Origin of the sequence: Sphingobium sp. 22B, assembly GCF_001580035.1 — a bacterium.
Lineage (GTDB): Bacteria > Pseudomonadota > Alphaproteobacteria > Sphingomonadales > Sphingomonadaceae > Sphingobium > Sphingobium fuliginis.
In genome coordinates, this window is record NZ_LTAB01000004.1 from 115344 (window position 1) to 170152 (window position 54809).

Consider the following 54809-nt stretch of genomic DNA (forward strand, 5'->3'; position numbering starts at 1 on the left):
GCGAACGCGCGGCTGACGGCGCCGAGCAGGGCGGCTTTCTCGAAGGGTTTCTCGAGAAAGTCGACCGCGCCGCCTTTCATGGCCTGCACCGCAACCGACACGTCGCCATGGCCGGTCAGGACGATGACCGGCATGTTGACCCCGCGTGCTGCCATGGCGGCCTGAACCTCGAGACCGTCCATCTCGGGCATGCGCACGTCGAGGATGACGCAGCCGACGGCCGCCGACTTCGCCTCCTTGAGAAACTCCACGCCCGAGGCATAGGTCACGACGTCGTAGCCCGCGGTCTTGAGCGCAAAGCTCGCCGCCTTGCGGATGCTCTCCTCGTCGTCGACCAGATGGATGACGCGTCTATCCCCCATGTTCCTCCTCCGCCCGCGCATGGATCAAGGTAAAATGAAAGCGCGCGCCGCCGCGGTCGGGGCGCTCCATCCAGATACGGCCCCCATGCGCTTCGATGATGGTCCGGCAGATCGAAAGGCCGAGGCCCATGCCGTCGGCCTTTGTCGACTTGAACGCCGTGAAGAGCTGCTCCCGGACCTCGTCGGCGATGCCGGGGCCGGTATCCGCCACGGTCACCTCGATCAGCCCGTCAGGGCGCAACCTGGTCGCCACCTTGAGGTCGCGAACCGGACACTCCGCCATCGCCTCGATGGCATTGCGCATCAGGTTGACCAGCACCTGCTGGATCTGCACCCTGTCGACGAGGACCGGCGTCGCGGCGTGCTCGACCGCAAAGAAGCTGCGGATGCCGCGCTCGCGTGCGCCGACCAGCGCGAGCTGGCTCGCCTCGGCGATGACCTGCGGCAGCTCGTGGAGGCTCTTGTCGACCTCGCCGCGGGCGACGAAATCGCGAAGGCGCCGGACGATATGGCCGGCCCGCAGCGTTTCCTGGGCGGCATCATCCATCACCGACCGCAGCGACACGAAGGGTTCGTCGTCCCGCTCGTCGAGCATGTCGCGGATCGTCTCGAGATAGAGCGCGACCGCGGCAAGCGGCTGGTTGAGTTCGTGGGCAAGAGTCGAAGCCATCGTGCCCATCGCGCTCAGCCGGGAGACATGGACCAGCTCTGCCTGCAGTTCCTTGAGCCTGAGCTCATCCTGCTCCTTGGCGGTGAGATCCCGGATGAAGCCCGTGAACAACCGCTGCCCGTCTTCACCGGCCTCGCCGACCGACAGCTGCATCGGGAAGGTCGAGCCGTCGCGGCGCTGGCCGACCACGACGCGGCCGAGGCCGATGATCCGGCGCTCGCCGGTCTGGAGATAATGCGCGAGATATTCGTCATGCCGGTCGCGATCGGGCTGGGGCATAAGGCAGGAGACGTTGCGGCCGACGAGCTCGGCTTCGCTGTAGCCGAAAAGGCGTTGTGCCGCTGCGCTGAAGGATGTGATGGCGCCGGTCTCGTCGATGATGATCATCGCATCCGGCACCGTCGCCAGGATCGACTGGAGATGCTGCTCGCGGGTCTCGATCGACGCCCGGACCGCCGCCTCGTCGGTGACATCGCGACTGATGCAGGCAAAGCCTCGATGTGCGTCGCCTTCGAACAGGGCGCTGATCGTCAGGCGCGCGAGATACTCCGCTCCATTCTCGCAGACCCGCCACGCTTCGCGCTCCAGCGTGCCCTCGTGAAGGGCGGCCGCCAGGTCTGCGCACGGCCGGCCGGCCGTAATCTCGTCGGGCGGGTAGAACAGGTCGTGGGGCTGTCCCAGGACGCGGTCGAGCGGCCAGCATTCGGCACGCTCGCCTTCTTCATTATAGCTCAGCACGATCCCGGCAGGATCGAGCAGCGTCAGGACATGGCCGCCAGCCTGTCGCAGGAACAACGGCGCAAGCCGCACCACCTCCCTGGCAATCTCGTCCGGCCCGCGCCTCGTGTCGACCATCGTCCCGGCTCACATGCCTGGCCGGGCGCACGTATCCGGGCGTAGCCCGACCGTGCCACTCAGCGCCGCGCGAGTATGGCCTTCATCTCGTCGATTTCCTGCCGCTGCGAGCGCTTGATCGCTTCGCAAAGCCGGATGACTTCCGGATCGCTGAGCTTTGCTTCCTGGCACATCAGGATCGCCCCGGAATGATGCGGGATCATCGAGCGCAGAAAGGCCGTGTCGCCGATCGTGGTCTGGGTGCGGATGAGTGCAAAGCTGCCGAAGAAGGCGACCAGCGACGCGGCGATCAGCGCGATGTTGGCGGCCTTCGACACGAACATGTGTCGCATGGCGAGGATCATCAGCACCACCATCGGTGCGACCATCATCAGCGTCATGTAGAGCATGTTGAGGTTGTTGTAGAAGCTGTCGAGCCCGTCGATCATGACGAACATCACCAGATACATGATGACGCCGCTGATGACGGTCTGAACGGCAAGGCTCCAATAGGCACCCATCTTCCGGGTGTTCATGTGGGACGAATGGTCCATGGCGTATCTCCTTCGCTCGGCGCCGGCCGACCTGGGTATGAGTGTAACGCCCCGCTCTCTTGTTCGCCCCCGCCATCAGCTGTCCCGATCCTAGAACCAGAAGCGGATGCCGGCGACGAAGCTGGTGGCATGGACGTCCTCGCCCGCAAGCCTCGACAGCCGCGCCGTGTCTCCGGCTTTGCGCAGATAGGAAACGCCGATGTAAGGTGCGAACTGGCGGCTGAATTCGTAGCGCAGGCGCGCGCCGAGCTCTATGTTGACCAGCCCCGAACCGATGTCGTTCTCCGGAATATCCTGCGCGGCGAAATTGACCTCGGCGCGCGGCTGCAAGATCAGGCGCTGGGTGATGCGCTGGTCGTAATAGCCCTCGACCCGGCCCAGAAGGTCGCCCTTGGTCGAGAGGAACAGCGCGCCTTCGACCTCGAACATGCCGGGAGCCAGACCCTCGACGCCAACGGTCGCATAGGTGCGGTTGGGCCCGCGGCCGAAGTCCTGGCGGACGCCGGCCTGAAGGTTGAAATAGGGGTCGATGGCGCGGCTATAGAGGGCCTGGACGTCTGCGCTGTCGATCCCGCGGCCAAACTCGCCTTCCCCCTCGCTCTTGAGCCAGAGGCGGTTGATGTCGCCGCCGTAAAAGCCTTCGCCATCCCAGCGATAGCCATCGCGGCCGCTATGCGCCTGATACTCGAACAGGTTGAGCAGCACCTGCCCGAAATTGTTGCCGCCGCTGTCCTTCATCATGATGTCGCGCGAGCGCGCCATCTCGCCGCCGGGAAAATCCCGATCGGCGAAGTGGTCGCTGGGGGGGGGCGGCGGGGGCGCATTGCCGGCCGGAAGCGCCGTGCCGGTCATTTGCATGCCGGGCATGGCGGAGGTTCCGGGCATGGCGGTCTGGCCATGCTGCGAATGGTCCATCCCGGGCATGTCCGGCATCGCGCCGTCCTGATGCCGGGAGTGGTCCATGCCCGGCATCTCCGCCATCGCGGGAGCAGCGGGTTGCGGTTGACCGGCGGCATCTGCCTGTGGCGCAGGACTGGCCTGGTCCTGCGAATGGTCCATTGCCGGCATGGTGCCCGGCGCTGGTTTCTGAGCGCGCGGCCTGGTAGCGGGCTTGGGGCGCGGCGCGGCGGCCTTGTCCTTCTTTTTCTCCTGCGCCGGCCGCGCCCCGCCCGGCGGCGCCATGCCGGGCATGTCGTGCATCGAATGATCCTGGGCAAAGGCGGGCGCGGCGGAGAGAAGGGCGATCGCGCTCACCAGCGGCGTGAGGATGCGGGTCATTGCGCGTCTCCCTTCGGACGGACGCTCACGACCCGCATCATCCCTGCATGCATGTGGTAGAGGAGATGACAGTGGAAGGCCCAGTCGCCGACCGCGTCGGCGGTGAAGTCCCAGGTCACCTTGCCGCCGGGCTGGACGATCACCGTATGCTTGCGCGGCGCATGATCGCCATGCCCCGTCACCAGCTCGAAAAAATGCCCGTGAATATGGATCGGATGCCCCATCATCGTGTCGTTGATGAGATTGACGCGCACCCGCTCGCCTTCGATGAAGGGGATCGGCTCGTGATGGTCCGACATTTTTTCGCCGTCGAACGACCACATGAACCGCTCCATGTTGCCGGTGAGGTGAATGTCGATGCTGCGGCTCGGCGCGCGCACGTCCGGATTGCGATCGAGCGCCATCAGGTCCCTGTAGACAAGCACCTTGTGGCCGACGTCGGCGAGGCCCTGGCCGGGCTCGCCGGTGCGGTCTACGGGCATCGGCGAGATGGTCTGGACGCTCGGGTCGCGCTTCACCTGCGGCGCGTTCGAGAAGTCGCGCATCTTCATCGAGCCCATCGCGTGCCCGCCATGATCCATGCCCGCCATCTGGCCATCGGCGCCCATCGCGCCGTGGTCCATGCCGGCCATCGATCCATGATCCATCCCCGAATGATCCATGCCTGCCATGGCGCTATTGTCCATGGTCGCCATCGCTGCCGCCGCGCCGGTCGCGAGGCGCGCGGACGCGTTCTTCTCGGCCGTCGGATCGACGCCCCGCATAGCGCCGCCCGACATGTCCATGCCTTCCATGCCCGGCATCGAGGACATGTCCATGCCCATGTCCTTCATGTCGGCGAGCGGCCGTTTGCGTAAGGGGGGAACCTCGCCGGCCATGCCGGCCCTCGGCGCGAGCGTGGCACGCGCCATGCCCGAGCGGTCGATCGCCTCGCCGACAAGGGTGTAGGCCTTGTCATCGCCTGGGCTGACAACGACGTCGTAGGTCTCGGCAACACCAATCTGGAACTCGTCGACGGTGACCGGCACCACATTCTGCCCGTCGGCCTGGACGATGGTCAGCGGCAGGCCGGGGATGCGGACGTTGAAGGTGGTCATCGCCGACGCATTGATGACCCGCAGCCGCACCCGTTCGCCCGGGGTGAAGAGCGCGGTCCAGTTGTCCATCGGACCATGGCCGTTGACGAGATAGGTGTAGGTGGATCCGGTCACATCGGAGATGTCGGCCGGGTCCATCCGCATCTGGCCCCAGTCGAGCCGGTCCTTGAGCGGCTGATCCTTGCCCGACAGGAGCCCGGCCAGGGTCTGGCGCTGGAAATTGAAATGGCCGGGGTTGACCTTGAGGCGCCGGAAGATCGCCTGCGGCGAGAGCGCGCTGTGATCGGCGAGCACGATGACATGCTCGCGGTCATAGGCGACCGGATCGGCACCGGCGGGATCGATGATGATCGGGCCGTAATGGCCTTCCTGTTCCTGCAGGCCTGAATGGCTGTGGTACCAGTAGGTGCCGCTTTGCACGACGGAGAACTGGTAGAGGTAGTTCGAGCCCGGCTTGATGCCCGGAAAAGACACGCCCGGCACACCGTCCATATTGGCCGGCAGGATCAGCCCGTGCCAGTGGATCGAGCTGTCCTCCTCCAGCTGATTGATGACGTTGAGCCGCACGCGCTGGCCCTCGCGCAGCCGGATCAGCGGGGCGGGGACCGTGCCGTTGAGGCCGATTGCCCGGAACTTGCGCCCGTCGATGGTCATCGACTGCCGGGCGATGGTGAGCGTGATGTCTTCGCCCGACACGGTCGGCAGCGTCGGTCGCATCCCCGGCGAGATCGTCTGCGCCCAGGCCGGCAGCCAGGCTGACAAGGCGGCGCCGCCGCCGGCGAGGGCCGCGCCGCGGAGGAACTGGCGGCGGTCGAGAGCAGAAATCATTCGGTTGTCTCAGCTTTAAGAAAGAGGGCGGACCTATTGGAAATACGCAGCGTGGCCTCATCCCCCTCAAACTTTCTTCAACATTTCCGCGAGGCGTGCGCGGGCGCGGTAGAGGCGGGTCTCGACTGCCTTCTGGCTGATGCCGAGAATCTCGGCGGTTTCGGCTTCCGATTTCTCGTCGATCGTCCGCAGGATGAGCGTGTCTTTGAGAGAGGCGGGCAGGGCGGCGATCGCTTTCATCGCCTCTGCCAGTTGCTGCTCGGCGCCGATTGCCTGGTCGGGTAGCGGCGCCTCATCGGCGACGTCATCCGCCTCGCCCAGCGGCAGGGCCATGGAGAAGAAGTTCCGGACCGCGCGCCGGCGCCGCCAGTCATGGCATTTGTTGATGACGATCCGGGACATCCAGACCTGGAAGGGTCGCGCAGCGTCATAGCGGTTGAGTGCGGCGAAGGCGGCGACGAAGCTCGCCTGGGTCACGTCGAGCGCTTCGTCGCGGTTCCCGACATGGCTGCGCACGAGGCGGTGCACCCAGCCCTGATGCCGGCGGACCAGCTCGCCATAGGCCGCTTGCCGGCCTCCAAGCGCCAGAGCCGCGAGCTCCCCGTCCGAGCAGTCGGGGAGGCACGCGGTCATTTGGACTTGGCCGTCAGCGCTTTCACCACGGCGTCGTCGAACTTGTCCGTCTGATCCGGGCGCAGCACGGCCCGCATCGCGAAGATATGCTCGAGTGTTTCCTTCTGCAGCGCGCCCATCGCCTGGTGCGAGCGATCCACCGCCCCTGCAACCCGAGGACCATAGCCATGCTCCGCCTCGATCGCCTCGGCGAGCCGCGCGTTATCGGCGCGCAGTTCGGCCTCCAGTGCCTGACGCCGGATCGCATAGTTCTTCTCGATCGTCTCGAGACGGCTATGTTGCGCGGTGTCCAGCTTCAGATCGCGATGGAGCAGGTCGTGCAACTCATTTTCGACCGGGCGCACCGGAACCACATAGACGCGGCCGATGACCACACCGGCGATCGCCGCGGCAAAGGTCAGCAGGACGAGGAGCAGGAGCCGGCGGTCGCGCATCATTGTGAACTCAGCAGCGTCGAAGGAGCGAGCGCGAGCCGCGCGTCAAAGGGCGATATCGGCCCGGCTTCGGTCGACCGCACAGGCACGGCCGAGCCGGCAATTCCCAGGAACAAGGCTGCTGCCGCGGCGATACCGAATGTCGTGGCGCTCAGGCGGGGCATGGCCTGGAGCCGGGCGATCTCGGCCATGACGCGGCTGTCCAGCCCGGCAAGCCGGGGATCGAGCGGCGCTTCCCGCAACCGGCTGAGCATGTCGTCGAGGTGGTCCATGATGTTTCTCCGTCTTCACTTCTCAATACGCAGGATGGTCCGGCAACCCTTGTCCGGGAACAAAAAGAAAATTGCGAGGGGTGCAGGTCGCGGCTGCGTATTCTCTCATGTCACTGACAGGAGAATGTCCAAATGCGCTTCTTTTCGCCGCTCGCAGCCATCGCCGCCGTCGGCCTGAGTGTTTCGGCTCCGGCCTACGCCCATCCCAAGCTCGTGTCCTCGACGCCCGCCGCCAACGCCAGCGTCCCGGCGCCGTCGCGTATAACGCTCACCTTCAGTGAAGGTCTGATGCCGAAGCTGTCGGGCGCCGAGATCGTGATGACCGGCATGCCCGGCATGCCCAACCACCGCATGGCGGTAACCGGCTTCAAGACGTCCGTCGAAGGCGACAAGACGCTCGTGCTGACGCTCGCCAAGCCGCTCATGGCGGGCAGCTATCAGGTCGCCTGGCACGTCGTCTCGACCGACACGCACCGCATCCAGGGCAATCTCGCCTTTACCGTCAAGTGACGCCATGAACGACGTGGCACTCGTCGCCGTCCGCTGGGCGCTCTACGTCGATCTCGGCCTGTTGTTCGGCCTGCCGCTGTTCGCGCTCTATGCGCCCGGCGGCGGCCGGATGGTACAGCGGCATCTGCCGATGGTAGCAATGGTGGCCGGTCTCGCCTGTCTCGCCCTCCTGCTGTCGGCGCTGGGGTTCGCGTTGCAGGCAGCGGCCATGACCGGGCTGCCGCTCACCCAGCCTGATCTTTCCATGGTCGCAGAGCTGTTCAACGGCACGTCCATGGGAACGGCGCTGAAGGCGCGCCTCGTCGCGCTCCTCGTTCTTCTGCTCTCCATCCCCTTCTATCGCCGGCAATCCCGTCCTGCCTTCATCGCCTCCACTCTGGCAGGCGCGGTCGCACTCGCGACCCTCGCCTGGAGTGGGCATGGCGCGGCTGGCGAAGGCGAGGCGGGCTGGCTGCAACTGGGGGCCGATCTCATCCATCTGCTCGCCGCCGGCGCCTGGGTCGGCGCGCTTGCCGCATTCCTCGCGCTGGTACTTCCCAGGCTCGCAACCGACGATCTCGCCGCTCAAGACATGGACCGGGTCACGCTCGCCGAGGAAGCGTTGCGGGGCTTCTCCCTCGTCGGCACGATCATCGTCGCCCTGCTGATCCTGACCGGGACGGTGAACGGCTGGTTCCTCGTCGGTCCGGGCAACATCGCCTCGCTCGGGCAGTCGACCTACGGCCTGCTGCTCATCGCCAAGCTGCTGCTGTTCGCCGGCATGCTGGGCCTGGCCGCGCTCAACCGTTATCGCCTGACCCCGGCACTTGCGCAGGCGATCGAGGAAGAGGACGCGCCACGGGCGCAGGCGCTGCTGCGCGCGAGCCTCGTCGTCGAAGGCGGTCTTGCGATCGTCATTCTCGGGCTCGTCGCCTGGCTGGGGACACTATCGCCGCCCATGTCGATGTAGCTTATCGTTTCGGACGCCTCGCGTTGGGAGAAGCCAATGCAATCCTACACCCCGCCGCTCGGGACCGGATCGACGAAAGACTATGATCGCGCGATCCGCCTGTGGACGCGGGAGAAGCGGTGGCGTGCCGCCATGCTCGCCGCCCTGGCGCCCAAAGCCGGTGAGACGGTCGTCGACGTCGGCTGTGGCACCGGCAGCTTCGCGCTGATGCTCAAGCAAGCCGAGCCCAGGACGCAGGTGATCGGTCTCGATCCCGATGCCGAGGCGCTCGACATCGCGCGGCACAAGGCCGCTGTGCGGCGGGCCGATATCGACTGGCGTCAGGGATTTGCCAGGGACGTGGCCCCGGGTACCGCCGACGCTGTCGTGTCGAGTCTCGTGCTGCATCAGATGCCGGTCAGGGAGAAGGCGGCAACCCTGCGCGCCATGTTCGCCATGCTGCGCCCGGGTGGGCGCCTGGTGATCGCCGATTATGGCCGCCAGCAGGGTTTCATGCGGCTTGCCTTCCGCCTGACCGTGCAGCGGCTCGATGGCATCGATGATACCCGGCCCAATGCCGACGGCGTGCTCCCCGGCCTGATCGCGGCGGCCGGCTTCAGGCATGTGGCCGAGACGTTTCGGCTTTTGACCATCACCGGCGCGATCGACTTGTTTACGGCGCATCGACCGGCGCAGGACCACGGCCTTACGGTTGCCAATGACCTTGGCTGATGGCGGCCAGGCGAACGGGCCCGCCGATTTGTCCGCTTAGGCGATTACGTATTGACCCTGACACGGTGTCAGACCCTAGATCGTCAGGCGTCGAAAGGAGCAAGGCGATGAACGAGACACATGGAGCGGCGCATGGCGGCGGTTGCTGCGGCAGCCACGGCGCTGCGAAACCAGCGGCTGGCGTCAAGGACCCGGTCTGCGGCATGACCGTCGATCCTGCGATCACTGCGCACCATGCCGAGCATGGCGGTGAAAGCTATCATTTCTGCAGCGCGGGCTGCCGGGCAAAATTCATCGCCGATCCCGAGCGCTATCTCGGCCCGCCGGCACCGCCAGTCGCGGTGCCAGAAGGCACGATCTGGACCTGCCCTATGCATCCCGAGATTCGGCAGGACCATCCCGGGTCCTGTCCGATCTGCGGCATGGCGCTCGAGCCCGCGACCGTGACTGCCGACAGCGGCCCCAGCCATGAGCTGGTCGATTTCACACGGCGCTTCCGGGTCGGCCTGATGCTGGCCCTCCCGGTGCTGATCCTCGAGATGGGCGCGCATCTCTTTCCCGCGATCCATCGCCTCGTGCCGATGTCGATCTCGGTATGGATCCAGTTCGTGCTGGCGACACCCGTCGTGCTCTGGGCGGGCTGGCCCTTCTTCGAGCGTGGCTGGGCCTCGCTCAAGACCCGCAACCTCAACATGTTCACCCTGATCGCGATGGGGACCGGGGTCGCCTGGATCTACAGCGTCGTCGCGACGCTCGCGCCCCAGCTGTTCCCGCCCGCCTTCCGCGGAGAGGACGGCATGGTTGCCGTCTATTTCGAGGCGGCCGCGGTGATCACTGTCCTCGTGCTGCTCGGCCAGATGCTCGAACTGCGCGCGCGCGAGCGGACCTCGGGCGCGATCAAGGCGCTGCTTAACCTTGCGCCAAAGACCGCGCGCCGGATCGGTTCCGATGGCAGTGAAGAGGAAATCAGCCTCGATCTCGTTGCGGTCGGCGACCGCCTGCGTGTGCGTCCCGGCGAGAAGGTGCCGGTCGATGGCGTGGTCGAGGACGGCCGTTCCTCGCTCGACGAGTCGATGGTCACCGGTGAGTCCATGCCCGTCACCAAGGCCAAGGCCGACACGGTGATCGGCGGCACGCTCAACCAGACCGGCGCGCTCGTTATCGTCGCCGACAAGGTTGGCCGGGACACCATGCTGGCGCGCATCGTCCAGATGGTCGCCGAGGCGCAGCGCTCGCGCGCGCCGATCCAGCGCATGGCCGATCAGGTGTCGGGCTGGTTCGTGCCCGTGGTCATCGCGGTCGCGGTGGTCGCGTTCATCGCCTGGGGCATCTGGGGCCCCGAGCCGCGCTTCGCCTACGGGCTGGTTGCGGCGGTCGCCGTGCTGATCATCGCCTGTCCCTGCGCACTGGGTCTCGCCACGCCGATGTCGATCATGGTCGGGGTTGGCCGCGGCGCCGGGCTCGGCGTCCTCATCAAGAATGCCGAAGCGCTCGAGCATATGGAAAAAGTCGACACGCTCGTCGTCGACAAGACCGGCACGCTGACCGAAGGCCGGCCTGCCGTCACCCAGATCGTGCCGGCGCCCGGCTTCGACGAAGCCGAACTGCTGCGGCTTGCCGCCTCGGTCGAGCGGGCCTCCGAGCATCCGCTCGCGCTGGCGATCGTCGAGGCCGCCAAGGATCGCGGCATCCCCACGAGCGACGTCACCGACTTCGATTCCCCCACCGGACGCGGCGCGCTCGGCACCGTCGACGGCCGCCGGATCGTGCTCGGTAATGCGCGGTTCCTCTCGGAAGAGGGCATAGCAACCGACGCGCTGGCGGAGCAGGCCGACGCCCTGCGCCGGGATGGCGCCACCGCGATCTTCATCGGCGTCGACGGCACCGTCGGCGGCGCCTTTGCAATCGCCGATCCCGTGAAGCAGACGACGCCGGAGGCCCTGGCCGCACTCAAGGCCGAAGGCATTCGCGTGGTGATGTTGACCGGCGACAACCGCACCACAGCAGAGGCGGTGGCAAGGCGGCTCGGCATTGACGATGTCGAAGCCGAGGTACTGCCCGACCAGAAGAGTGCCGTCGTCGCGCGGTTGAAAAGCGAGGGGCGCGTGGTGGCGATGGCCGGCGACGGGGTCAACGACGCCCCCGCACTGGCTGCCGCCGATGTCGGTATTGCCATGGGCTCGGGCACCGACGTCGCGATCGAGAGCGCGGGCGTGACGCTGCTCAAGGGCGATCTCATGGGCATCGTGCGGGCACGGCGGCTGAGCCAGGCGACCATGTCCAACATTCGCCAGAACCTGGTCTTCGCCTTCATCTACAATGTCGCCGGGGTGCCGGTGGCGGCGGGCGCGCTCTATCCGCTGTTCGGCATCCTGCTCTCGCCGATCATCGCGGCCGCCGCCATGGCGCTCTCCTCGGTCAGCGTGGTCACCAACGCGCTGCGCCTCAACCGGAAAGCGCTGTGAACATCGGGGAGGCGTCGAAGCAAAGCGGGGTCTCGGAGCGGATGATCCGCCATTATGAGAAGATCGGCCTCATCCCGGCGCCGCCGCGCCGGGGAGCGGGTTATCGCGACTATGGCGAGAGTGACCTCCATCGCCTGCGGTTCATCGCCAATGCCCGCGATCTCGGTTTTCCGATCGAGGAGATCCGGACCCTGCTCGGCCTGTGGGCCGACACGGGCCGCAGCAGCGCCGATGTAAAGCGGGTCGCGTTGGCGCGGGCGGAGGAATTGCAGCGCAAGGCCGAAGCGCTGACGACCCTGCGCGAGACCCTCGTCGATCTCGCCGAGCGCTGTCATGGCGACGAGCGGCCAGATTGTCCCATCATCGCCGAACTGAGTCTCGACAGAAAATGTTAGCGCCGGCCGCCTCTCGGACCAGACCCGCTCTGGCGGCCGGGGTGCTGATCGCACTTGGCATTCTCACGACGGGCCTCGCGATATATTTCCTCGCAGTCCGCCCGCCACTGCTGGCGGAGGATCTTCGCCATATCGGCGGCAACCCGCAGACCCTTTCGCCGGTATTGCGGGACTGGTTCGGCGGGATAGCTGGCTCGCCCGTGCGACCGCACTGAGCCTCCTGATCGTATTTGGCCGCTTTTCATACAGCAATGTCGTGCTGAGCTCTGACTTCTGGGGCTGGCATATGCGAGGCAATCCCTCCGTAGGACTACGGAGTGCGCAGAGGCTTCCTGCGCTTCAGGGCTTGTTGCACCGCAGCAGGAGCGAAAATGTGCAGAGTCGAAGCAATATCCCTGACCCGTTGGACGGTCTGGCCACGACGCTGGATCGGTCGAGCTTCGCCGCCATCGCGCAGCTGACTTCAGGCCAGTCGCCCGCCACTTTGGCGCAGTCTTTTTCCGACTGGTGGACGCACATTCTCTGCTCGCCAGGCAGGCAGCTGCAGCTCGCCGCCAAGGGCGGGCGCAAGCTGATGCGGCTCGCCGACTATGCCATGCGCAGCGCATCCGGCAGCGATCCCGAGCCGGCGATCGATCCGCTGCCCCAGGATCGGCGCTTCGCCGACGCAGCCTGGAAGCGCCATCCGTTCGACCTGATCGAGCAGGCCTTCCTGCTCCAGCAGCAATGGTGGCATGCCGCGACGACCGGCGTGAGCGGCGTCACCGGGCACCACGAAGCGATCGTCGAGTTCGCGACCCGCCAGATGCTCGACATGGTGTCCCCGACCAATTTCATCCCGACCAACCCCGTGCTCCAGCAGCGCATCCTCGAAACCGGAGGACAATGCCTTGTCGAGGGTGCGCGATTTTTTTGCGACGACCTGGAACGCCTGGTACGCGGGGAGCCCGCAGCGGGCACGGAGGCCTATCGGGTCGGCGAGAAGGTCGCAGCCACGGCTGGCAAGGTCGTGTTTCGCAACAGGGTCATGGAACTGATCCAATATGCGCCCGCAACCGAGACGGTGCGTCCGGAGCCGATATTGATCGTGCCGGCATGGATCATGAAATATTACATCCTCGACCTGTCGCCGGAAAATTCGCTCATCCGCTGGCTGGTAGGGCAGGGCTACACCGTGTTCTGCATCTCCTGGCACAATCCCGACAGCGCCGACCGCGATCTCGACATGGAGGATTATCGCCTGCTTGGGCCGATGGCCGCCGTTGATGTCATCCAGGCGATTACCGGCACCGAGAAGATCCACGCGGCCGGCTATTGTATCGGCGGCACGCTGCTCGCCATCACCGCGGCCGCGATGGCGCGCGATGAAGATGAGCGTCTGGCGAGCGTCACGCTGTTCGCCGCCCAGACCGAGTTCAGCGAGCCGGGCGAACTTGGTCTGTTCATCGACGAGGCGGAGATCAACCTGATCGATGCGATGATGTGGGCGCGCGGCTTTCTCGACAGCAGCCATATGGGCGGCGCCTTCCAGATGCTGCGGTCCAACGATCTGCTCTGGTCGCGCATCCTCTCGACCTATCTCATGGGCGAGCGCGAGCCGATGACCGACCTCATGGCATGGAACGCCGACGGCACCCGCATGCCCTATGCCATGCACGCGCAATATCTTCGGCGCCTGTTCCTCGACAATGACCTGTCCGAAGGGCGCTACGAGGCCGGCGGCCACCCGGTCTCGCTCTCGGGGCTGCGCATGCCGATCTTCATGGTGGGCACGGAAACCGACCATGTCGCGCCGTGGCGCTCGACCCACAAGCTCCACATGCTGACGGGCGCGGAGATCCGCTTCGTGCTGACGAGCGGTGGCCACAATGCCGGGATCGTCTCCGAGCCCGGGCATCCTCATCGCCATTATCGCATCGCGACACGGATGCAGGATGGCCCGGCGCCAGGTCCCGATGCCTGGCTGGAGCGGGCCGAGGTGCGCGAAGGGTCGTGGTGGCCGGAATGGAGTTCATGGCTTGGATCGCACTCGGGCGAGGCGGCGGCCCCACCGGCGATGGGCGCGCCCGAACGGAACTATCCGCCGCTCGGTGATGCCCCCGGGCGCTACGTGCTGGAGCGCTGAGCCATGGCCGCCGCCAACCTCATCGAGAACCGCACGTTCGACGAGATCGCCGTCGGCGATACGGCCAGCCTCACCCGCACGCTGACCGCCGACGACATCCAGCTCTTCGCGGCGGTGTCAGGCGACGTGAATCCGGCGCATCTCGACCCTGTCTATGCCGAAACGGACATGTTCCACAGGGTCATCGCTCATGGCATGTGGGGCGCGGGGCTCATCTCGGCGATCCTGGGAACCGAGCTGCCAGGGCCCGGTGCGATCTATCTCGGCCAATCGCTTCGCTTCACCCGCCCGGTGGGCGTCGGCGACACCATCACGGCCTGCGTCACCGTCGCGCAGAAGCGCGCCGAGCATCATGTCATCGTTCTCGACTGCACCTGTGTGAACCAGAAGGGCGAGACCGTCATCAGCGGCCAGGCCGAGGTCAAGGCGCCCACCGAGAAAGTCAGCCGGCCCCGCATGCCGCTTCCCGACGTGCGGATCGCCAGCCACGACCGCTTCCGCCAGTTGATGGCGCGCGCCAAGGACGGATCTGCGTGCGTCACGGCCGTGGTCCATCCGTGCAGCGCCGACGCCATGCGCGCAGTGGCTGAGGCCGCCGACGCCGGCATCGTCGTTCCGATTCTCATCGGCCCTGCGGCGCGTATGACGAATGCGGCGAAGGACGCCGGTGTCGATATTGCGGCCTTCCGGGTGATCGACGTCCCGCACAGCCACGCCGCCGCCGCCGAAGCCGTCGCGCGCGTGCGGGCCGGCGAAGCCGCGCTGCTGATGAAGGGCTCGCTTCATACTGACGAGCTCATGGGCGCGGTCGTATCGTCCGACACGGGCCTTCGGACCGAACGCAGGATCAGCCACGCCTATGTGATGGACGTGCCCGGCTATCCGCGCCCGCTCATCATCACCGACGCCGCGATCAACATCGAGCCGACGCTTGAGGACAAGGCCGACATCGCGCGCAACGCGATCGACCTTGCCCATGTGATCGGGATCGAACAGCCCAGGGTCGCGATCCTCGCCGCCGTCGAAACGGTCAATCCGAAAATGCGCACCACATTGGATGCCGCGGCGCTCTGCAAGATGGCGGACCGGGGCCAGATCGAAGGCGCGCTGCTCGATGGCCCGCTCGCCCTCGATAATGCGATCAGCGAGGCGGCCGTGCGCGAGAAAAGTATCGTCTCGCCGGTCGCCGGCCAGGCGGACATCCTGCTGGTGCCCGATCTGGAGGCCGGCAACATGCTCGCAAAGCAGCTGACCTTCCTGGGCGGCGCCGATGCCGCAGGCGTGGTGCTCGGCGCGCGCGCTCCGATCATCCTCACCAGCCGGGCAGACAGCGTGCGCACGCGCCTCGCCTCCTGCGCGCTCGCGGTGCTGCTGGCGCGGGCTGCGACCAAGGCGGCTCCCGGCGTTGCGGGACAGCGCCGCGATGGCTGAAATCCTGTGCCTCAACGCCGGTTCGTCGAGCCTTAAGTTCGCGCTCTACGCCGAGCCGGGCACTGATGAGCCCTCTTTGCTGGCGAGCGGCAAGATCGAGAATATCGGCCTTGAGCCGCACCTGATCGCGCGCGATGCGAAGGGGGATGTCCTTGCCGAGCGGCGCTGGACGAAAGACGGCACGATCACGCACGAGACGCTGCTCGAGGATTTGCTGCGGGAGATCGAAGCCTCGGTCGGCGACGATCTGATCGCGGTCGGCCATCGGATCGTTCATGGCGGCACCGACTATTCAGCGCCGGCGCGGGTCGACGCGCCACTCCTCGCCGCGCTCGAGGCGCTTTGCCCACTGGCGCCATTGCATCAGCCCCATAATCTCGCCGCGGTCCGCGCCGTCTCCAGGCTGCGCCCCGCTGTGCTGCAAGTCGCCTGCTTCGACACCGGCTTCCATCATGGCCAGCCCCCGATCGCGACGCGCCTCGCGCTGCCGCGCGCGCTTGGCGAAGAGGGCATGCGGCGCTACGGTTTTCACGGCATCTCCTACGAATATATCGCGCGGCAGCTGCGTTCGATCGATCCCGATACAGGCGGTGGCCGCACGATCGCCGCGCATCTCGGCAACGGGGCCAGCCTTTGCGCGATGGCCGGGGGGCGCAGCATCGACACGACGATGGGGTTCACCGCGCTCGACGGGCTGGTGATGGGTACGCGCTGCGGCGCGCTCGACCCGGGCGCGGTGCTCTATCTTTTCCAGCAGAGGGGCATGACGGCGCGTGAAGTCGAGCATCTCCTCTACAGTGAGTCCGGCCTTTTGGGCGTGTCCGGCGTCTCCAGCGACATGCGCGCGCTTCTCGGCAGCGAAACGCCCGCCGCTGGGGAAGCGATCGAGCTCTTCGTCTGGCAGATCGCGCGCCAGGCCGGCGCTCTCGCGTCCTCGCTCGGGGGTCTCGACACATTCGTGTTCACTGCCGGGATCGGCGAGAATTCGCCTGAAATTCGCGCCCGCGTCGCCGGTCGGCTCGGCTGGCTCGGCGTGGACCTCGACGCGGACGCGAACCTCCGAGGAGATGCAGTCATCAGCGCGCCGTCCAGCCGTGTCGCCGTCCGCGTCATCCCGACCGATGAGGAAAGGATGATCGCCATCCACACCGCCGATCTGCTGCGTGAGGAGCCGAAAGCATGAAACCTCTCGTCGATCTTACTGGCAAGCGCGGCCTGGTGATCGGTATCGCCAACGCGCATAGCATCGCGGCGGGTTGCGCCCAGGCCTTTCACGACTGTGGCGCGAGACTGGCGGCGACCTATCTCAACGGAAAGGCCGAGCCGTTCGTGGCGCCCGTCGCGGAGACCCTGGGAGTCGAATGGCTCGCCGCGTGCGATGTCCGGGTGCCGGGCGAACTGGAGGCCCTGTTCGAGCGGGTGAAGTCCGAATGGGGCGGCCTCGATTTCCTGCTTCACTCGATCGCTTTCGCGCCGAAGGAGGATTTGCACGGCCGCGTCGTCGACAGCTCGGCCGAAGGCCTCGCGCTGGCGATGGACGTCTCGTGCCACAGCTTCCTGCGCATGGCGCGTCTCGCCGAGCCGCTGATGTCGGATGGCGGCTGCCTGCTGTGCGTCACCTTCTACGGGTCGGAGCGGGTGGTCGAGCACTACAACCTGATGGGGCCGGTCAAAGCGGCCCTCGAAAGCGCGACCCGCTATGTCGCGGCTGAGCTTGGCCCCAAGGGCATTCGCGCCCATGCGATCTCGCCAGGCCCGATCGCGACCCGCGCTGCCAGCGGCATCGACCGCTTCGACGAGCTGCTCGAACGGGCCGCGGCGACGGTCCCGCAGCACCAGCTCGTGACCATCGAGGATGTCGGAGGGCTCGCCGCCTTTCTGGTGAGCGATGCCGGCCGCCATATCACCGGCACGATCATTCCGGTCGATGGCGGTCAGCACCTGCTCGGCTAGGGCGGCTCGCCGCGATCGGGGGCTATCCTATTTGTCGCTGGTGGCCTGCTTCTCGCCGTCGCCCGGGCTTTTCTGCCCGAACCATGGTCCGACAATGGCAGCAAAGGCATCCAGCGCCCCGGGAGCCGTCGGAGCGCTCGCGACGGCCTGCCAGGCCTGCTGCCATTCCTCGAACGCCGATCTTGTGCCGGCAATCATATGCTCGCGGACCGTGGCCATGTCCTCGAACAGTGCCCGCGGTCCGGCCGGGCTGACCGCGCCGGCGTCCGACGTCTTGTCCGTCGCGCCCGCAATCGAGGCACGCGCCTCTTCGGCGAAGCGGCCGGCGGCGCGGTTGCCGACCTCGAGCGACTCTTCGCCACCTTTCCGGGCGACTTCGGCGAGCTTCAGCATCAGGCCGACATTCGCTTTGGCGAGCGCGGCGAGTTGATCAACGGGATAGGGCATGAAACGGTGAACCTTTCTCTTCGCGTTTGAGCTCTGGCATATCGGGCATAGCGCCCTGGCCTGAGGCCCATCGCGTCGCGCCGCCGTTATTCGGCGAGGCTGAATCAGAGAGAATCGGTAACTCTACGTATGCCGAATCTGCGGCTTGCCTGCGACGCTCAGCCAATGCACTTTTGGCTTGTCGTCCATGTCGTGCCCGCGGGCAGCGACTTCTACCCGTCCCGTCATGATCGCGGCACGGTCGGGCATGATTATGGTCTGACCCGGCAACCGGCATGGGCGTGATACCGTCCATAGCCAGGCTCGGCCGGATTGCGGCGCTGCGCGGTCCCGTCCTCGACGTCGAGTTCGACGAAGGGCCGCTGCCCGCGGTCAATGAAGCGCTGCGCGTCGATGCGTCGTCAGGCCCGCTGGTCGCGGAAGTGCAGAGCCATATCGATGACCGCACCGTCCGCGCCGTCGCGCTTCAGCCGACCTCCGGTCTCGCTCGGAATGTCGGCGTGATGGCCTTGGGCGCCCCCATCGCGGTCCCGGTCGGAGACAAGGTTCTGGGGCGGCTCCTTACGCCGACCGGGCAGGTGGGTGACGGCGGCGCGCCGCTTGGGCCGGATGTCCCATTGAGGCCCATTCACCGCGCCCCCCCGCCGCTCGACGAGCAGAGCGCGGCGACGGCGATGTTCGAGACTGGCATCAAGGTCATCGATCTGCTCGCGCCGCTCGCCCAGGGTGGCAAGGCGGCAATGTTCGGGGGCGCGGGGGTGGGGAAGACCGTGCTGGTGATGGAACTCATCAACGCGATGGTCGCGCGCTATGAAGGTGTTTCCGTCTTTGCCGGCATCGGCGAGCGATCGCGCGAGGGCCATGAGCTGCTCACGGACATGCGCGGCTCGGGCGTGATCGACAAGACCGTGCTCGTTTTCGGGCAGATGAACGAGCCGCCGGGCGCGCGCTGGCGGGTAGGGCTGACCGCGCTCACCATCGCCGAACATTTCCGCGACGAGCAGAAGCGCAATGTCCTGCTGCTCATGGATAATGTGTTCCGCTTCGTCCAGGCCGGCAGCGAAGTCTCCGGCCTGCTCGGACGCATGCCTTCGCGCGTCGGCTACCAGCCGACGCTGGCCAGCGAAGTGGCCGCGCTGCAGGAGCGCATCGCCTCGGTGCATGGGGCGGCGGTGACCGCGATCGAGGCGGTCTATGTGCCCGCCGACGATTTCACCGACCCTGCGGTCACCGCCATCTCCGCCCATCTCGACAGTTCCATTCTGCTCTCGCGCGCCATGGCGGCCGAAGGCATCTATCCCGCGGTCGATCCGCTGGGATCGTCGTCGATCCTGCTCGATCCGCAGGTCGTGGGCGATCATCATTACGCGCTCGCCCAGCAGGTCCGGGAGACGATCGCGCATTATCGCGAGCTTCAGGACATCATCTCGCTGCTCGGTATCGAGGAACTGGGCCGCGAGGATCGGCTGATCGTCGGCAGGGCGCGGCGGCTGCAGCGCTTCCTGACCCAGCCCTTCATGGTGACCCAGGCCTTCACCGGGCAAGCCGGCCGTTCTGTGGCGCTGGCCGATACGCTGCAGGGCGTCGCGGCCATCCTGGCCGGCGAGACCGACGACTGGCCCGAGAGCGCCTTCTACATGGTGGGCGATATTGAAGAGGCACGCTCTCGCGTGGGGGAGGGCGCATGAAGCTGCGGATCACCGATCCGACCGCGATCCTCGTCGACACGGACGTCAGGTCGGTTCGCGCCGAGGATGCCAGCGGCAGTTTCGGCATCCTGTCGGGCCACGCCGATTTCCTGACCGCGCTTGGCGTCTCGATCGTCTCCTGGCGGGGCCTCGATGGCGCTCCCGGCTATTGCGCGGTGCGCAACGGCATTCTGACCGTGAGCCACGGCACGGAGGTCGCGGTCGCGACGCGCGAAGGCCATGTCGGCGATGACCTCGGAACGCTCGAGCATGACGTGCTCGCGCGCTACCGCGAGCGCGACGAGGGCGAACGATCCGAACGGACCGCGTCGGCGAAACTCAGGATGCAGGCGATCCGCCATATGGTCGAGGCCCTGCAGGGTGGTGGCCGGGAGCTTGGTCTGTGACCGCGGACAAGCCCGAGCAGCCGATCGTCGAAGCCATCCGGACCCGCGCGGAACGGCGGCGGCTTGCGCAGCGGCTTCCTTCCGTCGCCCGCAATCTCGGCCAGATCGGCGTGCTCGGCTGGCAGATCGTCCTGCCCGCGCTGGTCGGTCTCGCGATCGGCCGCTGGCTCGACCACCGGCTGGATAGCGGCATCTTCTGGACCGCGCCGCTCCTGCTCGTCGGGCTCGCCCTCGGCTGCTGGTCGGGCTGGCGCTGGATGCACCGGCAATGAGCCAGCTCTCCCCCATCCTGTTCCTGGCCCTCGGATTTGCGGTCGGCCTCGCCCATTTCGCGGCCATCGCCAGAGAAGCCGACCTCGTCACCCATGGCGGCCCGGCATCGCGCGCGATCCTGCTCAGGCTCGGGCGTCTCGCCGTCACTATTCTGGTTCTCGTCATCGCCAGCCGGCAAGGGTGGCCGGCGCTTCTTGCCGCTACAACCGGCTTCATGGGCGGGCGCCAGATCATGCTCCACCGGCTCGGAGGCGCCCGATGAAATTCGCGTCACCACTTGAAAGCCATGTGCTGTTCCCGATCGGTCCGGTGCCGATCAGCCAGCCGGTCGCCACGACCTGGGGCATCATGGCCTTCCTTACAATCGGAAGCTGGCTGCTGACCCGCCGCCTTGCGTTACGCCCAACCCGAGCCCAAGCGGCGCTCGAGCTGGTCGTCGAGACCGTCGCCGGCCAGATCCGCGAGACGATGGAGGCGGAACCGCAGCGTTATCTGCCGCTGATCGGCACGCTGTTCCTGTTCCTGCTGGTCGCCAACTGGTCGTCGCTGATCCCCGGCGTCGAGCCGCCGACCGCGACCCTCGAAACCGACGCGGCGCTGGCGCTGATCGTCTTCGGCGCGACGCTCTGGTTCGGCGTCCGCGCGCTCGGGCCCAGGGCCTATCTCGCGACCTTCGCGCGCCCCTCGATCCTGCTCGCCCCGCTCAATATCGTCGAGCTCTTCACCCGCAGCTTCTCGCTGATGGTGCGCCTGTTCGGCAACGTCATGAGCGGCGTCTTCATGATCGGCGTCGTGCTGAGCCTCGCCGGGCTGCTCGTCCCGATCCCGCTCATGGCGCTCGAAATGCTGACCGGCGCGGTCCAGGCCTACATTTTCGGCGCGCTCGCCATGGTCTTTATCGGGAGCGCTATCAGCGAGAACGGCGCCCGCCCGCCATCCAAACAGGAGTCCCCCGCATGAACTGGATCCATCTCGCCAGCATCCTCGGAGCCGCTTTCGCGATCTCGATCGGCGCAATCGCCCCGGCGCTCGGGCAGGGCAGGGCCGTCGCCGCCGCGATGGACGCGATCGCGCGCCAGCCCGAAGCCGCCAACACCGTCTCGCGCACGCTGTTCGTGGGCCTCGCGATGATCGAGACGATGGCGATCTACTGCCTCGTGATCGCGCTGCTGCTGCTCTTCGCCAACCCGTTCGCCTGACATGCGGATCGACTGGTGGACGCTCGCGCTGCAGGCGGTCAATGTCCTCATCCTCGTGTGGCTGCTCGGACGCTTCCTGTTCCGTCCGGTGATGGATGCCATCGCTGCCCGCCAGGCATCGGCCCAGGCGCTGCTCGACGAAGCGCGGGAGGCAAAGGACCGGGCACAGGCCGAAGCGCAGGCGCTCAAAACGCAGAATGACGGCTTCGTCGCGGATGCGGCGGCTCGCCGCGCCGAGATCCGGACCGAGGCCGAAGCGGAGCGCCAGCGCCTCCTCGCGCAGGCCAGGCTCGAGGCGGACGCCGTCGTCGAGCAAGGCCATGCGGCGATCGATGCCGAACGCGGGCGGGTGGCGGCGCAGTGGCGGGAAAAGGCAGCGAACCTCGCCGCCTCGATGGCAGGCACGTTGCTCGCTCGTCTCCCGCCCGAGCAGACGGTGCAGGCCATGGTCGACGCGCTCAAGGCGCGGCTCGGAGACCTTTCCGAGGCGGATCGCCGCAGCCTGGCGGCCGCCGGGCCCGTCACCGTCGCGACGCCCGCGCCGCTGACGGCCGATCTGCAGACGCAGGTAGCGCGCGCGCTTGGCGAAATCCTGCCGGATACCGCGACCCCGATCTTCGCAGTCGATCCAGATCTCATCGCCGGCGCGGAGCTTCGCACGCCCCACGCCGTCGTGCGCAACAGCTGGCGCGCCGATCTCGACGCCATGGTTGAGAGCCTCAATGAAGACGATCATGCCCGGATCGCCTGAAGACTGGCTGACGCAGGCCCAGAGCTGCATCACGCGCGCCAATCTCGGGCCGCGTGTCGATGCAATTGGCCGGGTGGAATCGATCGGCGACGGCGTTGCCATGGTCTCGGGCCTTCCGGACGCGCGCCTCGACGAATTGCTCTATTTCGCCCGGGGCCAGACCGGATTCGTCCACACGCTCGACCGGGACCGGATCGGCTGCGTGCTGCTCGACGATGCCGCCCAGGTGGAGGCAGGAGACACCGTAACCGGCTCGGGCGAGGTGGTGCGCGTGCCGGTTGGCGAGGCATTGCTTGGCCGAGTCGTCGATCCGCTCGGCCGTCCGCTCGATGGGGGCGCGCCGATCCGGGCCAGGCGCTTCGATCCTGTCGAACGGCCGGCGCCGGCGATCATCGAACGCGACCTCGTCGTCCAGCCGGTGCAGACCGGCACGCTCGCAATCGATGCGATGTTCGCCATCGGCCGGGGGCAGCGCGAACTCATTCTCGGCGACCGCGCCACAGGCAAGACGGCGCTCGCGGTCGACACGATCATCAACCAGCGCACCAGCGACATGATCTGCGTCTATGTCGCGATCGGCCAGAAAAGCTCGGCGGTCGCGCGCGTGGTCGACCAGGTGCGGCGGCATGGCGCGCCGGACCGCACCATCTTCGTCGTGGCGAGCCCCGCCGCGGCGCCGGGGCTGCAATGGATCGCGCCGTTCGCGGGCTTCACGATGGCCGAGTATTTTCGGGATGGTGGCGGCCATGCGGTGGTGGTGCTCGACGATCTCACCAAGCATGCCGCGACCCATCGCGAGATCGCCCTGCTGACCGGACAGCCGCCCGGGCGCGAGGCCTATCCCGGCGACGTCTTTTTCCTCCATTCCCGCCTGCTCGAACGTGCGGCGCGTCTCTCGACGGAGAAGGGGGGCGGTTCGCTCACGGCTCTGCCGATCGCGGAGACCGATGCCGGCAACGTCAGCGCCTATATCCCGACCAATCTGATCTCGATCACCGACGGTCAGATTATTCTCGACGCGAAGCTGTTCGCGCAGGGGCACAAGCCCGCCATCGATGTGGGCACGAGCGTGAGCCGGGTCGGCGGCAAGACGCAGCTTCGCGTCCTGCGCGACGCGAGCGGGACCATGCGCCTCGACTATGCGCAGTTCCTCGAGCTCGAGATGTTCACCCGCTTCGGCGAGCAGCCCGAGCCGCGTGTCCGCGCCCAGATCGAACGCGGCAAGCGCTTGCGCGCCTTGCTCGTGCAACCGCTGTCGAGTCCACTACGGGTCGTCGACCAGGTGGCGCTGGTCGTGGCGCTCGGCGAAGGGTTGCTCGATGGCATGGCGGTCTCGGAGATATCGTCGCTCCGCACGCGGCTGCCCGCCTGGATCGACGATCACGTCCCCGATCTATGCGCGCAGATCGAGCGGACTGGACAGATCGACACCGCGCAGCGGTCCGCTCTGATGACGACGGTGAAAGCGCTGATCGAAAGCCAGCCGGCCGGTTCTGCATCATGAGCGATCGCCTCGCCGAGATCGGCCAGCGGATCGAGACCGTCCGCCAGCTCGGTGCGGTGGTCAACGCCATGCAGGGCATCGCCGCGCAGCGGGCGCATCAGGCGCGCGCGCTGCTGCCTGCGGTGCGACGCTATGCGGAGACCGCCCGCACCGCCATTGGCCAGGCGCGCCGCCTTGACGAGCCACTGGCGCGTTTTCCGGCGCGGGCGGTCGGTGGTGCGAGAGGCGGCCTTATCCTGTTCGGTGCGGAGCAAGGCTTTGCCGGGGCCTTTCCGGAGCAGCTGCTCGACGGCGCCGCGGCCGACATGCAGGACAGGCATATTCTTCTGATTGGCGCGCGCACGGCCACGCTTGCGGCCGAGCGCGGTCTGCGCATCGCATGGAGCGCGAGCATGCCGAGCAAGGCCGATGCGCTGCCCGCACTCGCGACAAGCATCATCGACGCGCTGTACGACTATCTGGACGAGGTCGGCGCGGTGCCCATCACCATGGCTTATCCGGTCTGGAGCAGCGGCAAGGGCGTCTCGATCGTGCGCGCGAGCCTCCTGCCGCTCGACCTCGACACTTTCCCCGCGTCCACGGCGGATTTGCCGCCGCTCGTCAATATCAACGCGGCGGACCTTATCGGCGACCTGACCGCGGAATATGTCTTCGCCCACATCTGCGCGGCTGCGGTCGAGACGTTCGTCGCCGAGAATGAGGCACGGCTGCGCACCATGGCGACCGCCCGCAGCCACATCGATCGCAAGGGCGAGGCCCTGCGCCTCGAGGAGCGCCTCACGCGTCAGGATCAGATCACCAGTGAAGTCGTCGAACTGAGCGGCGGGCGACATCGGCGAGAATGAATGCAGGGCAGGCATTTCTGCTGTTCAGCAAGAAACCGCAGAACCGCCATTGTCGTCGGGATCAAGGATGGAGTTGAGCATGCACTATAGTAGCGGGAACTACGAAGCTTTCGTGCGGCCCCGCAAACCTGAGGGCGCTGACAGGAAGACGGCCTGGTTCGTCGGCTCGGGTCTTGCGGGACTGGCAGGCGCGGCGTTCCTGATCCGCGACGGCGGCGTCGCCGGCGAGCATATTACCATCCTTGAGGAGTTGCATATTCCCGGCGGCGCGCTCGACGGCCTCGACGTCCCCGAAAAGGGGTTCGTCATCCGCGGAGGGCGCGAGATGGAGGAGCATTTCGAATGCCTCTGGGATCTCTATCGCTCGATCCCGTCGCTGGAGATCGAGGATGCGAGTGTGCTCGACGAATTCTACCGGCTCAACAAGGACGATCCGAATTTCTCGCTGCAGCGCGTCACGCAGAACCAGGGCCAGGATGTGCCCGACAAGGCTTTGCTGACACTCGGCGATCGCGCGCGAAGAGATCTGATCTCCGTCTTCCTCGCGACGCGGGAGGAGATGGAGAACAAGCGGATCAACGAAGTCTTCGGCGATGATTTCCTCAGGAGCAACTTCTGGCTCTACTGGCGCACCATGTTCGCCTTCGAGGAATGGCATTCCGCGCTCGAGATGAAGCTCTATCTGCATCGCTTCATCCACCATATCGGCAGTCTGGCGGATTTTTCCTCGCTCAAGTTCAACCGCTACAACCAATATGAATCGATGGTCCTGCCGTTGGTCAAATGGTTGCAGGATCGCGGTGTGAGATTTCGCTACGGCGTCGAGGTCACCGACGTCGATTTCGACATCCAGCCCGGCCGCAAGCAGGCGACCCGGATTGCCTGGATCGAAAACGGCGTCGAAGGCGGCGTCGATCTCGGCGCCGATGATCTCGTCTTCATCACTATCGGATCGCTGACCGAAAATTCCGACAATGGCGATCATCATACACCGGCCAGGCTGAATGAGGGGCCGGCGCCGGCCTGGGACCTGTGGCGCCGGATCGCGGCCAAGGACCCGGCCTTTGGTCGTCCCGACGTGTTTGGATCCCATATCCCGGAAACCAAATGGGCGTCGGCGACCATCACCACGCTCGACGCGCGCATTCCGGCGTACATTCGCAAGATTGCCAAGCGCGATCCGTTCAGCGGCACGGTGGTGACCGGCGGCATCATCACGGTCAAGGACTCGAGCTGGCTGCTGAGCTGGACGGTGAGCCGGCAACCCCACTTCAGGAAACAGCCGAAGGACCAGATCGTCGCCTGGTTCTATGCCTTGTTCGTCGACCGACCCGGCGACTATGTGAAGAAGCCGATGCAGGACTGTACGGGCGAGGAGATCACGCAGGAATGGCTTTATCATCTCGGCGTGCCGGTCGAGGACATCCCCGGCCTCGCCGCGACGGGGGCGAAGACCGTGCCGGTGATGATGCCCTACATCACCGCCTTCTTCATGCCGCGCCAGGCCGGCGACCGGCCGGACGTGGTGCCCGAGGGCGCGGTCAACTTCGCCTTTGTCGGCCAGTTTGCCGAGTCGAAGCAGCGTGATTGTATCTTCACGACGGAATATTCGGTGCGCACGCCGATGGAGGCCGTCTACACGCTGATGAAGGTCGAACGCGGCGTGCCCGAAGTGTTCAACTCAACCTATGATATCCGCACGCTTCTGGCCGCAATCGGGCCGCTCAGGGATGGCAAAGGGATCGACATTCCCGGCCCGTCCTTCCTGCGCAAGCTGTTGATGACGAAGCTTGAAGGCACAGAGATCGCCCAGCTGTTGGAAGAGTTTCATCTCCTTTCGCGATAGCAATCAAGCGCGACCCTTCGCCTGGGCTCACGAAAATTCCGCCAAAAGCTGATGAACACCGTCGATGCATCCCAGCAGGCACTATGTCCGCGCCATCAGGTGACACGCAGAGATTCAACCGCAGCAGCCCTGGCCGCCTTTACCTACAGCGGCCTTCCCATTCCAGCCGCAAAGGCGATCCGCAAGGTTTCGGCAAGGGTACGGACTCCAAGCTTGGACATGATGCTCGCGCGATGGACTTCGACCGTCCGTGAAGAAATGCCCAGATCATAGGCGATGGTCTTGTTCGGAAGGCCTTGCGCAAGGCCTTCGAGAACATCCCGTTCGCGCGGTGTCAGTAGATCGACCTGTCGGCATGCCTCGGCTTCTTCGAGAGCGCGCCCCTCGGCCGTGTCGATGCGCGCGAACGCTCGGTCTATCGCATCGAGCAGCAGCGGCCGTTCGATAGGTTTGGCCAGGAAATCGACAGCACCCGCCTTCATCGCTTGGACAGCAAGCGCAATGTCTCCGTTGCCGGTCAGCATCACGACTGGCATGCTTATATCCATCTGCGTCAGCGCTGCCTGAACCTGTAGACCGTTCATGTCCGGCATGTGCATGTCGAGAACGATGCTACCTCTTTCAGCTTCATCTGCAATTTTCAGAAAGTCGACTCCCGAGCCATAGGTCTCGACGGCAAATCCCGCTGTCCTTAATGTGAATCCTACAGCTTTCCTGATTGTTTCTTCGTCATCAATGACATGAACGACGCGCTTGCTCTCCATGGCCCCCCGGACGTGTTGGCATTGCTGCGCACCCCAGCGGGCACAGCTTCAAAGGGGAGACCTTCTACGGGTAGGACCATGGTCCAAGGTCAAGGCCGAAATACCGCCGCATCACAACAGGCAAGGCAGGTGCTCGGCGAGAGGGGGGTAAGCGACCCGGCATCATGTGCCGAACTTTGCGAGATGACCGCTCTTGCGAACGGGGCGGCGCTCCCTCTGGTCTCCCGGCGGCAAGGCGCCGCAAGACGCTGCCGCCGGGAGTGGGCACGCCTCTTGGGGGATGAGCGCGCTGGTTGCTCCTAAGCTCGACGCGTCATGTTGTCATGGCAAGAAGCTGATAATCGCTATTCTGTGTCAGCAGCGCGCCGTAACGCCGATGTCCGGGGCGGATCGCAGCTCCGCTCGCGCGCCGCTACGGCACGGCGAATCCGATTCAGCACGAACCGGTGATCATAGGGTTTTGAGATCGAAGGCTGATCATCGCAGAGATCGCCCGCCTTCCGTGTCGCAGTTTCGATATTCCCGGCGAGGATGGCACCGATACCGGGTTGTTCCTGACGAACCAAGGATGCCAGGCCCGCGCCGCGCTCAGCGCGATCGAGCCAGCGCAGCGCTGCCATCACATCGTCGACCGGCACCGGGATGCTGGCGGGCGACGGAGGGCCGGTTGGCCCTCGACGGCGGAGCGATCGGACGCCCAGGATGCAAGGATGGCGGGCTTCACTTCGGGCTCAAGCTGCGGGTCCGAGCAACGATGAAGGGATCAAGGAAAGAGCGTGTGTGCGACATGACATATCCTCCTTTCCTGCCGCGACTTTCTCCGAAAGCGAAGTTCCCGGAAGATTGGTTCGGGCTCGTGTAGGGTCAATGGATGGGAATGCGCCCGGCGTTTGCCGGGCGTTCGTTTTCATCGTGCATTGAGCATTGAGTACTGAAGAACTGACGCGCAGCGCACCGTTCAAATTCCGTGACGAACGGCCTCCGCAATCGCCGGCATCACGTCGATATCATTAGAGGTATGCGCAACAGCGTTCGTGCTGACGATCCTCTCGACGAGCCCACCCAGGACTTGCGCTGCATCGCCGGCGAAAAGCGGATGCACGACCACGCAATCCGGTCGCGCGAACCCCATGCCGACCAGCTGGCGCGCCGCCTCGGCGAGGGTCCGGCCGGATGAGGCGATATCGTCGACCAGCACCGGCTGGCGATCGAGAAACGCTGGGGCATTCGGAATCGAGATGGTGACGTCACGGTCGCCGGACCGGATTTTCTCGCACACGAGAAACGGAGCATCGGCATCGGCCGCCACCTGCGAGACCCACTGTTCGCTTTCCAGGTCCGGACCGATGATCAGCGGACGAGCGACATTGCGCTTGATCCACGAGGCCAGAAGTGGCGCGGCATGAACAACCTGGGTCGGGATGCGGTAGATTTCCGACAACGCATGATAGCGATGGAGATGCGGATCGACCGTCACCAGCCAGTCGAGATGGCGGGACAGAATCGCGGCAAAGGTTCGCGACGTCACCGCCTCGCCGGCATGGAAGCGTATGTCCTGGCGCATGTAAGCGAGGTAGGGGGCGACGAGCCCGATCCTGCGAGCGCCCAGATCGCGCGCGGTGTCGGCTGCGAACAGCAGCGGCAACAGCTTGGCGTCCGGATGATCGAGACTCGACAGCAGGATGACCTCGCGGTCGCTGACGTCGCTTACGACCCTGAGATAGGTTTCCCCGTCAGGAAACTGACGATGCTCGATCGTGCCGACCTCTGCATCGAGCGCGGCGGATAGCGGCTGTGCCAGGGCCTCGCTGCCAGGCAGCGCGAACAGCACGGGACGGTTCATAGCGCTTCAATCCCGAAGATCGGCCCGTCGCTCACCGCATAGGCCGCCGCATAATCGAGCTCGCCCGGGCTCTCGGCATGAATGGTGCACAAGGGAGCCCCGGCATCCACCATCTGGTTCAGCCGACACTGCAGCGCGACGCCGGCGGCCTTGGCCATCGGCGCGCCGGCAAGCTTCGCGACCGTCGCGAGCTTGCGATTGTCGATACTCACCAGGCGGCCGCTATAGGGAGCGATCATATCCTGTTGGAACCGGGCGACCGGTGGAGCCCGCATGCCGCCCTGCGCTTCGCAGATACGTTGGAACTTGGCCCAGGCCCGGCCGCTTTCGAGGCACGCCCGCGCACGCGCATAGCCTTCGCCGGCCGGGGCTGCGTCCGCGAGCTCAAGCAGTCCTCCCGCCAGCTCGCAGGCCCGGTGGGCGAGATCCTCGGCGCCCGGCTGCCCCTGGAGCACGGCAAGGATATCCTGCGCCTCGAGCGCCGGACCGATGCCCCGTCCGATCGGCTCGGCGCCGGGGCCGCGCATCACGCGCGTGCGAAGCCCGAAGGCTTGGGCGACAGAGCTCAGCGCCCGCTCGAGCGTGTCGGCGGCATCGGCTCCGCGTACCTTGGCGGTCGGCCCGACCGGGATGTCGATGACCAGATGGGTCGCACCGGCCGCGATTTTCTTGGACAGCACCGAGGCGACCATCTGCCCGACGGCATCGATATCGAGCACCCGTTCCACGCCGATGATCACATCGTCGGCAGGGCTGAGGTTGACGGCGCCGCCCCAGGCGATGCAGCCGCCTTCGCGCTCGACCACCTTGCGGATTGCGGAAACGTCGAGGTCGACAGGTGCCAGCACCTCCATCGTGTCCGCCGTGCCGGCCGGCGAGGTGATCGCCCGCGACGATGTCTTGGGCATGATCAGGCCCTCCGCGGCCATGATCGAGACGATGATCGGCGTGGTGCGATTGCCCGGCAATCCACCGACGCTATGCTTGTCGACGATGACCGTTCCGGGCCACTGCAATCGCTCGCCGACATCGACCATCGCCCTGGTCAGGCTGATCGTTTCGTCCGTATCGAGCGGGACCGCTGAGCAGGCCGTGACGAATGCCGAGAGATGGACATCGCTATAGCGTCGCTCGGCGATGTCGGTGATGATCGCTGAAAAAGCCCCGTCACTGAGACGATTGCCATAGATACGCCGACGCACTTCGGCGAGCGAGGCGAGAGGCTGGGCGTGCGCGATCTCGACCGGATCGCCCTCGCTGACGCCGAGCCGCTGCCATGCGGATTCCGAGAGGCCGATCTCGCCGGGCGCTGGAGTCTCCGCGGAACTGTGCAGCAGCGAGACGACGATTTCCCGCCCGCCGGCGCGCAGCGCGACCTGCGCGCGGGACGCAAGACCTTCCGAGCGGCAGACGGGACAGTCGTGGCGCATGACCGCGATCAGATCGCTACCGGCACCCGACAGGCCGATGCGGCGTGCCCGCAGCGTCGTCGCGACAGACTCTGCTTCGGCGTTCTCGATGATCCCGGGCTTCACGCGAGCATGCCCCAGCTACCCAGCGCCGGTACGCTGCATGCCCAGCCCAGTTCCTCCGAGACACGCTTCGCCAGGACGTGGGCGCCGGTCGGCTCGCCATGGGTGACATAGACGTGGCGCGGGGCCTCGTGCAGCGAGCCGAGCCAGCGCATGAGCTCGTCGCTGTCGGCATGCGCCGAGAGCATCGTCAGGTTGGCGACCTCGGCTTCGACCGGGATATACTCGCCGTGGATCTTGATCGTCCGGGCGCCGCCGATCATGGCGGCGCCGCGGGTGCCCGCCGCCTGGAAGCCCGAGAAGAGGATGAGGTTCTTCCCATCCGGCGCGAAGCGCTTGAGATGGTGGAGCACGCGGCCGCCCGTTGCCATTCCGCTGGCCGAGATGATGACCTTTGGGGCGGGGTTGGCGGTGAGTTCCTTGGATTCCTCCACTTCGCGCACATAGTGCGCGACGCTGCACGCCGCTTCGCACTCGGCGCGGGCCAGGCGATGCTCGTCCATGAAATCGCACATCAGCCCGCTCGCGTTGATCGCCATCGGGCTGTCGAGGAAGATCGGGATGTCGCGGAGGCGTCCCTGCGCGCGCAGACGCGAGAAATGATAGAGAAGCGACTGGACCCGTCCCACGGCGAAGGCCGGGATCACCACCGTCCCTCCTCTCTCGACGCATCGTTCGACATGATCTCCAAGCGTCTTTGTCGGATCGACCTGCTCGTGGCGCCGATCGCCATAGGTCGATTCCACCAGGACATAGTCGGCGCGCGCGGGCGGCTCGGGATCTTTCATCACCGAATCGCCGTAACGGCCGATGTCGCCTGAGAAGAGGATTGTCCGCCCCTTCCAGTCGATCTCGATCGACGCCGCGCCGAGGATGTGGCCGGCGCGATGATAGCGCACCCTGATGCCGTCCGTGACTGCATGCCACGCTCCGAACTCGATCGGCCGGAAGAGCTGCAATGCCAGACGCGCGTCAGCCTGGGTGTAGAGCGGCAGCGCCGGCTGGTGCCTGGAGAAGCCGTGCCGGTTGGCGAACTCCGCATCCTTTTCCTGCAGATGACCGCTGTCGGGAAGAAGGAGCTCGCACAGGGCCGCGGTCGCCCGGGTGGCAAGGACGGTACCGTCCCAGCCCAGGCGCGCCATGCGCGGTAGCGCGCCCGAGTGATCGAGATGAGCGTGGGTCAGCAGGACTTGGCCGACATCGGCGACTTCGGGTGGAATTGGCGCCCAATTAAGGCGGCGCAGATCCCTGGGTCCTTGAAACAGGCCGGAATCGACAACGATCTGAGTTTCACCATCGTCCACCAGATAACGCGACCCTGTGACCGTTCCCGATGCGCCGAGAAAGGCGACGCCGAGACCATCGGCCGGGCGCTTAGCCAGATCGATCCTTGCTTCGCGCTCGAGGACGGTCACGCCGGACTGGTTGCGGGAATGGTGCCGTTTCTTTCTCTTGTGCATGGACGCGGGCCTGCCTCTCACGATTATGTTCGTGAGCGCAGCTTTGATTCGCGGACGCCGCACGCCTATACGCAAAAGCCGCAGCACGACTGCTGCTCCCGACAGTTGCGTCGCGCGAACACCGGTGGCCGATCCGATCGATCACCTTACCCATGCTTGCGCGATGCCCTTCGGACTTCGGTCTCTACTTATACCTTGCTCCTTGGACTCGAGCCTATGCAGGCTGGACGTTGACTAGAAGAGAACGGCATATGGGCGAACATGACCATCGCATGCGCAAGCGCGGCAAGATCGTTCTGATCGGCTTCCTGCTCGTCGCCAGCTTCTTCCTCATTACCGAGCATACCGCGCACTTCCTGGGTGTGCTGCCCTATCTCATCCTGCTCGCCTGCCCGCTCATGCACCTGTTCATGCACCACGGCCAAGGTGGGCATCAGCATGGCCATGAGCCCGGCCAGGCACCCGCCGGCTTGCCGGCCAATCCCAACGGCCGCATCGAAGGAGAGTCGCGATGACGCACGCCGACTATGGCTATGGTCTGTGGGGGCTCGCGCTGGTCAATGCCGCCGTTTTCATCCTCTTTGCGTTCAGCTTCTTCAAGCCGGCAACGCGGCGCGACTGGCGCAGCTTCGGCGCGTTCAGTGCGTTCATCGTCGCGCTCTTCGCCGAAATGTATGGCTTCCCGCTCACCATCTTCCTGCTGTCGGGGTGGCTCCAGTCGCATTTCCCCGGCGTCGACTGGTGGAGCCACGATGCTGGCCACATCCTGGAAATGATGTTCGGCTGGCGCATCAATCCGCATTTCGGCCCGTTCCACATCGCCAGCTTTGTGCTGATTGGTGTAGGCTTTTGGCTAATCTCGATCGCGTGGACGGCGCTTCACACGAGTCAGCGCAAACACGAATTGGCAATGACGGGGGTCTACGCCCGGGTGCGGCACCCTCAATACGTAGGGTTCATCCTCGTCATGCTCGGTTTCTTGCTACAATGGCCGACGCTTCTGACGCTTGCCATGTTTCCAGTGCTGGTGGTGATGTACATTCGTTTGGCTAAGCATGAGGAGAGATACGCGCTCGCGACCTACGGCGATAGCTACCGCCAGTACATGGCCCATGTTCCCGCCTTCTTCCCCAGCTTGCGTTGGAAGCGGGAGATTGCAGGACTGGCCTTCACAGGAAATGCTCGAATGGCAGGCCATCAGACGGACGGGCCGGTTAGCGAGGGTTCTCGAGAACACGACAACATGCTGCCAGGAGGTTAGACGTTGTCCTCCTCCGCAAGATCATCACGAACATGACGAAATCGAGGGGGCGTATGTGACCATGCAGGTGACGATCCTTGCGATTGTAGTAAACGGCGTTCCCGTCCTGAGCCTCCATCAGACCCGATCCGCGGCCTGGAAGCGGCTCATGAGATTCATAGACGCGAAATGGCCGGAGCGCCTGGGAGCGATGCTTCCCCCTGCCGAAGACGAAGCGAAGGCGCGCATGTTCTTTCGCGAGGAAGATAAAGACCTGTACGCGATCATCGACGCCGACATATCAGAGCTGCACGATGCCTTGGGGTGGGTCAAAGATCCCGTCGTTGGTTAGCCCGTCACGCGATCGCCCTCGAAAAGCTGGGCCGCCCACCGATCGAGATCGCAGCCACGTCCTGAACGTCACCGAAGTTCAGGACGTGACCGAGCCCGGGCAGTGCGATCGGGCGCTATCTGTAAGCCGGACAAGCAACTGACCTGTTCGACCGCCGTGCCAGCGGGCTGATTGCCAAGGGCGCGGCCGGATTTTGCGTCGGCGCAACGGGTGTCAGTCGGTGTCGGCCTCTACGGAGAGATGTGCAGCGGCTGTCATCTATCGCCCCGGCGCGGAGGAATCGGAGGTGAGCCAAGGCCCTTAACGGCAAGCCCCGAACTGGCGAGGGGTGGCGCAACGCCTCACGCCCGCTCAGCAGCCCTGGATTATCAAGCATGGTGTAAGCTGACGGCCGAGCCGGCGGGGGGCAAGACGCACCGGATCCCCTGTCTGGGACACGGTGGCGTTCGTGCGCTAACTCTCGGGGATGACGGCTGAGCCGTACAAGCGCTGGTCGCGGGCGCACCTGTCGGCCACGCGGGATGATGAAGAATCTGGCAGGCACGAAATGAGACACGCAAGGATGGAGATTCGACCCTGAGAAGCACCAAACTTCGGCTGCACCTTCTCGCGAGCCGCACTCACAAGTGGCTCGCGATCATTGTCGGCGCGCAGCTTCTTTTGTGGTTCGCGAGCGGCGCGTTCGCGCCTCCGAGCTGGTGGTGATCGACGTCACGGACATCACGGAGGCGCTTGACCCGGAGGCGCGGCTACTGACTATTGCGCGCAGCAAGGGAGATCCGGAAGGAGAGGGGGCGACCGCTTATCTGTCGCGGCGATCCGTGCGCGCCATTGCGGCCTGGCGTGCTGCCTCGGGCATTGAGGCCGGCCCCTTGTTCCGCCGGGTGCAGGTACGGCGCTACAAGGCCCGCAAGGCGGTCCCGGGGCGGCGCATCGATAGCATCTCGAGTCGCGAGACCTGGGACTTGCGCAAGACGCTACCGAAGCCAGCTGTGGCGGCGCGTGTGGAATATGATATCGGCACGGCGGCGCTGCATCCCGGCTCGATCGGGCCGATCTGGCGCGCCATCATCAATCAAGCTTTCGAGCGCGGCGCACTACCGGATTTGACCAAGGACGATCTGGAACGGCTGCTCAAGGGGATCAGCGCGCATTCGACTCGAGTGGGCCTCAATCAGGACTTGTTCGTCGTCGGGGAGGATCTCGCCGGGATCATGGACGCCCTGCGCTGGAAGAGCCCGCGCATGCCTCTCGCTTACAACCGGAATCTCGCGGCCGAGCAGGGCGCGGCTGGCCGACTAATGGCGAAGATTGGGTGACGGGGCTAGGTCTGTCGCGGCGAAACGGCATGATACAATCACATTAGAAATCAGGCTGAGCCCCCTGAATTGCAGAAGTTCCGCCGATCTTCTCCAAACCCCACTCTTCAGGCGGTTCAAAGATCCGGACGTCAGTCTCGACGGACCGCGCCCGTGCCAGCAGGCCCGGCTTGTTATAGGTCCAGGCCCGGCTCTCGTAGCGTTTCTCACTCAGCGAGGCGATGAGCATCGCGGCCCTGGGGACCCGCTTGCCGATGCGGCGCAGGGTCATATGGTCCTCATTGCTCATCACTGCCGGGGTATCCGGATGCGTGTGCCAGTCTCCAAGATAATCCAAATCGCCAGCGCTGGCCGAAAATGCCTGACCTATTTGCTCCAGTTGCCAAACATGATCCGGTATGAAGGCGTGCCGCCCGTGCATTGCGCGTGGTCCGGGACCGATGACCCGGGCCACGATCCGATCGTCGCCATCGTGCCAACCGAGCATCACGCCGCCTGTTTCCAGCGGATGGAATGCGGTGCCCAGTTGAAGAATTCGACGATTTGCGGCGGCGCTGAGCCAGAGAGTCACGCAACCTCCCGGCCACAGCAGACGGGGTGCGCGCGGGCATGCCCGACCTCCCAGGTCGGTAGGATCCGCCTCCCGTCCTTGAAGTGCGAGAGGACGGCAACGTCCCAATCCCCCGCGTCGAAAACATCCGGAATGGTGACGGCAAGCACACCGCGAACAACTTGTAGCGACACTTCCTGCAGATCGAACGAGCCCCCCGTGAATGTCGGCGCATTGCATCCGACAGGAAGTACGGTGCCGCCGGTGTCTTCCGCGGGCTGCGGTAACGTGCCGTCAAGCCATTGAGATTGGACGCATAGGAAGCATGCTGGATGATCGGTCGCGAACTTCGCGACCACGCCGCCTGCGGCGCCCAGGGTTGCATAGCCGATCACAAGAGGGGTTCCGATATCTTTGCAATGAAACGCCAGCGCCTGCTGGCATTCGGTTGACGCCGACGTGTCGATCACGACGTCAACTGAGCCGATCAGCGATCGCAATTGCTGCAACGGGTTCCCTTTGAGTTGTCCAAGGTCTTGCGAGTCAGAAAGCGCCGCGCCGACTTTGGTTTGGCCGCTGGACGCCTGCGTCCACGGGTAGTTTTGCTGGATGAACGCTGCGAGCACTTCGGACTTGGAAACACCCCATACCGCGCGACCGAGCGGCCAGCGAACATAATTGCCGGGCTCGACCAGGTCGGGATCGAACAGGCTGATTTCCTTGAAACCGGCTCGCGCCAGCTCAATAGCGGCGAAGCTTCCGATCGCACCACATCCTATGAGCAGGGCCTTCTTACCGCGCAGTGCGCTGGCGACCGGCAATCGACTGAACATGTCGTCGGAAATGCCGTAGCCCCGGATGAAGCTGACATGGCGACGCTTGCCGACCCAACGATTAGCCAGGAAAATCCATCCGTCACCAAGACCATTCGGCCCATAAGCGACCTCCTCCTCGATGAGAATCGCCGTGATGCTCAAGGGGGCTTTCCCGATCTTCGTCCAGCCGCTTGCTTCCCCTTGGAACAGGTTCGCCTCAGCTGCGACCAGTGCTTCCGCTTCGGCTAGGAGGGCTGCCGCGTCCCGTCCAAGGGTCGGTTTCATGCGCACCCATCGGGCTGGCAGTGGCGACCACTTTCCTGTTCGCTGCGGCAGTTCAAATGGCTCTGCGAGCCAAACCCCTTTAGCAGGTCTCGTCTGCGTCATGATCGCTTCGAAAGCTGCGCCGTCCTTCTTAGGGCCGGCTATCGGGCGTTCCTGGCTGACGGCGGTCGCTGGGCCGAATTTGCCGGTTGGAGCGGTGCGCCCCTGTCCAAAGTACACGGCAGAGTTGGTTTCACCCTGGCCGTTAAAATAGGTCGAGAGCGGATCTGGATAAGGCTCCTCCGCCTTGGCCGCTTCTTCCCAAGAACCAGCATTGCGGTGGCCGATGGCATCGAACAGCTGCTGCAACTGGCGGTCGATCATGTCAGCCACAAGTTCGTTCGGGTCCCACTGGTCATTGCCTTGGATCAAAAGGCAAAGGGCCTTGCTGTGCGGATTTTGATGGCGATCGAGTTCAAGATCGGGTGCCGTCACTTCGGGGCGGCAATAGGGGTGTAACGAGGAGAACCCGACAAGTAGCCGAATATCTCCTCGCTCCTTGGCCGGCCAGATAGCTTCCAACAGGAGGAAGCCATCTGACTTGTGCTTAACCAAAACCGCAGCGCCGTGGCGTTCAAACGCGGCCAATTCGGCCCGGTACAGGCCGTCCCACGAGTCCCACCAGCCCTCGGTTGCGGTCATCTGTTCAACCAACCGGGCGGTGGGGTGGCGGGTTGGACGGCACCGGCGGACCATCCGGACGGCCGGGTGTATGGCTCGGCGGGCCTTTGGGCACATCGGGGTGCTGCGGATGATCCGGGTGGCCCGGCGGATTTCCATTGTTGCTGTTCATCATGATCTCCTGAGAGGACTCTTGACGCCGTGTCATCATGGACTAGAATCGCGTTCGAGTCCTGATTTGAACTGTATGTATTAGGACTGATTTGCAAATCAAGTCCAGAAATGGACCGGGGAGCTTTTTATGGGCAATTCGCAAGCCGATGCTCGCGCGGGCATGGGAACGACCCGGATTCCGGTGGAGCTAGAGGCCTTTTTCCAGATCGCGGAACGCTGGGAGTTGACCACTGACGATCAGATCAGGCTCTTGGGCTCACCGGGCAGGTCGACATTCTTCAAATGGAAGAAAGAGGGCGGAACGCTTCCGAATGATACGACAGAACGCCTCTCTCACATCTTGGCCATCTGGAAGGCCCTGCGTATCCTGTTCACGGTCGACGAACGCGGCGACGCGTGGATGCAAAAGCCCAACGAATTTTTTGATGGTCAGTCTGCCCTGGCTATCATGTTGCGAGGGGGAGTCGCAGACATATATCGAGTTCGGCAATATTTGGATGCTCAGCGCGGGGGTTGATCGCAATGGAGTTGGTCGACATCGAATGTGAGCTTTACAGGCTTATTCCCTCGCGTTTCCCGCCCGTTTCAGTTTTCGACGGCCTCGTGGCAAACGACAGGCTCGATCAACTCGCGGAGATCGAGGCGCGCACCAATCCGCGTTTACAGTCAGATGAGCGGCTACGAGCCTTATATGGTGATAGCGGGTCGCCGCAGCTTCAAAACTGGAATCTCGCTCCGTTCAAATACCTCAACCCTGAGGGGAGCCGCTTCTTCCCGTCTACCTGGCCAGCGTTGGAACTTTCCGACGATCAACAGACGGCGCTTGCTGTAGCGGTCGCTCGGCGCGAAGGATTCCTGCGGCGAACGAGTGAGGCCGCCCTTGGCTTGGACATGCGGATGCTCAAGACCCCGGTGGCGGGAAAGTTTGCGGACCTCTCGGAAGTTTCGCCCAACCTGGAGCGGGAAAAACGCTGGGAGATAGCAAGAGATTTGCCAGAAGCGGCGGATGGCATCATCTACTGCCCCCCTGAGCGACCGTCGCACCGCTGCTACGCGGTTTTGCGAGGCGACAGGCTGGGGCGAACCATCCAGACGGTTCACTATCGTTTTGCATGGGACGGATCGCGTATTTCGGCCGTCTACGCCTTTGATGAAGTGGGCCGAAAATTAAGTCCTGAGGACTTCTCTTTGGCGGATGACGCACTCGCGGCTTAGTCTTTTGGGCAGTACATCGTTACTACAGGTTGCGGGACCGCCGTCGGCTACCGTGAGCATCGCTGCGCGAACTTTCCAGGAAGTCCGTTTCCAAGATGAGCTGACAGAACCCTATTTGCCTGCTCTCAAAATGACCTTCGTCAGGTTGGGTGGGCGTCCAATACACGCGATCGCAAGCCGACCGCCCGTCAGAAGCTCGCCGTCAAGTTGAACGAACCATAGCGCGTCCATTCTCCCGGCGGCGCATTGGGTGCGTCGCGGAGGAAGCGCCCCTTGGCGAGCAGCAGGCCGTCGAGTTCGAAGCGCAGCCGCGTGGGCACGAGCCAGTAGCGAATGCGTGCCTCGATCTGGTGACCGGCAAAATCACCGGAGCGCCCCGAGGCGTCGCGCACGCTGGTGGAGGAGAAGCTGTCCTGATCCGCTGCCAGCCACATCGGCCGATAAGAGGCGAACCAGTCGAGCCGCTTGCTCGGTGTCGCTTCGATGCGAATGCCGGGCGTCATGATATTGGTCCGGGCGATGGCATTGTAGAGCCCGGCCGGCGCGAGATCGGCGCGGCGCATGCCGAACAGTGTGTCGAAGCGGCCGAACCTGCCGCCGGGTTTGTCGCCGCTGGCCCGGTCGAACTCGACCGATAGGCGCGGCTTCCAAGGGCCGGCGAAGCTGTAGCCGACGTCGGCATGGATGAAGCTCGCGCCGACGCTTTGCCGCGCCGCAGTGGGCGCCGGTGACGCGCTGACATGGCCGGTCTGGTAGAAGGCCTCGATCTCGTAGTCGAACTTGCTGGCCCGCGGCTCGGCAATGATCCGCCCACCGAACGTGTCGAGCGAGCGGTCCCGTGTGGGCCGCCCGGGTGCATCGCGCTCGCCGAGATGGAAATAGCTTAGCTCCGCCATTGCTGCCCCGATCGCCTTGGCCTTGCTGACCTGCCCGCCCCACAGCACGAGATCGAAGCTTTCCCTGTCGAGTCGCACTTTGGCATCGCGAATGCCTTGGGTGTCGTCGGGCAGACGGACTTGCGGCAGAGTGTAGATCAGCGTCGTCTTCCAGCCCTGCGGCGCGGCGATGTCGGCGCGCAGGCCGGTGTAGCCATTGGTCGTGTTGCGATAGTCGTCAGCCGCGACCAGCCGGCGCGATCCCAGGTTGAGCGTCATGCGCCCAGCGGTGAGCGTGAGTTTCGTACCCTTGCCGCGTGTGAGGTTGTTGTCGATCCCCCAGGCGAGGCAGGCGCCGGCGATGGCGACCGCGCCCAGTCCGAATCCGCTGCCGGTGCCCTGCCAGGCCAGCAGCGCCGCGCCCGCCAGGATCGCTAACGCCCCGAGCAGCAGTCGGCGATCAACATTCTCGCGGAACACCGCCCAGGCAATGCCCATCGTCGCGAGGCCCTCGAGGTTGAGAAGTAGTGCGGCCGAGGAGGCTGGCGTGGTCGTCAGGCCAAGCATCAGCAGCAGCGGGCCGGCAACGCCCCCGGCAAGCACCACGAGTGCCATCCAGCCCCAGTCGCCACGAACGAGCGGCGCTTCGTTGCTCACCCGTCTTCGCAGCACCCAGACGAACGCCAGCCCTAACCCCGATCCCAGATAGAGCAGGCTCGCCAGCAGCCAGGGGTTCACGCCTTCGCCCAGGAGCGCCTTGGCGAGCGGCGTGCTCGCCCCGAACAATGCCGCCGAGGCAATGCCGAACGGCGCGCCCGGCCAGGCGACCCAGGATCTGAGGCTCATGCTGTCGCCTCCGTCACCAAAGGCCGATCCGCTTCGCCTTCCTTGCGGCGGACGAGCCGATAGAGCGTGGGCAGCACCAACAGGGTGAGCAGCGTCGACGAGATGACACCGCCGATGACCACCGTCGCCAGCGGCCGTTGCACCTCGGCCCCCGCGCCGACGTTGAACGCCATCGGCACGAAGCCGAGGCTCGCAACCAGCGCGGTCATCAGCACCGGCCGCAGGCGCGTCAGCGCGCCCTCGCGGATCGCGTCCTCAAGGCTGCGGCCTTCGGCCAGCAGCGACCGGATGAAGCTCAGCATCACCACTCCGTTCAGCACCGCCACGCCCGAGAGCGCGATGAACCCGATGCCTGCCGAGATGGAGAGCGGCAGCCCCCGGATCAACAGCGCCGCAACGCCGCCGGTGAGTGCCAGCGGCACCCCGGAGAAGACGATCGCGGCGTCCCGACCCGAGCGGAACAGCGCATAGAGCAGGCCGAAGATCAACAGCATCGCCGCCGGCACCACCAGCTGCAGCCGCTTGGCAGCGGAGATCAGCTGTTCGAAGGTGCCGCCGTAGCTCACCCAGTAGCCGGCGGGCATCTCGACCTGCGCCCCGACCTTGCTGCGGAGCTCCTCGACGAACGAACCGAGGTCGCGGCCGCGGACATTGGCGGTGACGACGACGCGGCGCTTGCCGTCTTCGCGGCTGACCTGGTTGGGGCCGATGACCACCTCGACCTTGGCGACGTCCTCGAGCGGCACGAAGCCGCGTGGTTCGCCGCCGCCGGCTCCCAGCGGGATGCGCAGCCGGCCGATCTCGTCGACCCGCGTGCGAAGATCTTCGGGCAGGCGAACGATAATCGCGAAGCGGCGGTCGCCCTCGAAAATCTGTCCGGCGGGCGCGCCGCCGATCGACACCGCGACCACGTCCTGCACGTCGCCGACATTGAGACCGAGCCGGGCGAGCGCGGCTCGGTCGGGCGTGATCTGCAGCACTGGAAGGCCTGTGACCTGCTCGACGCTCACGTCCTGCGCGCCATCGATGCCCGCCACGACCTTCTCGATCGCCTGGCCGATTTCGTGCAGCCGGTCGAGATCGTCGCCGAACACCTTGACCGCGACATCGGCGCGCACCCCCGACAGGAGCTCGTTGAACCGCATCTGGATGGGCTGGGTGAACTCGTAGTTGTTGCCGGGGATGGTCCGGGCCGCCGCGTGCATCTCGGTGACGAGCTGGGTCCGGGGCTTGCGCGGGTCGGGCCATTCGTCGCGAGGCTTTAGCATCACGAAGGTATCGGCGACCGAAGGCGGCATCGGGTCGGTCGCGACCTCGGCGGTGCCGATCTTGGCGACGATCCGCTCGACCTCGGGGAAGCGCTTGAGCCGCGCCTCCAGCGCTCTCTGCATCTCGATTGCCTGGCTGAGGCTGGTGCCGGGAATACGCAGCGCATGGAGCGCGATGTCGCCTTCATCGAGATTGGGCACGAACTCCGATCCCATGCGGCTGGCGGCGAGGCCGGCGAGCGCGACCAGCGCCACCGCGCCGACCACGACCGCGACGCGCAGCCGGAGCGCCATGTCGAGCGCGGGGGCATAGGCCTTGCGCGCGAGAACCATGAGCCGGCTTTCCTTCTCCTCGACCCTGCCCGTGACGAACAGCGCGACCGCCGCCGGCACGAAGGACAGCGACAGGATCAAGGCGGCGCTGAGCGCCATGACCACGGTGATTGCCATGGGATGGAACATCTTTCCCTCGACGCCGGTCAGCGCGAAGATCGGCACATAGACGAGCGCGATGATCAGCACGCCGAACAAAGACGGGCGGATCACCTCGGATGTGGCGGATGCCGCGAGATCGAACCGCTCCGTGCGCGTCAGCAGCCGGCCATGCCCATGCTGCGCCTCGCCGAATCGGCGCAGGCAATTCTCGACGATGATGACCGCGCCATCGACGATCAGGCCGAAGTCCAGCGCACCGAGGCTCATCAGGTTCCCCGACACGCCCGCCTGGAGCATCCCGGTGATCGTCATCAGCATCGTGATCGGGATGACCGCGGCGGTGATCAGCGCCGCGCGGATATTGCCGAGCAGCAGGAACAGTACGACGATGACGAGCAGCGCGCCCTCGGCGAGGTTCTTCTCGACCGTGCCGATCGCGCGCTCGACGAGCTCGGTGCGGTCGTAGATCGCCTCGGCTTTGACGCCGGCCGGCAGCGCTTTGGCCGCCTCGGCAAGCCGTTCGGCTGCTGCGCGGGCAACGATCCGGCTGTTCTCGCCCGCGAGCATGAACACGGTGCCGAGCACAACCTCGCGGCCGTTCTCGGTGGCGGCGCCCGTGCGCAGCTCCTCTCCCAGGCCCACGTCGGCGACATCGGCGATGCGGATCGGCACGCCGCCGCGATTGGTGACGATGATCGACTTCAAATCGTCGATACCCGACGCCTGGCCGGGCACGCGGATGAGATACTGCTCGCCATAGCGCTCGACATAACCAGCACCGACATTGGCGTTGTTGCGTCCAAGCGCCTGCACGACATCGTTCAGGGTGAGGCCGTAGGCGGAGAGCCGCTCGGGCAGCGGCGTCACATGATATTGCCGCTCGTAGCCTCCAATGCTGTTGACCTCGGTGACGCCGGGCGTGTTCCTGAGCTGCGGGCGGATCACCCAGTCCTGGAGCGTGCGTAGATCCTCGGGACTGTAGGCGCTGCCGTCGGGTTTGCGCGCACCCGGCTGCGCCTCCAGCGTGTACATGAAAATCTCGCCCAGGCCCGTCGCGATCGGCCCCATCTCGGGCACCACCCCTTCGGGCAACTGGTCGCGCGCGTTCTGCAGCCGTTCGTTGACGAGTTGCCGCGCGAAATAGATGTCGGTGCCATCGGCGAAGACCGCAGTCACCTGGGAGAGCCCGTAACGCGAGACCGAGCGGGTATATTGCAGCCCCGGCAGACCCGCAATTGCGGTCTCGACCGGGAAGGTCACGCGCTGCTCGGCCTCGAGCGGCGAGAAGCCCGCCGCTTCGCTGTTGATCTGGACCTGGACGTTGGTGATGTCCGGAGTCGCGTCGATGGGCAGGCGCTGGAACGCCCAGATGCCGATGGCGCAGAGCAGCGCGACGGCGGCCAGTACCGCCCAGCGGAACCGGATCGCGCCGGCGACGAGCCTTTCCAGAATCGGTGGGCGTTCGAACAGCGGCGGACGGGCGGGAGCCTCAATGGTCATGGCTCGCCCCCGACTTCTCGACATCCGCGCGGATCAGGAAGGCGCCGTCGGTCACATATTCGGTGCCGGGTTCGAGCCCGCCGAGGATCTCGGTCCACTCGGGCGTGCGCCGCCCGATCTCGAGCATCCGCACCTCATAGGTGTTGCCGACTTTGGCATAGACCACCTCGAAGTCGCGGAAGCGCTGGATCGCCTTGGTCCTGACCGCGAGCGGGACATTCGCCGACGCGACTGCGAACTGTCCCTCGACGCCCATGCCGGGACGGAACATGCGCGCCGCCGATTCCGGTAGGTGGACATGGGCCATCAGCGTCTGGCTGGCGAGATCGGCGGTCGGCAGGACCGCCTCGACCGCGGCCTCGATCCGCGCCTCTCCGGAAAGACTGCGCACGCGCACCGTCTGCCCGACACGGACGCGCTCGGCATCGCGCGGATACACGAAGAACTCGGCGTGGAGCTTCGCCGGGTCGGCGATCACGAACAGCGCGCGATCGCCGGTTACGTCGCCGACATTGGCGTTCTTTTCGATGATCGTGCCGCTGATCGGCGCCGGCACCGCGTAGGTCTGGAGCGAGTGGCTGGATTCGACGCGGAGCAGGGCCTGACCCTTGCGGACCTGCTGGCCGAGCTGCCCGCTCATCCAGACGATCTGCCCCGGCAGCCGCGCCCGGACATCGGCCTTGCCTTCGGGCGTGATCTCGATCCGTCCGGCCATGTCGATGAGCTCGGCGATGGCGACGGGTCCTGCCCGTTCGGACTTCACACCGCCGGCGCGCGCCGCCTCGGCGGAAATCGTCGTGCGGCCCTCGTAGGAGGCATAGGACCAGCTATGTGTGCGCCCGCCCTCGACCGCGCGCACCTTGACGTCGAACGAATGCGGCTCATGCACGACGCCGCCTCCCAGCAGATAGTCCTCGCGCGGCGTGAAGGCGAAGCGGTCGATCCGGCCGCCGAGCCGCGTGAGTTCGACGCCGAGTTGCACTTCGCCCGGCGTCACGGGCTTGCCGCCGCGATAGGCGTAGACGTGGAACTCGGGTTCGACGCCATCCTCGAAGATGGTCATCTCGACCGCGAAATCGCCATCGCGCAGCATTCGTCCGCGATGCGGGCCGCGCTCATAGTCGGCGGCCTTGGCGGCGGGTTCTTCCCCGGTTTCGTTGGCGGCGGGGCTGCCGCTGCAGGCGGCCAGCAAGGCGCAAGCGGCGAGGATGCCGCCGCGTACAAGGAAGGAGGTCTTCATCAGCGGTTCTCCGCGCTGGCGATGAGGGGAAGATGGCGGCCGGTTAGCCGGTCGAGCCGGGCGCCGATGAGATGGAAGCGGCGCAGCAGGTCGATGCGGCGCGAGCGCAGCTCGATCACCGCCTGGCTCGCCTGGCTCACCTCGAGAAAGGTGAAGGCGGTGCCGCCGCGCCGGAAGCCGTCGCGCACCATGACCACCGCACGTTCGGCGCCCGGCAGCACTTCGCGGTCGAGCCGAACGATTTCGGTCGCGAGCGCGGCGCGTTCGGCCGTGAGCCGGTCGATCTCGCGTCGCCGTTCGACCCGTGCCACCGCGATCTCGGCTTCGGCCGCTTGGGCATCGGCACGTGCGCGCTCGACATTGCCGCGATTGGCGGAACGGTTGCCGAGCGGGATAGAGCCGCCGACCACCAGCGCGACGTCGTTGCCCTGGCCGAAATGCCGCACGCCGACCCGCGCGGTCGGATCCCCCGCATTGCCGGTCTCGGCAAGGCGAACGCGCGCATCAGCTGCGGCGCGCTCGGCGTCGAGCAAGGCGAGATCGGGAAGATCGCCCTCGGCGGCGGGAGCGGCGGCGAGATTGGTGAACGGCGCGGTGTCGAGCCGATAGTCCGCCGTGCCGCCCCACCAGGCGGCGAGATAGGCGCGGGCGATGCGGGCGGCCGCCTGGGCCTGGTCGAGCGCGATCCGCGCCTGCGCCACCGACGTTTTCGCGCGCTCGGCCGCGAACAGCGGATCGAGCGCAGCGGCGACCCGGCGACGGACTTCGGTTTCAACCCGCTCGGCCTCGGCGAGCCGCTGTCCGGCGACCGCCACCGCCGCCTCGGCGGAAAGCGCCTCGACCCATGCCGCCTGCACCTGGGCGAGAAGGTCGAGCATCCGTAGCCGCGTACGCGCCGACGTCACGCCTACCGACGAGCGGGCGGCGCCGATGCGGGCTTCGCGCTTGCCGCCGCGTTCCCAGGTGCGCTCGTACCAGGCCGTGGTCTGCGAACGGTCGATCGGCGAATAGGGGCCTGTGCCGGCGAAATCCTCGACGTCGACGCCGATCACGTCGCGGGGACGGACATCGGCCTGGGCAATAGCGGCGTTCGCCGCCTGGAGTTGGGCCGCAGTGGCCGCGACGACGGGATCGCCGCTCGCCACCCGGGCCAGCGCATCGGAAAGCGTCAGGTTTTGGGCCGAAGCCGCCTGCGCGTAGAGGAAAAGTGGAAGCACGGCGCAGAGCACCGGCATCTTGGCAAGGCGCGCGTGGGCACGCGCGCGATCGAATGAAAACATGAAAGGCCTCGCAAGACGGCACGACACATCCGCGCCGAACCTGCGACGCGGGGCTCAGGCGTTTGGGCCGAGATCCTTGGGAGGTCGTTCGGGGCCGCGCGCCTTCACGCCGAGCGGCCGTCGCTGCGGCTCGAAAGTGCCCGCGCTGGCGGCCAGCGCGAGTATCGCCGCCGGCGCCTGATCGGGGACGATCAGGCCGGAGCCGCCATCGGCATGGTGGTGATGACCGCCGGCAAGATGCCCGACAGGATCGTCGTCGCTGTCGTCCGGCTGCGGGCTGTGATGATCGTCGGCATGATCCAGCTCGAGCGAAAGATCGCCCAGGAGCATGTGCTCATGGGCGATCGGCGCGCCCGGCGCATGCTGGATTCGGTCCATGGAGTTAGACAGCGACATCCCCGCAAACACGAAGACGAGCGCGATGCAGAGCATCGCGGTCAACCGCTTTACGATGGAGGTTTCGCTGGTTTGCACATTGAGTCACTAACCGTCCGCTTGTTTTCAGGCAAGCCAACTCGGCATGAGCAAAGCAATCTTGGCTTTTCTAATGAAGCGGGCGCGCTTTGCTTCGCGGATTGCCGTTGTAACAGCACGACGACAGTTAGCTCTGAAAACTCCAAGCCATCGGCAGGATCTCTGCCGGTGGTGCAGGGCGGACTGGCGTATCCTCACCTCATAAGAGCGAGTTCGCCCTGTGCGGCATGTTTCGTGAGACTGGTCGCAGACACGAGGCCCCGGGCGTCGCCGATCAAGGTATAGACGGCGTGGCGCTGCCCGCCGCGGTTTCGATGGTCGACGTGATAGCCCTGATAATGACGGCGCATGAGATCGGCGTTCACCAATTCGGAGACGGCGCGGCTGAGGTTACTCTTCCCGGTGGTTCGCATGCGTGCGCGCATTTCCTCTGCGATCGTTCGTTGCGTTTCCTGTGCATCGCCGGTGAGCATTCCACTTCTGTCCAGATCCCTACGAACGCGATCTGCCAACGCTGCGCTGCGGGATACTCGATGAGACATCGGTGTGAGCGCGTCGCAGAGCCAGTCGCGCAGCGAAACAAGCTCGTTGTCCCGCTTGATCCAGGGACCGGCGCTCCCGTCGGGGCCGGCGACCTGCGCAATCAAGTTGAGCAGCATGAAGGCATAGCGGGGACGGCTTGAGACCTGCGCCAATCTCTCGAGCACGGCTGCGATATCGCAGCTGCTGGAAGATTGGAGAGGAGCGCCGGGATGAAACATAACGCGACTGAATCAAGCACAGACGAGGATCAATGTGAATCCGAAATTCGCACCGTGGAGCGTCCTTTGTCGCCTATGACACTTTACCAGCAGGCAAAGTGTCATAGGCGATTCATCCAAGCAGGTTTGTTGCGAATCGTTCTCAACTCACCGTGATAATCGCGGAGCTGGCCGCTTAACGCTGGACGAGAAGTTCTTTTGGCGACGAGCTTCGACCGTCTATGGCGAACAGGATAAGAGACTGCGGCCGCCTGGACGACCTCACGCGTTTCGCACAGGAATGTGCGCGTGCTGGAAACCTCGGCGATTTGCAAGGCACGATCGATGCGGCCGTGCGCGAACTCGGCTTCCGCTGGTTCACGCTGCTCCACAATGTCGATCTTCGGCACGGAGGCGGGCAGCGCCTGTTCCTCACCACCTATCCGCCGGCCTGGCTCGAAGAGGTGCTCGAGGAGCGCCACTATATCGAGGACCCCATCCACGCGGCCTGCGCCCGCACGCCATCGGGGCTCGCCTGGGATCGGGTGGGCGACGTGCTTGAGCTTTCGTCGCGCCAGCGAAGCATCCTGAAACGCGCCAGGGATCATGACCTTGCAGCGGGCTATAGCTTGCCGATCAGGACGCCGGGTGAGCCTGAGGCGATTTTCACCGTCGCCCGACCGCGTGATGAACCGCTGGATGCGGCGGAAATTCTCACCGCCCGGTTGCTGGGATCGGTCGCTTATGACCGGGCGCGCGAACTGCTCGGCGAAGAGATAAGGACCTTGGCGTTCGTTTCCCTCAGTCCGCGCCAGGTCGAGTGCATCGCGTTCGTGGCCCAGGGTAAGAGCGATTGGGAGATTGCCCAGATTCTCGGGCTTAGCCGCGACACCGTGCATGAATATGTTGAATCCGCGCGTCGGCGCTACGGTGTGCGGCGCCGAACGCAGCTGGTGCTGCGCGCGGTTCGCGACGGTCATCTCAATATGGACGCGCTCCTGTGATCTCGCTCGGGCCGTGATGATCGGGCTTGGGCAAGTTCAGGACTTCTGCGCGGTCGCCGCGATAATCAAGGACAGCCAAGCACTGGCCGGCCTGATGGCCGAAATTACGCGTGCGATGGGCTTTCGGTACGTTTCTCTGGTCCACCATATCGACCTCAAGCCAGCGGTGAGCTCTGTCCATATCGTCGATTATCCACCAGAATGGGTGGAGCGTTTCCAGGCGCGTCGCCTCTATGCCAGTGATCCGATCCACCGGGCCAGCCATCGCACTAATATCGGCTTTGCCTGGTCGGCAGTGCAATCCCTTATCACGCTTAGTGCTGCTGATCGGTCGATCCTGGCGGAGGCGCACGACGCCGGGCTGGGCGATGGTTTCACGGTTCCTGCCCATATTCCGGGGGAAGTGAATGGGTCCTGCTCATTCGCCATGGGGTCAGGCGACGTGCTCGATCAACGACAGCTCCCGCTCGTCCAGCTGATCGGCAGCTTCGCATTCGAAGCCGCGCGCAGGCTTTCCCGTCAAACCCCAGCTCCATGCGAAGGCCCGTGCCTGACTGAGCGGCAGGCCGAATGTGTGGCGCTGGTAGCACGCGGGAAAACCGACTGGGAGATTAGCCAAATCCTCGGCATTGGGCAGGAAACGGTGATCCAGCATGTCAAGGATGCACGCGACCGCTACGGCGTGACGAAGCGCACGCTGCTGGCGATCCGCGCATTGTTCGATGGACAGATCAGCTTCGCAGATGTTTTCGGGCGATGATCTCCCCAGGACAGGGGATAACCGAAAGAACGCGGGCCTGATCGACTGACCGCCTCACCAAAGGAGGCTGTCATGCATATCGCAACCGGCGCTGCCCGCGCCATGGAAAACCGCCTGTTCTGTTCGATGTTCGAGGAACGCAAACGGGTATTCGTCGATCTTCTGCGCTGGGACGTGCCGGTCTTTGCCGGTCGTTATGAAATCGACCAGTTCGACAATGACCGTGCCGTCTACATCGTGATAGCCGACGCCGAGGGCGAGCATCTTGCCTCGGCGCGGCTGCTTCCGACGACCGGTGACCATATTCTCGGCACCATTTTCCCCGAGCTGTGCGAACAAGTGCCTCCCCGGGGTGGTGCGATCCTCGAGATCACGCGCTTTTGTCTTGCACGACGATTGCGCGCACGAGAGCGCCTGGAGGTGCGCAATCGGCTGGTGTCCGCGCTCGTCGAATATGCGCTCGGCAATCATATCGACAGTTACACCGTAAGCGCTAAAACACTCCCACAGGGGAGCGCTCAGGCGGCCTGATCGATGACGGGGCTGGCGGTGGCGCGACTATCTACCCAGTTGTAGGGGAGCAGATCATCGATGGGATCTGTGTCGCCGCACAGGACGATGCGTGCGAGGACATCGGCGAGGTAGGCCTGCGGGTTGATACCGCCCAGTTTGCATGTTTCGATGAGGCTGGCGAAGGTTGCCCAGTTTTCAGCCCCCAGGTCATGGCCTGTGAACAGGGCATTTTTCCGCTGGAGGGTAATTGGCCTGATTGAGCGCTCGACGGTATTGTTATCCAGCTCGATCCGTCCATCCTCAAGGAAGCGGACGAGGCCCTTCCAGTGGTTGAGTGTGTAACCGATGGCCTCGGCTGTATGGGAGCCGCGGGGTAGTTTGGGCAGCATTTCCTTGAGCCATGGCAGCATGTCCGCGATGATCGGAGCGGATTCAGCCTGGCGTACCGTCAGTCTGTATTCGGGGCTGGAGCCTCGGATACGAGCCTCGATCTTGTAGAGCCCGGCGATCCGCCGCAGGGCCTCATCGGCGACCGGTGCGTTGCCGCCCTTGGCATCATCGAAGTAGCCCCTCCTGACATGTGCCCAGCAGAAGGCGAGCGTTCCGGGACCGGCCCTTCGGTCCGGCGCCTCGATATGCTTGTACGCGCCATAGCCGTCGCACTGGACGATGCCGGTGAAGTCCCCGAGCAGCTTTTCCGCCCAGACTTTCCCGCGACCTGGCATGTAGGTGTAGGCGACAGCCGGTGGATCGGTGCCGCCATGCGCCCCATCATCACGAGCGATCGCCCAGAGATATCCTGTCTTCACCTTGCCAGTGCCGGGAGCCAGGACCTTCGCGGTGGTCTCATCCACGAACAGCCTCGCGCCCGACAGGAGGTCGGCCCTCATCCGGCTGGTCAGGCGGCCGAGCCAGGCGGCGGCTCTGCCTGCCCAGTTACACATTGTTCCCCTGTCGATCTCGATACCCTGGCGCCGCAGTGCCTGTGCCTGCCGGTAGAAGGGAGTGTGATCGGCATATTTCTTGACGAGAACATCGGCGATCAGCGCCTCGGTGGGCAGGCCGCCTGGCACTACATGCTTGGGCGCAGGCGCCTGGAACACGCCATCGCTGCATGCCCGGCACGCCATTTTCGGACGGGACGTCACGATGACGCGATACTGGACAGGGATGACATCGAGCCGGCTTGATATGTCGCTGTCGATGCAGTGCAGCACGCCTCCGCAGCAGGGGCATTCCGTCTCGTCAGGGAGGATCACTTCCTCGACACGGGCCAGATGTGCCGGCAGCGACGCCCGCGCTGTCCCGGGCTCCCTTCGCGCCCGTTCCTTCTTCTGTCCTGCGGCAGCCGCTGCCTGCTCGGCCAAAGCCTCCAGTTCAGCGCGGGCGACATCGAGATCGTCGAGGCCCAGCGCCAACTGATCTTCGTTCAGTTTCTCCGACCGTTTTCCGAATGTCGTCCGGGTAATCTGGTCAATGATATGCTGCATCCGAGCTTCACGCTCGAGGCCGGCCAGGACCATCGCCTTGAGGATGGCGACATCGTCAGGAAGGTCGGCTGCCGTGGCGGACATGCCCTATTTCTGGCAGTTTCCGGGCAGTCCGCAATGGCATTTCGATCAGGGGAATCAGGCTTGCGACCTATCGCGTCGTCACCGGAACCTGAGCGCGCGGCGTGTGCATTTTCGACCATTGCAGTCCTTCGAACAAGGCTGACGCCTGTGATGCCGACAGCCGCATCACGCCATCCTGCGCCCGTGGCCAATGGAAGGCCCCCGTCTGCAAGACTTTGCTCACGAGCACCAGGCCGCTGCCATCCCAGACCAGGAGCTTGATCCTGTTCGCCCGCTTGGAGCGGAAGATGAAGACCACCCCCGAGAAGGGCTTGAGTCCGAGTTCATGCTCGACCAGCGCCGCCAGGCTGACGGCCCCTTTCCTGAAGTCGACCGGCTTTGTCGCCACCATCACCTTGAGCGGCCCTGGCGGGATGATCATCCCGACCGGCTCACCGCGGCAAGCACACGGGCGATATGATCCTCGCTCGCCCCTGGCGGCACATGGATCGCCAGCCTTGCCGTGCGGATCACGATCTCATCGCCTCCACCATCAGCCGGGCCTGAGCCGCCCGCATCTTCTACCACCGCCGGGACGAAGCCCAGCTTTTTGCTGGCCAGGCGCTTGCCTGGAATGCTGTCATGCCGCCACGCATAAAGCTGCTGCGGCAGTAACCCATGCGTCCGTGCGATTTCTGCGATGTTGGCGCCGGGCTCAAAACTCGACGCTATGATCCGGGCCTTGGCCTCGGCCGACCAGCGGCGACGCGAAGGTCCCGCTGGAATGACATCCATACGCGAGGGCCGCTGGCCCTCCTGCCTTTCGAAACCTGTTTCGAATGTTCTTACATCATCAGCCACTACGATACCCCTCGGATGAGGGGCAAAACATAGACAGATCAGCAGCTACGAAAATGTGGGGAGGTTTTGGCGCTTACGTTACACCGGCGTTGCTGAGTGGTTCTGGTTCCAACAGATCCTGAGCTTTGGCTGGGCATGCCGTCCCCTCGGCCTGCCCGCCTCAACAAGCAGCCGCTGCCTTATCGCCTTACAGATCGACATCAATGGCAGCACCCGCGAGCAGCTGCAGGCCAGCGGCATCTGGCGCTCGGTCGGCCTTGCCGATCTTGCCAAGGCTGCTTGAAGAGGGCACCATGACAAATCTCTCCCCCTATCGCCCAGCTGCCGAACCTGCGGTCGATGACGATTTACAGCGGCACGGCTTCTGCGTGTTGCGGGACATCGCATCCAAGACAGAGGTCGCGGAGATCGATCAGGCCCTCGATCCGCGGTTTGCCGCCACACCCTTTTGCCAGGGCGGCTTCTACGGTCCGCTCACCAAGCGCTTTGGCGGCCTTTTGAAACGCGTACCCACTGTCGAGCGACTCGTGCGCCATCCTGCGATCATGCGCCTGGTGCGGTCGGTTCTCGACCCCTGGTGCGATACCATCCAGCTCAACCTCACGCAGGCGCTCGAACTGCATCCAGGAGCGCCGGCGCAGTTTCCTCACAGGGACCAGGATATGTGGCGCGGCCCGGCCGGCGAGCTCGAATATCTCGTCAACGTGATGTGGCCGATTTCTCCGTTCAAGGCTGAAAACGGCGCCACATTGATCTGGTCCGGGAGCCATAATGCCGGCTCCATGGTCAAGGACGCGCAGCCCATGGCGGTTGAGGCGGAGCCGGGCTCGGCGATCCTCTTCCTCGGTTCTACGCTGCATGGTGCCGGCGCCAACATGACCGGCGCGATCCGGCGTGGCATCATCGTCAGCTATTGCCTGGGCTGGCTGAAGCCCTACGAAAATAAATGGCTGACCTATCCGCCCAATGCGGCCCGTGCGTTCGATCCAGACCTTGCCGCGCTGGTCGGCTACCAGCAGCACCGTCCCAATCTCGGCAATTATGATGGCCAGTGTCCGTCCGTCCTGCTTCGGGGCGAACCGCCGGAATATCTGGCTGCCACCGATGCTCTGCGACCCGATCAGGAAAGTGCGCTGGCCGAATTTCTGGACCAGCAACGCACGAGCCTACTCCCCCCGGCTGGGGGGATTGCCGAAATCGGGGCCGGGCGGAACAAAAGAGAGGTGAAATCCAACGGATAGCTGACGCCAATTCCCGACGCGGGAGGTGTCTCTCACGGGGGAATGACCCGATGCAACGCGTGACTCTCAGCCTGGCGGTGCTCGCCATGGGCACCGCCCTTCAACCGACTCCCGCGCGAGCGAATGACTTGGGCTGCCAGGTTCTCCTGTGCCTTTCTAATCCTGGTGGCGCGACGCAATATGCCCAGTGCGTCGCGCCCATGACCAAGTTGTGGCAGCGCTTGGCCACCGGCGGCTCTTTTCCCGGCTGTAGCGGCGGCGGTGTTGCTCGTACCAAGGTCCACGATCGCGATTCCGCAACGCGGCGCCGGGTTGTCATGACTTTCAGCGATGGACGCCGCGAGACCTACTCGCTGGCCCATATCGAGCGGCTGCAGGATCTCGCTCGATGATCCTCGACGTCGCCAGTCTTCTCGCCCTTGCAGGCTCATGCGCGCCAAGCGTGGCGCCTGAGACGCTGATCTCGATCGTTCACACGGAAAGCCGATTCAACACGCTGGCGATCGGGGTCAACAGTCCGGGTGCGCGCAAGCCGGTGCCGGCGACGAGGGCACAGGCGATTGCCGCCGCGCGTCGCCTCATTCGCCAAGGCTACAACATCGATTTGGGCTTGGGGCAGATCAACAGCGCCAACCTCGGATGGCTGGGTCTGTCGGTGGAGGATGCCTTCGAGCCGTGCCGCAACCTTGCCGCCGCCGCGCGGGTGTTGACGACCAACTATCAGTCGGTGGCGCACTCCGCCCAGAGTTCGGACCATGCGATCGCAACAGCGCTCTCGCTCTACAATACTGGCGATCGGCGGCGCGGCTTTCGCAATGGTTATGTCGCCCGGGTCTATGCCAGCGCGTCAACCGTCATTCCCCTGATCCGCGGCAGGCACCCAGCGTCGGTGATGACCGCGCCTGTCCGGCTTGCCGATGCGGTGATCGCCAAACCGCAACCCACTGCGCTCGCTGCGACGCAGGCCGCTGGTTGGAACATCGCCGCAGATGCCCGGCAAGCCTCGCTCATGGTCTTCGGGGACGGGACAACTTCTCAGAAAGGACAGCATCCATGACAGCGATCACCGCCCGCCTGGGCTCCCAGCCCCAATGGGCGCGTCTTCTGCTGCGCATCGCCGGCATCGTCGGCCTGGCGATGCTTCTCTCGTTGCTGCTGAGTGATCCTGCTCATGCGCAAGGTGCGGACGGCATCACCTCCATGGCCGAGAACATCAAGACCTGGCTAACGGGAACCTTTGCCAAGACGATTGCGGTGATCGCCGTCGTCATCGTCGGCTTCATGTTCTTCACCGGACGGGCGAGCCTCGGCCTTTTGGTGACGGTCATCGTCGGCATTTTCATCGTCTTCAGCGCGCAGTGGATCGTCGATACCATCACCGGTGGCGCGTGAAGGAGGCCGCGCCCTCGAACGAGCGGCTGCGCGAGGAAACGCTTTTCCTTGCGGTGACCCGGCCGACGATGTGGCTGGGCGTGCCGCTCGAAGCATCCTTGCCGATTGCGCTTGCTGCCTGTCTCACCCTGATCGTCAGCGGCAATCCGCTTTACGC

At 65.2% G+C, this 54809-nt stretch carries 59 protein-coding genes and 1 pseudogene (2 of these 60 cut by a window edge); 35 read left to right on the forward strand and 25 right to left on the reverse strand.

Going from position 1 to position 54809, the window contains the following annotated elements:
* The 8 genes from A0J57_RS06105 to A0J57_RS06140 all read right to left on the reverse strand — a co-directional run.
* Positions 1-362 carry the 5' portion of a response regulator transcription factor gene (locus A0J57_RS06105; RefSeq protein ID WP_013039093.1) on the reverse strand. Its footprint begins 262 nt before the window's first position, so the window shows 362 of its 624 coding nt (coding positions 1-362); its start codon is at positions 360-362; its stop codon lies beyond the left edge, outside the window.
* The gene (locus A0J57_RS06110; protein WP_025550097.1) at positions 352-1887 is read right to left on the reverse strand and encodes a PAS domain S-box protein; all 1536 of its coding nucleotides are present in this window, start codon (positions 1885-1887) and stop codon (positions 352-354) included. The genes A0J57_RS06105 and A0J57_RS06110 overlap by 11 nt, the downstream gene beginning before the upstream one ends.
* A 59-nt stretch (positions 1888-1946) precedes the next feature.
* Entirely contained in the window at positions 1947-2420 is a 474-nt protein-coding gene (locus A0J57_RS06115) for a DUF305 domain-containing protein (protein ID WP_015449253.1), read from the reverse strand.
* 90 nt (positions 2421-2510) lie between these two features.
* Positions 2511-3698, reverse strand: a complete 1188-nt coding sequence (locus tag A0J57_RS06120) for a copper resistance protein B (protein ID WP_037462747.1) — start codon at positions 3696-3698, stop codon at positions 2511-2513.
* Positions 3695-5623, reverse strand: coding sequence for a copper resistance system multicopper oxidase (locus tag A0J57_RS06125; RefSeq protein ID WP_037462748.1), 1929 nt, complete (start codon positions 5621-5623; stop codon positions 3695-3697). The genes A0J57_RS06120 and A0J57_RS06125 overlap by 4 nt, the downstream gene beginning before the upstream one ends.
* Before the next feature lie 66 nt (positions 5624-5689).
* The gene (locus tag A0J57_RS06130; protein ID WP_025550098.1) at positions 5690-6256 is read right to left on the reverse strand and encodes an RNA polymerase sigma factor; all 567 of its coding nucleotides are present in this window, start codon (positions 6254-6256) and stop codon (positions 5690-5692) included.
* Positions 6253-6690 carry a periplasmic heavy metal sensor gene (locus tag A0J57_RS06135; RefSeq protein ID WP_025550099.1) on the reverse strand — a complete coding sequence of 146 codons (438 nt, stop codon included), beginning with the start codon at positions 6688-6690 and terminating at the stop codon, positions 6253-6255. Before A0J57_RS06135 ends, A0J57_RS06130 begins: the two co-directional genes overlap by 4 nt.
* Complete coding sequence (locus A0J57_RS06140; protein ID WP_007406394.1) at positions 6690-6962, reverse strand: hypothetical protein; 273 nt, start codon at positions 6960-6962, stop codon at positions 6690-6692. Before A0J57_RS06140 ends, A0J57_RS06135 begins: the two co-directional genes overlap by 1 nt.
* Before the next feature lie 132 nt (positions 6963-7094).
* Between A0J57_RS06140 and copC the strand changes: the two genes are divergently transcribed.
* From copC to fabI, 10 genes are all read left to right on the forward strand, one after another.
* Positions 7095-7472: a copper homeostasis periplasmic binding protein CopC gene (copC, locus tag A0J57_RS06145; protein ID WP_007406420.1), complete on the forward strand. Its 378-nt coding sequence runs from the start codon at positions 7095-7097 to the stop codon at positions 7470-7472.
* A gap of 4 nt (positions 7473-7476) precedes the next feature.
* Entirely contained in the window at positions 7477-8421 is a 945-nt protein-coding gene (gene copD, locus A0J57_RS06150) for a copper homeostasis membrane protein CopD (RefSeq protein WP_007406374.1), read from the forward strand.
* Between the two features lie 36 nt (positions 8422-8457).
* The gene (locus A0J57_RS06155; RefSeq protein ID WP_017501308.1) at positions 8458-9132 is read left to right on the forward strand and encodes a class I SAM-dependent methyltransferase; all 675 of its coding nucleotides are present in this window, start codon (positions 8458-8460) and stop codon (positions 9130-9132) included.
* A 107-nt stretch (positions 9133-9239) separates the two neighbouring features.
* Positions 9240-11597 (forward strand): heavy metal translocating P-type ATPase, encoded by a 2358-nt coding sequence (locus tag A0J57_RS06160; RefSeq protein ID WP_021245221.1) that lies wholly within the window; start codon positions 9240-9242, stop codon positions 11595-11597.
* Positions 11594-11992: a Cu(I)-responsive transcriptional regulator gene (cueR, locus tag A0J57_RS06165; RefSeq protein WP_007406402.1), complete on the forward strand. Its 399-nt coding sequence runs from the start codon at positions 11594-11596 to the stop codon at positions 11990-11992. Before A0J57_RS06160 ends, cueR begins: the two co-directional genes overlap by 4 nt.
* A gap of 41 nt (positions 11993-12033) precedes the next feature.
* On the forward strand, positions 12034-12207 hold the full coding sequence (locus tag A0J57_RS26320) for a hypothetical protein (RefSeq protein ID WP_021245222.1): 174 nt from the start codon (positions 12034-12036) through the stop codon (positions 12205-12207).
* 188 nt (positions 12208-12395) lie between these two features.
* Positions 12396-14117, forward strand: a complete 1722-nt coding sequence (locus tag A0J57_RS06170; protein WP_021245223.1) for an alpha/beta hydrolase — start codon at positions 12396-12398, stop codon at positions 14115-14117.
* Between the two features lie 3 nt (positions 14118-14120).
* On the forward strand, positions 14121-15548 hold the full coding sequence (locus A0J57_RS06175; protein ID WP_021245224.1) for a bifunctional enoyl-CoA hydratase/phosphate acetyltransferase: 1428 nt from the start codon (positions 14121-14123) through the stop codon (positions 15546-15548).
* On the forward strand, positions 15541-16731 hold the full coding sequence (locus A0J57_RS06180; protein ID WP_031291181.1) for an acetate/propionate family kinase: 1191 nt from the start codon (positions 15541-15543) through the stop codon (positions 16729-16731). Before A0J57_RS06175 ends, A0J57_RS06180 begins: the two co-directional genes overlap by 8 nt.
* The gene (gene fabI, locus A0J57_RS06185; protein WP_021245226.1) at positions 16728-17501 is read left to right on the forward strand and encodes an enoyl-ACP reductase FabI; all 774 of its coding nucleotides are present in this window, start codon (positions 16728-16730) and stop codon (positions 17499-17501) included. Before A0J57_RS06180 ends, fabI begins: the two co-directional genes overlap by 4 nt.
* 27 nt (positions 17502-17528) lie before the next feature.
* On the opposite strand, the gene A0J57_RS06190 is transcribed toward fabI, so the two are convergent.
* Positions 17529-17948 (reverse strand): hypothetical protein, encoded by a 420-nt coding sequence (locus A0J57_RS06190; RefSeq protein ID WP_017501314.1) that lies wholly within the window; start codon positions 17946-17948, stop codon positions 17529-17531.
* A gap of 275 nt (positions 17949-18223) precedes the next feature.
* On the opposite strand from A0J57_RS06190, the gene atpD reads away from it, so the two are divergent.
* The 10 genes from atpD to A0J57_RS06240 all read left to right on the forward strand — a co-directional run bounded on the left by atpD (position 18224) and on the right by A0J57_RS06240 (position 26461).
* Entirely contained in the window at positions 18224-19636 is a 1413-nt protein-coding gene (gene atpD / locus A0J57_RS06195) for a F0F1 ATP synthase subunit beta (protein ID WP_021245228.1), read from the forward strand.
* On the forward strand, positions 19633-20043 hold the full coding sequence (locus tag A0J57_RS06200) for a F0F1 ATP synthase subunit epsilon (RefSeq protein ID WP_017501317.1): 411 nt from the start codon (positions 19633-19635) through the stop codon (positions 20041-20043). The genes atpD and A0J57_RS06200 overlap by 4 nt, the downstream gene beginning before the upstream one ends.
* A complete protein-coding gene (locus tag A0J57_RS06205) occupies positions 20040-20315 on the forward strand; it encodes an AtpZ/AtpI family protein (protein ID WP_021245229.1) in 276 nt (91 codons plus the stop codon). The genes A0J57_RS06200 and A0J57_RS06205 overlap by 4 nt, the downstream gene beginning before the upstream one ends.
* Positions 20312-20578, forward strand: coding sequence for an ATP synthase subunit I (locus tag A0J57_RS06210; RefSeq protein ID WP_017501319.1), 267 nt, complete (start codon positions 20312-20314; stop codon positions 20576-20578). Before A0J57_RS06205 ends, A0J57_RS06210 begins: the two co-directional genes overlap by 4 nt.
* The gene (locus A0J57_RS06215) at positions 20575-21276 is read left to right on the forward strand and encodes a F0F1 ATP synthase subunit A (RefSeq protein ID WP_025546733.1); all 702 of its coding nucleotides are present in this window, start codon (positions 20575-20577) and stop codon (positions 21274-21276) included. The genes A0J57_RS06210 and A0J57_RS06215 overlap by 4 nt, the downstream gene beginning before the upstream one ends.
* A complete protein-coding gene (locus A0J57_RS06220) occupies positions 21273-21515 on the forward strand; it encodes a F0F1 ATP synthase subunit C (protein ID WP_017501321.1) in 243 nt (80 codons plus the stop codon). The genes A0J57_RS06215 and A0J57_RS06220 overlap by 4 nt, the downstream gene beginning before the upstream one ends.
* Before the next feature lies 1 nt (position 21516).
* Positions 21517-22266: a hypothetical protein gene (locus A0J57_RS06225; RefSeq protein ID WP_021245231.1), complete on the forward strand. Its 750-nt coding sequence runs from the start codon at positions 21517-21519 to the stop codon at positions 22264-22266.
* Positions 22250-23770, forward strand: a complete 1521-nt coding sequence (locus A0J57_RS06230) for a F0F1 ATP synthase subunit alpha (RefSeq protein ID WP_021245232.1) — start codon at positions 22250-22252, stop codon at positions 23768-23770. Before A0J57_RS06225 ends, A0J57_RS06230 begins: the two co-directional genes overlap by 17 nt.
* A complete protein-coding gene (locus A0J57_RS06235; protein ID WP_021245233.1) occupies positions 23767-24615 on the forward strand; it encodes a F0F1 ATP synthase subunit gamma in 849 nt (282 codons plus the stop codon). The genes A0J57_RS06230 and A0J57_RS06235 overlap by 4 nt, the downstream gene beginning before the upstream one ends.
* A 79-nt stretch (positions 24616-24694) precedes the next feature.
* Positions 24695-26461: an oleate hydratase gene (locus A0J57_RS06240; RefSeq protein ID WP_021245234.1), complete on the forward strand. Its 1767-nt coding sequence runs from the start codon at positions 24695-24697 to the stop codon at positions 26459-26461.
* 143 nt (positions 26462-26604) lie between these two features.
* Here the strand turns inward: A0J57_RS06240 and A0J57_RS06245 are convergent, their stop codons facing one another.
* The 5 genes from A0J57_RS06245 to A0J57_RS06260 all read right to left on the reverse strand — a co-directional run bounded on the left by A0J57_RS06245 (position 26605) and on the right by A0J57_RS06260 (position 32060).
* Positions 26605-27225: a response regulator transcription factor gene (locus A0J57_RS06245; RefSeq protein ID WP_021245235.1), complete on the reverse strand. Its 621-nt coding sequence runs from the start codon at positions 27223-27225 to the stop codon at positions 26605-26607.
* Between the two features lie 344 nt (positions 27226-27569).
* Entirely contained in the window at positions 27570-27863 is a 294-nt protein-coding gene (locus A0J57_RS27255; RefSeq protein ID WP_021245236.1) for a hypothetical protein, read from the reverse strand.
* Positions 27864-28183: 320 nt separating this feature from the next.
* Positions 28184-29068 (reverse strand): ribose-phosphate pyrophosphokinase, encoded by an 885-nt coding sequence (locus A0J57_RS06250; protein ID WP_021245237.1) that lies wholly within the window; start codon positions 29066-29068, stop codon positions 28184-28186.
* Complete coding sequence (locus A0J57_RS06255; RefSeq protein WP_021245238.1) at positions 29065-30603, reverse strand: thymidine phosphorylase family protein; 1539 nt, start codon at positions 30601-30603, stop codon at positions 29065-29067. Before A0J57_RS06255 ends, A0J57_RS06250 begins: the two co-directional genes overlap by 4 nt.
* Entirely contained in the window at positions 30600-32060 is a 1461-nt protein-coding gene (locus A0J57_RS06260) for an MBL fold metallo-hydrolase RNA specificity domain-containing protein (RefSeq protein WP_021245239.1), read from the reverse strand. The genes A0J57_RS06255 and A0J57_RS06260 overlap by 4 nt, the downstream gene beginning before the upstream one ends.
* A gap of 251 nt (positions 32061-32311) precedes the next feature.
* On the opposite strand from A0J57_RS06260, the gene A0J57_RS06265 reads away from it, so the two are divergent.
* The 4 genes and pseudogenes from A0J57_RS06265 to A0J57_RS06280 form a co-directional block, all read left to right on the forward strand.
* Positions 32312-32575, forward strand: coding sequence for a DUF2933 domain-containing protein (locus A0J57_RS06265; protein ID WP_013039078.1), 264 nt, complete (start codon positions 32312-32314; stop codon positions 32573-32575).
* A complete protein-coding gene (locus tag A0J57_RS06270) occupies positions 32572-33321 on the forward strand; it encodes an isoprenylcysteine carboxylmethyltransferase family protein (protein WP_021245240.1) in 750 nt (249 codons plus the stop codon). Before A0J57_RS06265 ends, A0J57_RS06270 begins: the two co-directional genes overlap by 4 nt.
* A 55-nt stretch (positions 33322-33376) precedes the next feature.
* Positions 33377-33652 carry a hypothetical protein gene (locus tag A0J57_RS06275; RefSeq protein ID WP_030541607.1) on the forward strand — a complete coding sequence of 92 codons (276 nt, stop codon included), beginning with the start codon at positions 33377-33379 and terminating at the stop codon, positions 33650-33652.
* Between the two features lie 680 nt (positions 33653-34332).
* A pseudogene (locus A0J57_RS06280) lies at positions 34333-34971 on the forward strand (integrase); the annotation flags it as partial.
* 43 nt (positions 34972-35014) lie between these two features.
* On the opposite strand, the gene A0J57_RS25225 reads toward A0J57_RS06280, so the two are convergent.
* Together A0J57_RS25225 and A0J57_RS06290 are read right to left on the reverse strand one after the other, a co-directional pair.
* Complete coding sequence (locus A0J57_RS25225; protein ID WP_076605729.1) at positions 35015-35542, reverse strand: Mov34/MPN/PAD-1 family protein; 528 nt, start codon at positions 35540-35542, stop codon at positions 35015-35017.
* On the reverse strand, positions 35539-37440 hold the full coding sequence (locus A0J57_RS06290) for a ThiF family adenylyltransferase (RefSeq protein WP_052757561.1): 1902 nt from the start codon (positions 37438-37440) through the stop codon (positions 35539-35541). The genes A0J57_RS25225 and A0J57_RS06290 overlap by 4 nt, the downstream gene beginning before the upstream one ends.
* A gap of 142 nt (positions 37441-37582) precedes the next feature.
* On the opposite strand from A0J57_RS06290, the gene A0J57_RS06295 reads away from it, so the two are divergent.
* Both A0J57_RS06295 and A0J57_RS06300 read left to right on the forward strand, forming a co-directional pair.
* Positions 37583-37972 carry an antitoxin Xre/MbcA/ParS toxin-binding domain-containing protein gene (locus tag A0J57_RS06295; RefSeq protein WP_020818070.1) on the forward strand — a complete coding sequence of 130 codons (390 nt, stop codon included), beginning with the start codon at positions 37583-37585 and terminating at the stop codon, positions 37970-37972.
* A 5-nt stretch (positions 37973-37977) separates the two neighbouring features.
* Positions 37978-38670, forward strand: coding sequence for an RES family NAD+ phosphorylase (locus A0J57_RS06300; RefSeq protein ID WP_021245246.1), 693 nt, complete (start codon positions 37978-37980; stop codon positions 38668-38670).
* A gap of 188 nt (positions 38671-38858) precedes the next feature.
* Here the strand turns inward: A0J57_RS06300 and A0J57_RS06305 are convergent, their stop codons facing one another.
* From A0J57_RS06305 to A0J57_RS06330, 6 genes are all read right to left on the reverse strand, one after another.
* The gene (locus A0J57_RS06305) at positions 38859-40391 is read right to left on the reverse strand and encodes an alginate export family protein (RefSeq protein WP_021245247.1); all 1533 of its coding nucleotides are present in this window, start codon (positions 40389-40391) and stop codon (positions 38859-38861) included.
* Entirely contained in the window at positions 40388-43594 is a 3207-nt protein-coding gene (locus A0J57_RS06310; protein WP_025546723.1) for an efflux RND transporter permease subunit, read from the reverse strand. Before A0J57_RS06310 ends, A0J57_RS06305 begins: the two co-directional genes overlap by 4 nt.
* Positions 43584-44834, reverse strand: a complete 1251-nt coding sequence (locus A0J57_RS06315) for an efflux RND transporter periplasmic adaptor subunit (RefSeq protein WP_021245249.1) — start codon at positions 44832-44834, stop codon at positions 43584-43586. Before A0J57_RS06315 ends, A0J57_RS06310 begins: the two co-directional genes overlap by 11 nt.
* Positions 44834-46051, reverse strand: a complete 1218-nt coding sequence (locus A0J57_RS06320) for a TolC family protein (protein ID WP_235600801.1) — start codon at positions 46049-46051, stop codon at positions 44834-44836. Before A0J57_RS06320 ends, A0J57_RS06315 begins: the two co-directional genes overlap by 1 nt.
* A gap of 117 nt (positions 46052-46168) precedes the next feature.
* Positions 46169-46555: a hypothetical protein gene (locus A0J57_RS06325; RefSeq protein ID WP_146001642.1), complete on the reverse strand. Its 387-nt coding sequence runs from the start codon at positions 46553-46555 to the stop codon at positions 46169-46171.
* A 227-nt stretch (positions 46556-46782) separates the two neighbouring features.
* Positions 46783-47349, reverse strand: a complete 567-nt coding sequence (locus A0J57_RS06330) for a hypothetical protein (RefSeq protein ID WP_021245252.1) — start codon at positions 47347-47349, stop codon at positions 46783-46785.
* Positions 47350-47570: 221 nt separating this feature from the next.
* On the opposite strand from A0J57_RS06330, the gene A0J57_RS06335 reads away from it, so the two are divergent.
* The 3 genes from A0J57_RS06335 (at position 47571) to A0J57_RS06345 (ending at position 49623) form a co-directional block, all read left to right on the forward strand.
* The gene (locus A0J57_RS06335; protein ID WP_022684250.1) at positions 47571-48332 is read left to right on the forward strand and encodes a LuxR family transcriptional regulator; all 762 of its coding nucleotides are present in this window, start codon (positions 47571-47573) and stop codon (positions 48330-48332) included.
* 16 nt (positions 48333-48348) lie between these two features.
* A complete protein-coding gene (locus A0J57_RS06340) occupies positions 48349-49092 on the forward strand; it encodes an autoinducer binding domain-containing protein (protein WP_021245254.1) in 744 nt (247 codons plus the stop codon).
* A gap of 72 nt (positions 49093-49164) precedes the next feature.
* Entirely contained in the window at positions 49165-49623 is a 459-nt protein-coding gene (locus A0J57_RS06345; RefSeq protein WP_235600802.1) for an acyl-homoserine-lactone synthase, read from the forward strand.
* On the opposite strand, the gene A0J57_RS06350 is transcribed toward A0J57_RS06345, so the two are convergent.
* The 3 genes from A0J57_RS06350 to A0J57_RS06360 all read right to left on the reverse strand — a co-directional run bounded on the left by A0J57_RS06350 (position 49611) and on the right by A0J57_RS06360 (position 52019).
* Positions 49611-51179: an IS66 family transposase gene (locus tag A0J57_RS06350; RefSeq protein WP_061934286.1), complete on the reverse strand. Its 1569-nt coding sequence runs from the start codon at positions 51177-51179 to the stop codon at positions 49611-49613. The two genes, A0J57_RS06345 and A0J57_RS06350, sit on opposite strands and share 13 nt — an antisense overlap.
* A 67-nt stretch (positions 51180-51246) precedes the next feature.
* Positions 51247-51600: an IS66 family insertion sequence element accessory protein TnpB gene (gene tnpB / locus A0J57_RS06355; RefSeq protein ID WP_017503620.1), complete on the reverse strand. Its 354-nt coding sequence runs from the start codon at positions 51598-51600 to the stop codon at positions 51247-51249.
* On the reverse strand, positions 51597-52019 hold the full coding sequence (locus tag A0J57_RS06360; RefSeq protein ID WP_125990383.1) for a transposase: 423 nt from the start codon (positions 52017-52019) through the stop codon (positions 51597-51599). The genes tnpB and A0J57_RS06360 overlap by 4 nt, the downstream gene beginning before the upstream one ends.
* Before the next feature lie 55 nt (positions 52020-52074).
* Here A0J57_RS06360 and A0J57_RS25905 point away from each other — a divergent pair, with 55 nt between their 5' ends.
* The 6 genes in view from A0J57_RS25905 to A0J57_RS06385 are tightly spaced (at most 50 nt apart) and all read left to right on the forward strand, a layout consistent with a single transcriptional unit that may run on beyond the window.
* A complete protein-coding gene (locus A0J57_RS25905; protein WP_235600803.1) occupies positions 52075-52302 on the forward strand; it encodes a hypothetical protein in 228 nt (75 codons plus the stop codon).
* A 10-nt stretch (positions 52303-52312) separates the two neighbouring features.
* Positions 52313-53260 (forward strand): phytanoyl-CoA dioxygenase family protein, encoded by a 948-nt coding sequence (locus A0J57_RS06365; RefSeq protein ID WP_099186291.1) that lies wholly within the window; start codon positions 52313-52315, stop codon positions 53258-53260.
* Positions 53261-53310: 50 nt separating this feature from the next.
* Complete coding sequence (locus tag A0J57_RS06370) at positions 53311-53652, forward strand: hypothetical protein (protein ID WP_021245257.1); 342 nt, start codon at positions 53311-53313, stop codon at positions 53650-53652.
* Entirely contained in the window at positions 53649-54317 is a 669-nt protein-coding gene (locus tag A0J57_RS06375) for a lytic transglycosylase domain-containing protein (RefSeq protein ID WP_021245258.1), read from the forward strand. Before A0J57_RS06370 ends, A0J57_RS06375 begins: the two co-directional genes overlap by 4 nt.
* Entirely contained in the window at positions 54314-54652 is a 339-nt protein-coding gene (locus tag A0J57_RS06380; RefSeq protein ID WP_021245259.1) for a TrbC/VirB2 family protein, read from the forward strand. Before A0J57_RS06375 ends, A0J57_RS06380 begins: the two co-directional genes overlap by 4 nt.
* A protein-coding gene (locus tag A0J57_RS06385) for a type IV secretion system protein VirB3 (protein WP_021245260.1) crosses the window boundary here: on the forward strand, positions 54649-54809 show its 5' end (the start). It continues 190 nt past the right edge of the window; only the first 161 of its 351 coding nucleotides appear in the window; it begins with the start codon at positions 54649-54651; its stop codon lies beyond the right edge, outside the window. Before A0J57_RS06380 ends, A0J57_RS06385 begins: the two co-directional genes overlap by 4 nt.

Excerpts from the sequence above, each read along its gene's own strand:
- A0J57_RS06110 (WP_025550097.1), bottom strand. The coding sequence starts at position 1,887 with ATGGTCGACACGAGGCGCGGGCCGGACGAGATTGCCAGGGAGGTGGTG.
- A0J57_RS06115 (WP_015449253.1), bottom strand. The coding sequence starts at position 2,420 with ATGGACCATTCGTCCCACATGAACACCCGGAAGATGGGTGCCTATTGG.
- A0J57_RS06120 (WP_037462747.1), bottom strand. The coding sequence starts at position 3,698 with ATGACCCGCATCCTCACGCCGCTGGTGAGCGCGATCGCCCTTCTCTCC.
- A0J57_RS06125 (WP_037462748.1), bottom strand. The coding sequence starts at position 5,623 with ATGATTTCTGCTCTCGACCGCCGCCAGTTCCTCCGCGGCGCGGCCCTC.
- A0J57_RS06130 (WP_025550098.1), bottom strand. The coding sequence starts at position 6,256 with ATGACCGCGTGCCTCCCCGACTGCTCGGACGGGGAGCTCGCGGCTCTG.
- A0J57_RS06135 (WP_025550099.1), bottom strand. The coding sequence starts at position 6,690 with ATGCGCGACCGCCGGCTCCTGCTCCTCGTCCTGCTGACCTTTGCCGCG.
- A0J57_RS06140 (WP_007406394.1), bottom strand. The coding sequence starts at position 6,962 with ATGGACCACCTCGACGACATGCTCAGCCGGTTGCGGGAAGCGCCGCTC.
- copC (WP_007406420.1), top strand. The coding sequence starts at position 7,095 with ATGCGCTTCTTTTCGCCGCTCGCAGCCATCGCCGCCGTCGGCCTGAGT.
- copD (WP_007406374.1), top strand. The coding sequence starts at position 7,477 with ATGAACGACGTGGCACTCGTCGCCGTCCGCTGGGCGCTCTACGTCGAT.
- A0J57_RS06155 (WP_017501308.1), top strand. The coding sequence starts at position 8,458 with ATGCAATCCTACACCCCGCCGCTCGGGACCGGATCGACGAAAGACTAT.
- A0J57_RS06160 (WP_021245221.1), top strand. The coding sequence starts at position 9,240 with ATGAACGAGACACATGGAGCGGCGCATGGCGGCGGTTGCTGCGGCAGC.
- A0J57_RS06175 (WP_021245224.1), top strand. The coding sequence starts at position 14,121 with ATGGCCGCCGCCAACCTCATCGAGAACCGCACGTTCGACGAGATCGCC.
- A0J57_RS06180 (WP_031291181.1), top strand. The coding sequence starts at position 15,541 with ATGGCTGAAATCCTGTGCCTCAACGCCGGTTCGTCGAGCCTTAAGTTC.
- fabI (WP_021245226.1), top strand. The coding sequence starts at position 16,728 with ATGAAACCTCTCGTCGATCTTACTGGCAAGCGCGGCCTGGTGATCGGT.
- A0J57_RS06190 (WP_017501314.1), bottom strand. The coding sequence starts at position 17,948 with ATGCCCTATCCCGTTGATCAACTCGCCGCGCTCGCCAAAGCGAATGTC.
- atpD (WP_021245228.1), top strand. The coding sequence starts at position 18,224 with ATGGGCGTGATACCGTCCATAGCCAGGCTCGGCCGGATTGCGGCGCTG.
- A0J57_RS06200 (WP_017501317.1), top strand. The coding sequence starts at position 19,633 with ATGAAGCTGCGGATCACCGATCCGACCGCGATCCTCGTCGACACGGAC.
- A0J57_RS06210 (WP_017501319.1), top strand. The coding sequence starts at position 20,312 with ATGAGCCAGCTCTCCCCCATCCTGTTCCTGGCCCTCGGATTTGCGGTC.
- A0J57_RS06215 (WP_025546733.1), top strand. The coding sequence starts at position 20,575 with ATGAAATTCGCGTCACCACTTGAAAGCCATGTGCTGTTCCCGATCGGT.
- A0J57_RS06220 (WP_017501321.1), top strand. The coding sequence starts at position 21,273 with ATGAACTGGATCCATCTCGCCAGCATCCTCGGAGCCGCTTTCGCGATC.
- A0J57_RS06225 (WP_021245231.1), top strand. The coding sequence starts at position 21,517 with ATGCGGATCGACTGGTGGACGCTCGCGCTGCAGGCGGTCAATGTCCTC.
- A0J57_RS06230 (WP_021245232.1), top strand. The coding sequence starts at position 22,250 with ATGCCCGGATCGCCTGAAGACTGGCTGACGCAGGCCCAGAGCTGCATC.
- A0J57_RS06235 (WP_021245233.1), top strand. The coding sequence starts at position 23,767 with ATGAGCGATCGCCTCGCCGAGATCGGCCAGCGGATCGAGACCGTCCGC.
- A0J57_RS06240 (WP_021245234.1), top strand. The coding sequence starts at position 24,695 with ATGCACTATAGTAGCGGGAACTACGAAGCTTTCGTGCGGCCCCGCAAA.
- A0J57_RS06245 (WP_021245235.1), bottom strand. The coding sequence starts at position 27,225 with ATGGAGAGCAAGCGCGTCGTTCATGTCATTGATGACGAAGAAACAATC.
- A0J57_RS06250 (WP_021245237.1), bottom strand. The coding sequence starts at position 29,068 with ATGAACCGTCCCGTGCTGTTCGCGCTGCCTGGCAGCGAGGCCCTGGCA.
- A0J57_RS06260 (WP_021245239.1), bottom strand. The coding sequence starts at position 32,060 with ATGCACAAGAGAAAGAAACGGCACCATTCCCGCAACCAGTCCGGCGTG.
- A0J57_RS06265 (WP_013039078.1), top strand. The coding sequence starts at position 32,312 with ATGGGCGAACATGACCATCGCATGCGCAAGCGCGGCAAGATCGTTCTG.
- A0J57_RS06270 (WP_021245240.1), top strand. The coding sequence starts at position 32,572 with ATGACGCACGCCGACTATGGCTATGGTCTGTGGGGGCTCGCGCTGGTC.
- A0J57_RS06290 (WP_052757561.1), bottom strand. The coding sequence starts at position 37,440 with ATGGAAATCCGCCGGGCCACCCGGATCATCCGCAGCACCCCGATGTGC.
- A0J57_RS06295 (WP_020818070.1), top strand. The coding sequence starts at position 37,583 with ATGGGCAATTCGCAAGCCGATGCTCGCGCGGGCATGGGAACGACCCGG.
- A0J57_RS06300 (WP_021245246.1), top strand. The coding sequence starts at position 37,978 with ATGGAGTTGGTCGACATCGAATGTGAGCTTTACAGGCTTATTCCCTCG.
- A0J57_RS06305 (WP_021245247.1), bottom strand. The coding sequence starts at position 40,391 with ATGAGCCTCAGATCCTGGGTCGCCTGGCCGGGCGCGCCGTTCGGCATT.
- A0J57_RS06310 (WP_025546723.1), bottom strand. The coding sequence starts at position 43,594 with ATGACCATTGAGGCTCCCGCCCGTCCGCCGCTGTTCGAACGCCCACCG.
- A0J57_RS06315 (WP_021245249.1), bottom strand. The coding sequence starts at position 44,834 with ATGAAGACCTCCTTCCTTGTACGCGGCGGCATCCTCGCCGCTTGCGCC.
- A0J57_RS06330 (WP_021245252.1), bottom strand. The coding sequence starts at position 47,349 with ATGTTTCATCCCGGCGCTCCTCTCCAATCTTCCAGCAGCTGCGATATC.
- A0J57_RS06335 (WP_022684250.1), top strand. The coding sequence starts at position 47,571 with ATGGCGAACAGGATAAGAGACTGCGGCCGCCTGGACGACCTCACGCGT.
- A0J57_RS06340 (WP_021245254.1), top strand. The coding sequence starts at position 48,349 with ATGATCGGGCTTGGGCAAGTTCAGGACTTCTGCGCGGTCGCCGCGATA.
- A0J57_RS06345 (WP_235600802.1), top strand. The coding sequence starts at position 49,165 with ATGCATATCGCAACCGGCGCTGCCCGCGCCATGGAAAACCGCCTGTTC.
- A0J57_RS06350 (WP_061934286.1), bottom strand. The coding sequence starts at position 51,179 with ATGTCCGCCACGGCAGCCGACCTTCCTGACGATGTCGCCATCCTCAAG.
- tnpB (WP_017503620.1), bottom strand. The coding sequence starts at position 51,600 with ATGATCATCCCGCCAGGGCCGCTCAAGGTGATGGTGGCGACAAAGCCG.
- A0J57_RS06365 (WP_099186291.1), top strand. The coding sequence starts at position 52,313 with ATGACAAATCTCTCCCCCTATCGCCCAGCTGCCGAACCTGCGGTCGAT.
- A0J57_RS06370 (WP_021245257.1), top strand. The coding sequence starts at position 53,311 with ATGCAACGCGTGACTCTCAGCCTGGCGGTGCTCGCCATGGGCACCGCC.
- A0J57_RS06375 (WP_021245258.1), top strand. The coding sequence starts at position 53,649 with ATGATCCTCGACGTCGCCAGTCTTCTCGCCCTTGCAGGCTCATGCGCG.
- A0J57_RS06380 (WP_021245259.1), top strand. The coding sequence starts at position 54,314 with ATGACAGCGATCACCGCCCGCCTGGGCTCCCAGCCCCAATGGGCGCGT.